Here is a 56,915-nt window from a genome sequence, read left to right as displayed (position 1 = left end):
ACGCCATGTCCTGGGGGCAGGGGCGCTACGATGAGGCCGCGGCCATCTTCATCCTTCTCTTCGTTACTATTGTGGTCGTTGATCAGATCTCTGGCTATCTGCGCGATCGTCTGGCCCACGGGTCGGAAAAAGGAGCCTCGGCATGAGTACCTTTGCCACCAATTTGTCGATTGATGACCTGAAGGCCGAAGCGGACCGCCTGTTCAGCCGCAAGCGCATCGTGAATTTCGGGCTGCCGGGGCTGGTTGCCCTCTATCTGATCTACGTCTTCTTCGCCTTCGACGTGCACGGCCTGGCCGAGCGGGCCAACTGGGAAAACGGCAAGACGCTGGTAGCGGACAGCTACAGCTACAAAACCCATATTGAACGCGACAACCGGACTGGTGAGGTCTCTGCCGCGATCGAGGGCGAACGCAAGGGGCGCTATCCCGACGGCACCGCGCCCGATTGGGTCGCGCTGGGTGAGACCACGGTGATTGATCTGGAAGACGGCCATGTGGTGCGTTTCGGGCCTGAGACCGTCGAATACGACATCCCCGGCTATGGCACCGTGCGCGCCACCCCCAGCCGGTCGGCCGGTGTGCAGGCCGAGTTGCCCGCCGGAGAGGTACCGGACTGGATCAATGTCTCCAAGAACCGTCTGGCCATCAAAACCGATGCAGGCCGCCTAACCGTCACCCGCACCCGGTCAGAGGTGTTCCGGTACTTCACCGGGTGGGAGCTGTTCTGGTTCACGCTCGACAGCCCCTACTACGGCAAGTCCTTCCCCGAGCTTGTGAGCCTTGCCGCATCCGGTGAGGCAGGCGCGATCCTGAATGACTTCTGGACCAACAAGATGTGGCGGCACCAGGACGTGGCCTGGGCGATCTTTGAGACGATCCTTATGGCATTCCTCGGCACGCTGGGCGCGGGCATGATTGCTCTGCCTCTGGCCTTCCTCGCGACGCGGAACTTCAACCCGCTGCGCTCGGTCCGTTTTGCAACGCGGCGCGTGTTTGACTTCGTGCGCGGTGTGGATGCGTTGATCTGGACCGTGGTTCTGGCGCGTGCTTTTGGCCCGGGACCGCTGACTGGGGCCCTGGCCATTCTGGTGACCGATACCGGAACCTTCGGCAAGATCTTCTCCGAGGCGCTGGAGAATGTCGACAACAAGCAGATCGAAGGCGTCCAGTCGACCGGGGCCAATGCGCCGCAGCGCTATCGCTTTGGGGTGATCCCGCAGATCACTCCGGTTCTGCTCAGCCAGCTTTTGTATTTCCTCGAGTCCAACACCCGCAGCGCGACCGTGATTGGTGCGATCACTGGTGGCGGGATTGGTCTGTTGCTGACGCAGGCGATCATCACGCAGAAAGACTGGGAAGAGGTCGCCTATTACATCGTTCTCATCATTCTGATGGTGATGTTGATGGATTGGTTCTCGGGCTGGTTGCGCAAGCGTCTGATTCAGGGCGACGCCGGTAAAAAGCGCAAGCCGCGCGGTGCGGCCAAGCTGCAGTCCTGAGCGTATGGGGAATACGATGACGCGCCTGCGCTCTGATCAGCCTTTCATCCATCCGGACTGCCAGATCTCGGGCAGCAGCTTTGGCGCCTATGTCGAGATCGGCGCCGGGACGCGGGTCGCCAATTCGCGGTTCGGCGACTACTCCTATTGCGACCGAACCTGTGATGTCGCCAACGCCGAGATAGGCAAATTCGCCAATATCGCCAGCTTCACCCGGATCGGCGCGACGGACCACCCGATGGAGAAGGCTTCTCTGCATCATTTCCTGTATCGCTCAGCGGACTATTGGGAGGATGCTGAGGACGATGCAGAGTGGTTTGCGCATCGCGCTGGGCGACAGGCGTCAATTGGCCATGACACGTGGATCGGTCACGCGGCGATCATCAAGCCCGAGGTGACGATTGGGCACGGGGCGGTTGTGGCGTCCGGTGCGATCGTCACCAAGGATGTCGCCCCCTACACGATCGTTGCCGGGGTAACCGCGCAACCGATCCGCCGTCGCTTTTCCGAACACGTGTCAGAGAGGCTACTGGCCCTGGCGTGGTGGGATTGGAGCCACGACAGATTGCGCGACGTGCTGCCGGATTTCCGCGCGTTGCACATTGAGGCGTTTCTGGAGAAATACGCGTAACCCTCCCGCGCCCGCATGTGCATCGGCTACGCCGATACCCATTGGCGGCCTTGGGTCCAGCGCCGCGCTTTGCGCGGCGCAACCCCCAACTGGATGAGGCCTCCGGCAGGAGGCTGAAGACGGACGGCAGCGCCCCCTTGTCAGGTCTCGTTCAGCGTCAAGGTTACGCGCTCACCGGCGAAAACGGTTTTTCCATACTCGACTGGCTGCCCATCTGGGGCCGCATTGATCCCAAGCGAATGCAGGATCGGCGCGCCTTCGTTGAGGTTCAGGTGCAGCGCCTGCGTCGCCGTTGCCGCGCGGGCCGTCAGCCGTGTGGACGTTCGTACAAAATCCTCAATTCCGCAAAGCTGAAGCGCCTTGGTGACGGATTGGGTTTCGGTTAGGTGGGTGAGAATGTCGGGCAGTCTGAGCGCTGGAAAGACGCTTTGAAACAGCGCAATGGGCTGACCATCTGCCAAAGATAATCCGTCATAGACGTGAACCGGATCGCCGGGCTGCAAAGCCAGTGCCTCGGCTTCGGCCTCATCCGCAGCGCGGGTGGTCAGGGACAGGATACGCTTGCCCGGTATCTTGCCGCTGGCGGAAATGCTCTTGTGATATCGAACTCGTTTGCCGATCGGATAATCCGTTGGTCGCGCGGTGACAAAGACACCCGCCCCGCGTCGAGGCTGAACCAACCCTTGCTCCGCCAGCTCGGCCAATGCGCGCCTGACGGTGTGCCGATTGACGCCGTGTGTTGCCGCCAGTTGCGCCTCGGTCGGCAGGCGGTCACCGGTGCCAAAGCGCCCCTCGGCGATATCCGAGGTCAGGCTGAGTGCGATGCTTTTCCAGATCGGTGTTTTGCTCATGTCATCAAAACTTCACGGTCTCATGGATTGCCTGGAAGGCGGATGCAGGTTAATATTTGTCTAGTTGTATAGGTCGAGTAGACAACCGCGACAAGGGCTTTCGATGACAGAACAGATGAAAAGCAACGGGATCACGCGTCAGGAGTGGATGGGCCTGCTGGCCCGCGCCCCCGAGGATGCGATGATGCCGCTTTGGGACAGGGTGGCGGATCGTCCATCGTTCAAATGGCTGCGCAGCCCCGAGATTGGCGGCGTGATGGTGCGCGGTCGTGCGGGCGCCATTGGCGCTCCGTTCAATCTGGGAGAAATGACGGTCACGCGCTGTTCACTGGCTTTGGAGGATGGCACCGTGGGCCATGGCTATGTCCAGGGCCGTTCCAAGCCCAAGGCTGAGGCCGCCGCACTGATTGATGCTCTGATGCAGACCGAGGCAGCGGATCGTCTGACCGAGCTGGTGATCACGCCGCTCAAGACCCAGATGCAGGATACCCGCAACGCGCGTGCGGCAAAAGCTGCGGCCACCAAGGTCGAGTTCTTCACGCTGGTCCGGGGAGAGGACTGATGAACGCACAATCGCTTTTTTCAGGTGGATTTCAGGACGCCCCGCGCGATGCTGCGTACGCGTTTCGGACCGCGATGACCGTGATGGCGCGCCCCGGTGAGATCAGAACGCTGGTCGGGGCGGAACCTCCGGCACCGCTATCGGTTGCGGCAGGTACTCTGCTGCTGACTCTGTGCGATGCAGATACTGGGGTTTATCTGGCGGGCGCGGCAGATACGCCGGACATGCGTCAATGGCTCGGGTTCCACACCGGCGCACCAATCGTCGAGCCATCAAAAGCGGATTTTGCTTTAGGCCTCTGGTCTGAGCTGATGCCTCTGAGCGACTACAGGATCGGCACGTCCGAATATCCCGACCGCTCGGCCACTTTGATTGTTGAGAGTGATGCGCTCGCGCCCAAGGGTGCGGTTCTGAGCGGCCCGGGGATCAAGACCACGGCACGTATGTTACTGCCGGATATCGCGGCGCTGCAGGACAACGCGATGCTTTATCCGTTGGGTTGTGACTTCTTCTTCACCTGCGGGGATCAGGTCGCAGCCTTGCCGCGTAGCACGCAGATTCAGGCCGAGGGGTAACCGATGTATGTAGCCGTCAAAGGTGGTGAAAAGGCCATCGAAAACGCCCATGCCTGGCTGGCTGAGGAGCGTCGGGGCGATACCGACATCACCGATCTGAGTATCGCGCAAATCCGCGAACAGCTAAGCCTTGCCGTCAATCGGGTCATGGCTGAGGGGTCCCTGTACGACCCGGACCTCGCTGCGCTGGCGATCAAGCAGGCGCGCGGGGATCTGATCGAGGCGATCTTTCTGATCCGCGCCTATCGCACCACGCTGCCCCGGTTTGGCTATTCCAACCCGGTCAAGACGGGGGACATGGCCTGCGACCGTCGCGTCTCGGCCACGTTTAAGGACGCGCCGGGGGGGCAGGTACTGGGGCCGACATTCGACTACACCCACCGGCTGCTGGATTTCAAACTGGCCGCCGATGGAGAGGTTGCCCCCGCGCCCGAAGGCGACGCCCGGCAAGAGCCGACTCCGCATATCACCAGCTTTCTCAAGGGTGAGGGTGTTATTCAGGACGAGCCGCTCAGCGAGGACGCACCGGGTGACCTGACGCGGGAGCCGATGGAGTTTCCGTCGAACCGACCTCTGCGTTTGCAGGCTCTGACCCGCGGGGATGAGGGGTTCGTTCTGGGCATGGCCTACTCAACCCAGCGCGGATATGCCCGCAACCACGCTTTTGTAGGCGAGTTGCGGATCGGTAAAGTGGCGGTTGAGATGGATATCCCCGAGCTTGGTTTCGCCATTGAGATCGGTGAGGTCGAGCTGACCGAATGTGAAACCGTCAACCAGTTCCAGGGCTCCAAGACCAAACCGCCTCAGTTCACCCGAGGCTATGGTTTGGTCTTTGGTCAGTCCGAGCGCAAGGCGATCTCGATGGCTCTGGTCGACCGGGCATTGCGGTGGAAAGAGCTGGGCGAAGACTATCTGGGGGCTGCCGCGCAGGATGAGGAATTCGTCCTCAGCCATGCGGACAATATTCAGGCCACCGGGTTCCTCGAACACATCAAGCTGCCGCATTACGTGGATTTCCAATCCGAACTGGAACTCGTGCGCAAGCTGCGCCGCGAGGCGGAAGAACGCATAGCACCCAAGGAGGCTGCAGAATGAAAGCGGTGGTTTTTGATATCGGTGGCGTGCTTGTCGATTGGCAACCCCATCTGGCCTGGGTCGAAGCGCTGGGGTCGGAAGACGCCGCACACGCCTTCATCAAAAGGACAGATTTCCTGGCGCGCAACGCAAGGGGCGACAACGGAGAGCGCTTCGCCGATATGGCGCAGGAGCTTTCGGACCCGCGCGATCAGGAGCTGTTCGCAGCCTATGTCGGCCTCTACGCCCGCACGGTCGAGACACCGATCCACGGCACATGGGACGTTCTGGACCGCCTGAAGACGCAAGGCACGCCGGTCCACGCCATCACCAATTGGTCGGCGGAAACATGGCCCGAGGGGCTGAAGGTTCAACCACGGCTGGGCGAGGTCTTTGACACGCTGGTCGTGTCGGGCCAGGAGGGCGTGATGAAACCCGACGCGCGGATTTTCGAAATCCTCTGCGAACGTTCCGGCCACGTGCCCGAAGACTGCGTGTTCATCGACGACGGCCTGCACAATGTCAAAGGTGCACAGGCAGTGGGAATGGACGCCATTCACTTCACTTCGCCACAGGCTTTGGATGCCGCGTTGACTGAAAGAGGTTTGCTATGACGGAGTACAACTTCGCCTATCTGGATGAACAGACCAAGCGGATGATCCGTCGGGCAATCCTCAAAGGGTTGGCGGTTCCGGGGTATCAGGTACCCTTTGCCAGCCGCGAGATGCCGATGCCCTATGGCTGGGGCACTGGAGGTGTTCAGGTCTCAGCGGCAACGCTGACGCCTGACGATACGTTCAAGGTGATTGACCAGGGCGCGGATGACACGACCAACGCGGTGTCGATCCGCAAGTTCTTTGAGAACACAGCAGGCGTTGAAACCACGGAAGAGACCGAGAAGGCCACCGTCATCCAGACCCGCCACCGCATCCCCGAGGCAAAGCTGACCGAGGATCAGATCCTTGTCTATCAGGTCCCGATCCCTGAGCCTCTGCGTTTTCTCGAACCGCGGGAGACCGAGACGCGAAAGATGCACAGCCTTGAGGAATACGGGCTGATGCATGTGAAGCTTTACGAAGATATCAGCCAACACGGTGCGATCTCGACCTCATATGCGTACCCGGTCAAAGTATCGGACCGCTACGTGATGGACCCGTCGCCGATTCCGAAGTTCGACAACCCGAAGCTGGAAATGGACGCGCTCCAACTGTTCGGTGCGGGGCGCGAACAGCGGATCTACGCGGTGCCGCCGCATACCAAGGTCGTCAGCCTCGATTTCGAGGACTACCCGTTTGAGGCCTCCAAAGCCGATCACCCCTGCGACCTTTGCGGGGCCGAGGACAGCTATCTGGATGAGGTGATCATGGATGATGCCGGCAATCGGATGTTCGTCTGCTCGGACACGGACTATTGCCGGTCGCGGCGTGAGGCGGGCCACCAAGGCCCCATGACCAGAGAGGACGCGGCATGACCCCGCTGTTGCAAGTCAAGGACATCGAAAAGAGCTATGGCGCCCATATTGGATGTACGGATGTCAGTTTTGATCTCTATTCCGGTGAGGTGATGGGGATCGTCGGCGAAAGCGGGTCGGGCAAATCGACGTTGCTGAATTGTCTGGCAGGTCACCTAGAACCCGATGCGGGGCAGGTGATCTTTGACACCCGCGCAGACGGTCCGGTCGATACGGTCACCATGTCCGAGCCCGAGCGGCGGATGCTGAGCCGCACGGATTGGGCCTTTGTTCATCAGCACGCCCGCGATGGGCTGCGCATGTCGGTCAGTGCGGGCGGCAATATCGGCGAGCGCCTGATGGCCGTCGGCGATCGTCACTATGGCGACATCCGCGACAAGGCGATCGACTGGCTCGGTCGGGTCGAGATCAGCGAGGCTCGGGTCGATGATCGCCCCACTGCGTTCTCGGGCGGGATGCAGCAGCGCCTGCAGATCGCGCGCAATCTGGTGACGGGGCCTCGACTGGTGTTCATGGATGAACCGACCGGAGGGCTGGATGTTTCGGTTCAAGCGCGGCTTCTGGACCTGTTGCGCGGATTGGTGCGCGAGATGGGTTTGAGCGCGATTATCGTCACCCACGATCTGGCCGTTGTGCGCCTGTTGGCCGACCGGCTGATGGTGATGAAAGACGGCCATGTTGTGGAAACCGGCCTGACCGATCAGGTGCTGGACGATCCGCAGCACGCCTATACACAGCTGCTTGTGTCCAGCGTTCTGCAGGTTTGAATATTTGGGAAAAGATGAAGCGATGATTGAGCTTACAGACGTCAGCAAGAGCTTTACCCTGCACAATCAGGGCAGCGCGGTCATTCCGGTGATGGAGGGTGCCTCGCTGAAGGTGTCCCCCGGTGAATGCGTTGCCCTGACCGGCGCGTCGGGCGCGGGCAAATCCACCTTGATGCGGGTGATCTACGGAAACTACCTCGCGGCCTCAGGCGCGGTGCTGGTCGGCGGGTTGGACGTGGCCAAAGCCCAACCGCGTGAGATTCTGGCGCTGCGGCGTGAGACGCTGGGCTATGTCAGCCAGTTCCTGCGGGTCGTGCCTCGTGTCCCCACGCTTGAGGTCGTGGCCGAGCCGCTTTTGGCGCTGGGCTGTGACCGGCAAGCCGCTTTGGACAAGGCGGCGGGTCTGCTGGCGCGGTTGAACATTCCCGAACGGCTCTGGTCGCTTAGCCCGACCACGTTTTCGGGCGGTGAGCAGCAGCGCGTGAACATCGCGCGCGGTTTTGCGCATGACTACCCGGCGATGCTGCTGGACGAGCCGACGGCCAGCTTGGACGCGCAGAACCGGGAAACGGTTTTGTCGCTAATCGAAGAGGCCAAGGCCCGCGGCGCCGCAATTGTCGGGATTTTCCACGACGTCGAAGCGCGCGAGCGTGTGTGCGACCGCTCGGTCAATGTCTCGGAATTCACGCCCGGACAGGCGGCATGAGCCTTGCACCAGTCATAGCGGTTGTTGGCCCGTCAGGTGTGGGCAAGGACAGCGTCATGGCTGCGCTAGAGGCCCGCGCGTCAGGGGTTCAGCGCCTGCGTCGCGTGATCACGCGGCCCGAGGGGGAAGAGGGCGAGGATTTCGACCGGGTCTCGGTCGAAGTGTTTGAGCAGATGGTGCTGGATGGTGCCTTCTCGATGCACTGGCGGGCACATGGGCTGCACTACGGTGTGCCGGTGCAGATTGCGGAGCAGCGCACGCAGTGTCAGGCTGTTCTGGTCAATTTCTCCCGTGCGGTTCTGTTGCAAGCGCAGGAGGTGTTCGGGGAGCTTATAGTGATTTCCTTGACCGCCGATGCGAAGGTTCTGGAACAACGCCTTGCGGCACGGGGGCGCGAAACCACAGAAGAACAGGCCAAGCGCCTTGGTCGGGCCAAAGCGCCGCTGCCCGATGGGTTGCGCCGGGTGATCGAGATCGACAACTCGGGCGCGTTGGACGATACGGTCAGCGCGATCCTTGCGCGGCTTCAGCCGGAAAGGGCGTAGCGATGGATCAGGTGAAAACGTCCATCCTCGGCTTCGCCCATCAGGGCCAGATCTTCGATCCGGAAGGGTGCGGGCAACTTCGGGGCCAGATGCGCGCCCAAAGCCGCTTCGACCTCCGCCAGCACGGGTTTTGCCAGTTTTCCGCTCAGCGTGATGTGGAACCGAAAGGCCTCCAGCACGTAAGGATAGCCCCACTGCACCAGATTGACGTCCTGCTCCAGGGTCAGTTTTGCCGCGCGGCGGCGGGCCAGTTCGGCCTCGGACGCAGGCGCGCGGAACGCGTCAAGCTCTTGCACACAGGCCGCGGCGAGGGCGTTCAGGGCATGGGTTTCTCCGACCGGGCGCAAGGCCAGAAACCGGCCCAGCCGCGCGATCTCAAGCCCGTCAAGCGAGACCGGCGTTTGGCGCGCGGCCAGTGTGGCGCAGGCGTCGCAGAGCGCCTCCACCGTCTGCCCGTCGCGCAGCCGGAACGGAGGTTTCATCGTCGCGTGCAACCCGTATTTGCGCGGCACTTCGGTGACCGAGGCAACGTCGATCCCATCCACGGCGGAATGCGCCACCGGGGCCCCGGTCTCCATGTCCCAGCCCAGCCAGCTGGTTGCAAATTGCGTCCACTCTGCATCGGCAGGGGGGGCATAATAGATCGCGTATCGCGTGAATGTCACATTGGCCTCCTATTGCGTGGCCCGTTCAATAGCTCAAACTGTGTGAAGTTCAGATGACAGAAGAAATGATCCTTGCCAATGCCACGCTCGTTTTACCGGACGAAACCATAACGGGGAGTGTTCGGGTTGTAGGTGAAAGCATTGCGGATATCGACACAGGCGCTTCGGTTCCAGCGGGGGCTGTCGATTGCGAAGGCGACTATATCAGTCCGGGTCTGGTCGAGCTGCACACCGACAACCTTGAGCGTCACATCCAGCCGCGCCCCAAGGTCGACTGGCCCCACGCCGCCGCGATCCTCGCCCACGATGCCGAGCTGGCAAGCACCGGGATCACCACCGTGTTTGATGCGATGCGGATCGGGTCCATCCCCTCAGGCTCGGCCCGGTATCTGAAATACGCGCGCGGCCTGTCGCAGGAGCTTTGGGACCTGCGCGAACTGGACGCGCTGAAGATCAGCCACTTTCTGCACCTCAGGGCCGAGGTGTGTTCGGAAACTCTGGTCGAGGAGCTGGACGAGTTCGGCCCCGAGGACCGTGTTGGTCTTGTCTCGATCATGGATCACACGCCGGGTCAGAGGCAGTTTCGCGATCTCTCGAAGCTTGAGGCCTATATGAAGGGCAAATACGCCATGGACGATGATACGTTCATGCAACACGTGGCCCATCTGAAAGGGCTGCGTGACCGCAATGGTGAAAAGCACGAGGTTGAAACCGTCAAGGCCGCCAACCGCTTCGGCGCGGTTTTGGCCAGCCACGATGATACGACGGAAGAGCAGGTCCAGGTGTCCGCAGGTCACGGCATTCGTCTGGCCGAGTTCCCGACAACGGTCGAAGCCGCCCGAGCCTGCCACGCGCACGAGATCAAGGTGATGATGGGCGCGCCGAACATCATCCGGGGCGGGTCGCATTCGGGCAATGTCGCCGCGCAGGAGCTGGCCGAGCTGGGCCATCTGGACATCATCTCGTCCGACTATGTACCTTCGGCGCTGCTGCTGTCGGCCGTGCGGCTGGGACAGATGTGGGGCGATATGGCGCGTGGGCTGAGGACTGTGACCCGGACCCCGGCGCAGGCCGTGGGGCTAGACGACCGAGGCGTGCTGCGCACCGGCGCCCGCGCTGACTTGATCCGGTTCCGCATGCGGGCAGGTGTTCCCGCCCTGAATGCGGTCTGGTCGCGGGGGCGGCGCGTCGCCTGATCAGGCCATGTAGAACAGATAGCGGTCCGGAGCGATGCTTTCAGGTCCCTCGATCTGATCGAAACCGACCAGCGGCTGGCCCGAGATCAGCAACCCTCCGGGCTGCATCACCTGCGCGATCATAGGGCTGAGGCGCGCCGCCTCGGCCACGTCATCCGCCTTGATCCCTCGGCCGAAATCATAGTGCGCCATCGCCATCTTGTGGCCTTCGCTGGCAAGCTTTTGCAGCATAGGTTCGGCCTCGCCCTGCAGGAAATCCTGTTCCGGCGGAGTGCTGTCGGGGTGGCATTGCAGAACGCGATCCATCACCCAGATGCGGCGCTCGGGCAGGATTTCACGCAGGTGGTCATAGGTGCGCCCATTGCCGAGCCCCATGTCTAGCACATCGCCTTTCTGATCAGCGATCTTCGCAGCGGCCCAGTTCAGCCCGTCGCGTTGCGCGGTCAGGCGGCGCAGCATGGAATCCAGTCGGCTCATTCGGGGTCTCCGTTTCCGTGTCTGGGGGCGGTCCAGAGGGTCGCCGGCCCGTCCAGCAGGTGTTTCAGCAAAGCTTCGGTAAAGGCCCAGATGTCTTGATCATGGACCAGATGATGGGTCAATACGCCGAGCGGTTCACTGTTGTCAGCGCGCCCTCCCCGGCGGTCCCGCAGCAGCGCGGTGGTTTTCTGGATCAACGATTCATGATCCGCCAAGCTCCGGCTGCCGCGCCAATCGATCGGGTCGATATGGGTGTTCACTTGCTCCAACCCCGGCGCGGCCAGCGCCGATGCCCGAGGGGTTGCGGTTGAGAGGATTTCATACCCGAGATCAGGCAGACGCGCGGCAATCTCCGGCGCGATACGGTTCCACGGGGGGACGAACATGGGCCGCAAACGATCCGGAAACAGAGACCGCAAACGCGTCATACCGGCCTCAGCGTCCTGCAAGATCGTCTCCATGGAACGGTGCAGACGAAATTCGGATTTCTTTTCCTCTGGCGGAGCGTGGTTTTCATGCGCCCACCCGTGGACAACCGGTATCAGGTTCGGCCGCTGCGCCATGTAAGAGGCGAGTTCGCTTGTCGCATCACGCGGGATGATCGCCAGGTGAACCGAAATCCCAAGCCGTTCAGACAAGGCGGAGAGTTGGTCCAACTGAGGCGTCGGAGCAATCGCATCGTCGTCCCGCCACCACAGCGGAAAAGACAACCCTTGGGCGCGCCAAATGGCAAGTTCTTCGTCCAATATGTGCCAGTCTGCCATCATCTGCGCGCGTCCCAGAGCCTCTGAGCGATCTCGACGCTGCGCTGTGCTCCGTCGAAGCCAAAGCCCTGTGTCGAAGGGAGCACGTCAGAAATGACCCGTTTCAGGGCCTCGGAAAGGCGGGCCGCGTCAAGGTCTTTACTGAGAAGAACCTCCATCGCAGAAAGCGCAGACAGGCTTTGCCCGCGCAGGCTTTGTTCCATTTCATTCCCGTCATCAAACGGCACCATCACCGCCGGAGTACCCGATTGCAGCAGGTCCATCGCGGTGTTGTAGCCGCACATGCTCACCGATGCCGCTGCATGAGGGAGCATTTGCCTAAAATCCGGACGCACGGGTTCGATGACAACGGGTGCGCCTTCGGCCAACTGGGACAGTTCAGAAATGCGCGCCTGGGCATCACGCCCGCCCACCAACAGGCGCCAGCGCCTGTTGGGCATCTTTCGAGCGGCCTCGATGGCCGCGCGAAAGATCGGCTGCCCCACCGATCCACCGCCCGCGCTAACCAGAATCTCTCCCTCACCAACACCGTCCGGATGCGGCTGCGGCGCAACCGGCGCGACAAAGCCGGTATAGTGCAAATACCCGGCCAGCCGGTCCGAGACGGGCCAACTGACAGTCAGCGGTGTGATACGCTTATCCGCGTGAACCAGAACACCGTCATAAAACGCGTCAATAATCTCATCGGCCCGTGCGGCCTTGGAGGGTTTGGACGGCGGCGCCAGAATATCGCGGATTGAGCTGAGGATGACGGGGCTGTGCGGCAGTGCCCGCGTGGCGGTCAGTGCAGCCTCGAACTCACCGGCTAAAACGCGACGGCCAAAGGGGAAAAGCTCGGTGATCAGCACGTCCGGCTGGAACGCGCGGACGGCCTCAACCAACGCCACGGTCCGCGCGTTGCGATAGGTTTCATCAGCCTCTTCGCCGTCCTCACCCAACAGCCGGGTAAAGTTGGTCCCGTCCGAGCGCAGCGGCGGCAGGCCAAACAGCGTCAGGCCAGAGCTATCGAGTTGCGGCGCAGGCATGCCACCAGACACCACCATCACTTCATGGCCTGCACCCACAAAAGCGCGCCCCAGCGTCAAGGCTCGGCTTAGGTGCCCGGTTCCCAACAGGTGGGTGACGACAAGCATCACTTTCATGTCGTGGCCTCGCGCTTGATCAGGCTGACCGGCTCAGCTTCGGGCGTCATCGCTTCCATGTCGATGACGTAGAGCCTGTTGCGCTTGATTTTGAAAGGGGCGGGGCCTTCAAAATCCCATCCCCAGGCGCGCGCCAGAATGACCCGCATGATGCCGATGTGACACACGGCAAGGGCGTCTTTCCGGAGTTCCGCCAGCCAAGGCGCGAGACGATCTGCAACCTCAGCCGGGCTTTCGCCATTTGGCGGACGGTAGTCCCAACCCCAGTCTTCGATATGCCGGTAGCCGCTGGACGGGTCTGCAATCAGGTCTACACCGCGCAACCCCTCCCAATCGCCCCAGTTCATCTCGATCAGCGCGTCGCTGGTCATCGGGGTGCGGCCCGAGACGATCTGCGCCGTCTCATGCGCGCGCTGCAACGGGCTGGCCCAGATCTGAGCCTGCTCCCAAGAGGCGGGCAGGGCGTATCCGGACAGTTCCGCCCGCGCCTCAGGGTCTAGCGCGATGTCGCTACGTCCCTGAATCTGTCCGGCGCGATTCCACGGCGTATGACCGTGTCGCAGCAAGGCCAGTCTGGTCATGCGGAAACCTCCAGCATGGGGCGGATGGTCTGCCAGAACCGTCGTGTCGCACCGGGCATCAGGTGGCGCTCGGCGACGTATTTGCGAGCCTCGCCCCCTAAGCGTTGCCGCTCTTCGCCGTTCTGCAACAGGGTCTGAATGCGCTGGGCCAAGCCTTGCGCCCCTTGATCGACACTTGGGTAGTCCGAAGGCGAAAGCACGTCGCGCACCCCGGGGCGGTCTTGTGCGACCACAGGCAGGCCTGCGGCCTGAGCCTCAAGAAAGATCATGCCGTAGGCTTCGTTGACGCCGGGCCAGACCAGAAACCCTGAGTTCTGATAGAGGTGGCCCAGGCTCTCTTGGTCCAGTTGGCCCAGTAACGTGACCTTTTCACCGAACTGGGCCATGAGTGCTTCAACTGCGCCTCGAGCCGGTCCGTCGCCTGCGATCTGCAACTGCCAATCGCCAGTGAGATAAGTCAGAGCTTCGGCCAGCAGCTGATAGGAGGCCAGCTTGTCCCCGTGCCGCATCATGCCGACGGCCAGCATTGGACCTTCGGCCGCGGCCTGAGGTGGCAAATCCGTAATCGGTAGGAACGGCGGCAACTCGACCAGAGCCTGAGCGTCAAAGCGATCGCGCTCCAACGTGATCAGGTCATTTGCGGTGTGGTAGAAAATCACCTTGGCCGCATCGCAGGCCTCGTGGGCGGATTGCGCGAACCCGGCCCAAGGCCCCTTCAGGCGGCTGCTGGCCCGCGTGCTTTCCATTTGAACATAAGGAATCCGCCGCGCCGCGCAGAGCTGCGGGCCAATCAGATCGGGGGCTTTGTAGTAGTTGTGGTAGGTCACCCAAAGCGACGTGTCTTGCGGCAACGCGGCGATCAGGCGTTGAGTTTCTGCCTTCGCCGCCGCGCGCAAGGCGTGCTGTTTGGCGGTATCTCCGTGCTTGTCGTAGATCCGCAGCTCGGACACTAGGTCGACGTGATCCCCCTCGGCGGCAATGGCGGTGATCAGGTTCCGCGCCATCTCTCGGTCGCCCGAAGGTGTCGGGCTTTGTGGAGACTTCATGGGGGCGTAGAACGCCACGCGAGTCATTAGACCGTTTCCAGGCACAAAGCGTTCAGCCGTTCCGAAAGCTGCGCGATGCCGGGGTCCATCCGGAACTCGGCCAGCAAACGGTCATAAGCGGCCCGGGCCATTTTGGTGGTGGCTTCGGGATCGCTCGCCAGTGCCAGGATCGCGTCAGTCAGCGCCTTTGGATCGTCATCCGACAGGATGCCGTGGGTGCTCGAAGTGATGAACTCGGGAATGGCGGACACCGGCGTCGACAGGATCGGCAGGAGTTGCGAGGCGGCCTCCATCAACACGTTGGGCAACCCGTCGCGATCGCCATCCTCGGCAATGCGGCTGGGCAGGACGAAGAGGTCGGCAGAGCGCATGGCCTCAATCACTTCGGGCTGATCGCAAGCGCCTTTCCAGCTGATCCGGTCTGCGATGCCGGCTGCCGTGGCGCGGTCGCGCAGGACGTCCCCCAAAGCGCCGCCGCCGATATGGGTCCAGTGCCAGTCCAGCGCCTCGGGTAGCAAGGCCAAGGCATCAATCAGACGGTCAAAGCCCTTTTTCTCGACCAGGCGTCCGACCGAGATCATGTGAAATGGCCCGTCCGCTGCTCGTAGTTCCCTGTTCGGGGGGCTTGGGAAACGGGTCAGGTCCAACCCGTGGTAGATTAGGTCAACGCGTGCGGGGTCATCGGCCAGCTCCCGCAGATGGGCGGCGCCTATAGCGGTGCAGGTAGCCCCAAAAGCGGCCCCATGGGTCACCGCTTGCAGCTTTTCGCGCTTTTCCCACTCGGGCGATGTCCAGATATCCTTGGCGTGGGCAGAAAAACTCCACGGTACACCGCGCATGATAGCGGCATAGCGCGCCACGGATGAGGGCGTGTGCATGAAATGGGCATAGAGCGCCTGCGTAGCGCCCGGTAGCTCAGCCGCCAAAACGCAGGCCTGTCCAAAGCGGCGAATACGGTTGTGGGTCGGGTCGCGGCGCAGGTCCTGCCGCCAAACGCGGTAGGCCTCGGCATAGCCCGGCAGGCGCTTGGCGATGGCCCGTGCGGCCCAGACGCGCTGTGGTTCCTGATAGAGGTATTCAGGCAGATAGTGCACCTGCCCCTTGAACCGGTCATGCAGGGGGTGGCGTTTGGTATCGGTCGGGTGGCGCAGCGACCAGATGTCAAACTGATGGCCAGCCTCCTGCAAGGCGACCAGTTCCTGAGCAATAAACGTCTCGGACAGGCGCGGCCATCCTTTGACCAGCACCGCGAGTTTCGGGTTTTGGGATGTCATCCGGTCGCTCGTTCCTGTTCCCGGTGCAGCAGCGCATCAACGCGGCCTGTTACGTAGTCCAGCCCGTCCAGCAAGCCGTCGCTGATCGCCTGCGAGGGCAGGGGCTGTCGCGGCAATTCGCGGATGGCGCGGATCATCGCGTCGGTGGTCAAACCGTCGCGCTGTTCGTCCAGCATGCGGACAAGGCCAAGGTCTTCAGCGCGCGAGGCGCGTATCCATTGTTCCAACCGAGGTGTCGTGCGCGGCACGATGACGGCGCGTTTGTCGAAAGATAGCACCTCACAAAACGTGTTGTAGCCACCCATGCAAACAACGCCCGCCGCCCCGGCAAAAAGCGTTTCGATCTGGGATTCGAACCCGACCGCCGTCACGCGCCCGTTCAGCGCGGCCACGCGGGTTTCGAATTCATCGCGCGACTCACCTGACAGGAAGGGCCCATAGACCAGCACCGCGCGGGGCGACAGGGTCGGGTCCTTTTCGTAGGCCGAGAGGACCAGATTGACCATCGCCTTGCCGTCGCCGCCGCCGCCGGGCGTGATCAGGATATAGGGCTGTTCCGGGGGCTCTCCGACCGGGCCGAGGTCGCGGCGCAGATAGCCGGTCCAGTGTAGGCGTGATCGGGCCGCTGCGCTGAGGGGCAGACCCTCGGTCGGGTCGTAGATCGAATGCAATCCATAGACCCAGATTTCGTGATAGAACCGCTCGGTCGCAGCGATCGCGTCCTTGCGATCCCATTCGGCGGCCAGAACCTCAGGCTCGTCCAGAACATCGCGCAGGCCCAAAACCAGCTTGGTGTCGCAGGACTGTTCGAGGAATTCCAGCGTTGGCAGCAACTCCCCACGAAAACCGGTGGGTTCCTTGTCGACGATCAGGACGTCGGGGTCGAATTGCTGAACGGCTGTCTTGATCAGGCTCGAGCGAAGTTCGGTCACCTCATCAATGCCCATGCCAATCGTGCGGGCCGCGTAAGATCCGTCCGAGCGTTTGGTGACCCCCGGCAAGCGCACATGGTCGACGCGGCGGGGAAAGGTGAAACGCCCGGCCACAGGCGATCCGGTCAGGATCAGCGCGGATGCGCTTGGGTCGGCTTCGGTCATCGCTGCCGCCAGCGCACGCGAACGGCGCAAGTGGCCTAACCCAAAGGTATCGTGGCTGTAAAATAGCAGGCGCGGCGCGCGGTCCGGATTGTCTTGTTTTTTGCCTAGGCTCATAGGGTCGCCCGTCTTATTGGTCTGGGTACTACATCCGCGCGTATGCAAGCGTTACCGTATATCCTTATGCTGCGCTTGCCAAAGGGGAAATCGCCCGCCCGCAAATGTGCCAAACATGGCGATTTGGCAACAGGATATTGAGGATATGGGTTCAATTTGCACCAGTCTTTGCCGTTTCGTTCTAAGCGCGAAAACAGGCGGGCGGGAGGATTTGAACAGGTCCAACAGGTTCTGTACGGTGTGCGCCAGTGAAGAAATTGGATGCAAGACCCTATGAAACCGAACTTTCTGGCCGTGACGCTTTTTGCATTTTGTGCTTTGTTGTTGGCGTTTTCAACCAGTGTGGCGGCGCAGACTGCGCTGATACCGGGCTATGGCTCGGGTTCCGCAACGGAAGAGACTGCAACCAACGACAGTGATCTCGCCGACGCGATCCGCACCGCCACCGAGGCAGGTGCCAGCGTCATCGTCATCGATAGTTCGGGCAATCTGGTCTCCACCGCGGGTGAGCAGCCCGAAGCGGAATCGTCTGAGGCTGACCCCATGGCCGAGGCCTCGCAACTGATGCGGACACAGGCGCGATTCACCAAGTTCCGTGAATCAGTTCAGTCACGCCTTGAGGCACTGCCCTATTCGGTTTTCGAAGTGGAGTATATCCTGCGTCAGACCAGCCCGGATGGTCGTATCCAGACCTATGTCGAGGTTCTGGGTTGGAACATCCTCTTCCTGCTATTGGGGCGGTGGCTCTCAACCGAGATTTACGGCAAACGGATCGCCAAACGCTGGGTCGTCGCACGGATCAAGGAAAACCCGCAGGGCTATCGCGAGAAGATGCCGTTTCTTGTCTACCGGTTTGTGATGGGGATCGGTGGCACGATCTTTGCAATGTTGATGGCATTGATCGTTGGCTATCTGTTCTTTGGCGAGGCCGAAGATATCTCGATCCAGTTCACCGTGACCGCGATCTTCACGGCCTTTTTCCTGTCCCGCACGATCTCGGACCTGTGGCGAATGGTGCTGTCACCTTATCTGAGCCAGTATCGCTTGCCGCCCTTTTCCGACCGCCACGCCAAGCGGCTGTATATCTGGGCCTCGGCGGTGGCGACCTATGATGTATCGGTCGTTCTGTTTTCGACCTGGGTGGCGGATTTCGGTCTAAACTACAACGTCTACGCCTTGGTCTACGGGTGCTTGACCCTGTTCGGGGCCTTCTTGAATATTCTGATGATCCTGTTCAATGCCGGGGCCATTTCAAATGCGATCCGGGGCGGGCGGGCACCGTCTCAAGTCTCGTGGATTCTGCGCTTCATCTCATTTGCTTGGGCTCCGGTGCTGATCCTGTACATCGTGTTCAGCTGGTCGAAGCTTGCCGTGGATCTGGTGCTTGAGAATGAAAACTCGGTCCCGATTGTTGCCAGCAGCTATGCGATCTTCATGTCGGTTGTCGTGGCCTATGGCGCGATGAACTATCTGCTGGAGCGGTACTTTGACCGCAACCGCAAGATCGAACAGATCAACGCCGAGGCAGAGATCGAGGCAGAGGCACCCTCGCCCGAGGCAGTACAACGCAAACATGCCATTTTGACCTATGAGGACCTGGCCCGCAGAGTGGCTGGCATTCTGGCCTTTGTCGTGGGCAGCTACGCGCTGGTGGTGATCTGGAACCCGGATGCCAGCTGGAGCGAGGATCTGCCGATCGGGCGTGCGTTGGACGTGATGGTGATCCTGTTTATCGGCTACATCCTGTTCAATTTTTTCCGCATCTGGATCGATAGCAAAATTGCTGAGGAATCCGATGACGGCTCCGAAGCCGAGCTGGGCGATGAAGGCGGTGAAGGCGGTCAGAGCCGCTTGGCCACCTTGCTGCCCTTGTTCCGCGGGGCGATCCTGGCGGTCGTTGTCGTGACGATTGTGCTGATCGTACTGATGGAGCTGGGCATCAACGTCAGCCCTCTGTTCGCAGGTGCCGGTGTGGTTGGTCTGGCTGTCGGGTTCGGGTCGCAGACCTTGGTGCGCGACATCTTCTCGGGCGCCTTCTTCCTGTTGGATGATGCGTTCCGCAAAGGGGAATACATCGACATTGGGGATGTGAAGGGAACGGTCGAGAAAATCTCGGTCCGCTCGTTCCAACTGCGCCACCACCTGGGGGCGCTGAACACTATTCCCTTCGGGGAGATCAAGGTTCTGACCAACTATTCGCGTGACTGGGTGATCATGAAGCTGCCTCTGCGCGTGACCTATGACACGGATGTCGAGAAGGTGCGGAAGCTGATCAAGAAACTGGGTCAGGAGTTGCTGAGCGACCCGGTGATCGGTGACAACTTTATCCAGCCCTTGAAGTCGCAGGGCGTTATCGAGATGCAGGATTCGGCGATGATCATCCGGGTCAAATTCATGACCAAGCCGGGCGATCAGTGGCTGGTGCGCAAGAAGGTGTATCAGGATATCCGAGAACTGTTCGCTCGCGAAGGCATCAAGTTTGCGCATCGAGAGGTAACCGTTCGACTTGCCGATGGAAAAGAGGCCGAAGACCTGACCCCGAAACAGCGCGAGGCAGTGACCGGCGCGGTGCAGGCAGCAATTGACGAGGACTATTTGGACGATATTGGACCGGGTGGCGACGACCGCTAAGACGGTCCTCCCGCCCCTTTGGTCTGCGTCTCTGACGAGACGCCGTCCAAAGCGTTGGGCCAGGCCGCGCGTGCCGCGCGGCGTTTGGCGCATCAAGGCCAGGTTGGGTTGGAGGTGCCTAGTTGTGGGGCGGGCAGGTCCCACCTCATCACCGTCCGACCAATGGTCAGTGCGGGTTTTAGCCGGTGGCCAGGGCCCCATCCGGACTGTTCGGTTACTTCGCAATAGTCGGATGGGTTGGCTGTAATCGGGTCTTGGCTGGTGTCGGTTTTACCGAGAATGGCCAGCAATTCGGCGGTGCGCGCCAACGACAGATGGGCGTGCATGATTGAATTTCCCGAGGCCGCCTCGGCCAGTGCAGAAAGAACTGCGGCTGCCATCAGGTATCCGGTCGCATGGTCCAGAGCCTGAACTGGCAGCGGGGTGGGTTTGTCGGCGTTGGTCCATTCCATCCCGGCATGGGCAATACCTGCGCTCATCTGAACCAGACTGTCGAACCCTCTGCGTGTGGCCCAAGGTCCTTGCCAGCCATAGGCGTCTAGAGTGACCTCGACCCGGTTGGGGGCCAGTTCGTCACGCTTTGCTTTACTAAGCCCCAGAGCCTCAAGCGCGCCGGGGCGGTACCCGTGGATGAATACATCTGCTTGTGACAACAGGTCTTGCAGATGGGTCAGGCCCTCGGTCGATTTCAGGTCCAGATAGGCACAGCGTTTGCCAAGTGAGATGTCGGGAATAACGCCCGGCTCATCCCAGCTCGGAGGGTCGATGCGCAGTACATCCGCGCCGAATCCGGCCAATGTGCGGGTTGAGACGGGGCCCGCCAGAACGCGGGTCAGGTCTAGGACGCGCAGGTCGGCAAGCGGGCGTTTGGCTGTTGCAGCCGGACGATCTCGCAGAGTGATCCGACGTGGATTCTGCCAACTGATCAGTGGGTCACGGCTGACGGCGCGGCCTTGGGGATGGTCCAACCATTCGGCGCGGCTGCGCATGGCGGCAGCGACGCCGCCCTCGGCCACAATAGCGCTTTCGAGGTCAGCGATAGCCCAGCTGCGAAGGGCCTGTGAGACCGCTTCCCGGTCGGCTTGTGTGCCCAAAACTTTCAGGGCGGCAGCGCGGTGGTGGGGCAGGTTGGTATGTAGCCTGATCCAACCGTCAGACGCGCGGTAGTCGCCCGCAATGGCGTCCCACAGGCTGGGCATCTCCCAGCCATCGGGCTTGAAGGAATAGCGATACCAGAGTAAAGCGAGGCGGCGATCCACCGTGACCGCTGGCGCGGTTGGTGACAGGTTTGCGGCGGTCATATATCGGGACAGCTCCTGACCAACCGCGGCGAAGCTGGTGGTTGCCAGCTCGGAGACGGCAAAGGCGCTGGGCAGGGTTCCCTCGCCGGTAGTGCGATAGCTGTCGGCCGCCGGAAGAGAGGACAGCAGGCTCATTGCTGATAGGGGTCCAGACTGTCACGCAAACCATCGCCAAGGAAGTTGAAGGCTAGAACAACGACGATAATGGGCAGCATGGGAATGGCCGTCCAAGGGTATATCTCGATCGAAGCGAGGTTCTGCGCATCGTTCAGCATCACGCCCCAACTCACCGCAGGCGCACGCAGGCCGAGGCCAAGGAAGGACAGCGCGGTTTCACCGAGTATCATCGCCGGGATCGACAGGGTGGCCGACGCGATCAGGTGGGACATGAAGTTCGGCAGCAGGTGCTTTCGGATCACCCGGCCGGAGCTTGCGCCCATCATCTCAGCTGCGCGGACGTATTCTTCCTCTCTCAGGGATAGGAATTTGGCGCGGACGGATCTGGCGAGGCCGGGCCAGTCGAGAATGCCGAGGATGATCGAGATGATGAAGAAGACCGCGACGGGGCTCCAGTTCGAGGGCACGGCGGCGGACAAGGCGAGCCATAGCGGCAGTTCGGGTAGGGACCGCAGGACTTCGATCACACGGTTGATGGTCCAGTCGATGCGCCCTCCGAAATACCCGGCCATTGACCCGAACAGGATACCAAGGAAGAACGACACCGAGATGCCGATCAGACCAACGGTCAGTGATAACTGCGCGCCATAGAGGATGCGGCTGAAGATATCGCGGCCCAACCGGTCCGAGCCCCATAGGAACAGTGTCGCGCCATCAGGGGCACAGAACAGATGCGTGTCAGAGGGGATGAATCCTGCCAAGCGATACTCGGACCCTTCACAGAAGAACTTGATCGGACGAGGATCCTCGGTGTCTGGAATGAACTTCCATTGGAAGGTCTCAAGATCTGCCTCAGCCGTGATGGGGTAGACATAGGGCCCGATGAATTCGCCCTCGTGGAACCAGTTGATCGACTGGGGCGGGGCGTAAAGGTGTTCTCCGTTCCGGTCATTGGGGCCGTAGGGGGCGATGAAGCCTGCAAAGGGCAGCATCAGGTAGCAGAGCAGCAGAAAAACGCCTGAGATCAGGCCCAGCTTGTGCGTGCGGAATTTGCGCCAGACCAGCACCCAGTTCGGGGCGTCCAGATCGGCGCGCTCGAGCTGTTGGACCGAGGCCTGCGGGTCGAACGGTGCGTCATCTACATAGCGATCATCAGGGCGTTGGGTCATGCGTCTCGCCCCTCATACCGAATGCGCGGGTCGAGCATGACCAGCAAGATGTCCGAGATCATGGTGCCAATCAGGGTCAGCAGGGCCACGAACATCAGGATGAACGCCGACAGGAACTGGTCCTGCGTTTTCAGTGCAGTCAGCAGGGTCGGGCCAATGGTTTGCAGGCCCAACACGACCGACACCAGAACCGAGCCGGACACCATCGAAGGCAGCAGGTTTCCGATGTCAGCGACGAACGGGTTGAAGGCCACGCGCAACGGGTATTTGGTCAGCATCCGTGACGGGGCCATACCTTTGGCAACGGCTGTCTCAACATAGGGCTTGCCCAGCTCGTCCAGCATGTTCGCGCGCAGGCGCTGCATCATGGCCGACGCGCCCGAGGTGCCGATGACGAAGGTTGGCACGATCAGGTGGACAAGGATGGATTTCAGCTTGTCCCAGCTCATCGGTTCGCCTTCGAATTTCGGGTCCATCAGGCCGCCGATGGGGAGGTTGAAATACTGATGACCGTAGTAGAACAGGATCAGCGCCAGCAAAAAGTTCGGCGTGGCCAGACCCAGATAGCCGACAAAGGCCGAGGTATAATCGATCCACGTGCGCGATCGCGCGGCGGCGATCACACCCAAGGGCAGGGCAACGGCGTAGACGAACAGGATCGCGGCTAGATTGACTACAACCGTCAGCCAAAGCGTATCGCCCACGATGTCTGAGACGGGGCGGTCGAACTCGAACGACCAGCCGTAATTGCCTTGCAGCAGACCTTCGAACCCGTGGGGGCCGGGCCAGAAGCCCATCCAGATCAGGTATTGCTCCCACATGGGACGATCCAAGGCGTACTCGGCCCGCAGAAATTCGGCCTTGGCGACACCGGCGGATTGGCCTGAGGCCTGAAGCTCGGCGATCTGGTTGCTCAGATAATCGCCGGGCGGCAGGTTGATGATGACGAATATCAGAACCGAGACCACCAACAGGGTCAGCAGCATCGTGAAGAAGCGATAGACCGCATATCGCAGCATGATCATTTAGCTGCTCCTGCTCAGTCGACCAAAAAGAACTCATCCGGGCGATGGACGCCGAAATGCGCACCGGGCTCCCATGCCCACATGGCCTGTTCGGGGACATTGCGCAAACGGTTCGAGACGACAATGGGCTGCGGCGCGCCGTTCAGAATGCCGATCGCGTATAGCTGGTCAGCGTGGATTTCCAACATCTCGGTCCAGACGGCAGCGCGCTGTTCATCTGTTGTGGCAGTCTCCCAGTCATGGACCAAAGTCATCAGGCGCTCAGCCTCGGGCATGTCGGGGGCCTCACCCACTTCGCCGCCGGTCTGATAATACTGTCCCCATTTTGGCCAGGCGAGAAACACCTGATCCGTCGGGGCCAGATAGGCAGGCGAGGTGTGGATTTGGGGCAGCCCGTCGTCCCAGCCGAACCAGACCGAGGCCATGGTGTTGCCTGCAAAAACCCGGTTGCGTAGGATATCGCGATCCAGCGGGCGCATCACCAGATCGACGCCAATCTCGCGCCATGTGTCGGTTACGATCTGCAGGGCGTTTTCTACCTCCTGCCGCTCACCAGCGGTTTCGATGATCAACTCCATCGGGCGGCCGTCGGGCAACAGCCGAATGCCGTTCTTGTCGCGCTCGTTCAGCCCAGCCTCGTCCAACAGCGCGTTCGCCAGATCCGGATCGTACTGGGCCCAGGCCTGGGCGTTTTCCTCACTATAGAAGGGTGAGGCTGGCAGAACCGCCATCGCGCCCGGTTTTGCCAGTTTGAAATAGAGCGCTTGGTTGATCGTCTTGCGATCAATCCCCAAAGACAGGGCGCGGCGCACGCGAACGTCTCGCATCACATCCCGCCAAACCTCATCCGCGTAGTTCAGGTTCGGATAGATTGCGATCTGTGAGGCCACGCCAGTTTTCCAGAGCAATGTCTTGTAGTTGCCAACCGCCTCACCCTTTTTCAGGATCGAGGCATCCCGGAACGCCAGACCACGTCCCTGCAGGTCGGTCTCACCCGCATTGGTCTTTGCTGCCACCAGTCCGGGGGCCACAATCTCCATCTCGACCACGTCGATATAGGGCAGTTGCACCCCTTTGGAGTCGATGCGGTGGTAGAACGGATTGCGCACGAAATTGTGGCGGATTTTCTTGCCCGAGCTTGCGTTCAGCCAAGGCTGAAGCGTGGGCAGCTTGTGGTTGTCGAACTTGTAAAGGTTGTCCAGCTTGTTGTGCAGGGCCGCCCAGCTTTTGACGCGGGCATCATCGACCTGCGCGGCCAGATCCTCGGGATCAACATAGTTTTCGTGATACTGTTTCAGAAAAGCCGACGGGCGGTAGATGAAGGGCGGTCTGGCCTGTGCTAGTGTTTGCAGGAAATCCGGGTTCGGATCATCCCATTCGTAGATCACGGTTGTCTCGTCCGGGAAAGAGACAGTAGGGGCCTTACCATCGACGATCAGAAAATCAGGCGGCCCGGAGGGACTGAGCAATTCGTTATTGGCGACATCTTCCCACCAGTACCGGAAATCTTCGGAGGAAAACGGCGAGCCATCCGACCACTTATGTCCTTCGCGCAAATGCAGAGTGAACTTGCGGTTCTCGTCATTGTCGAACGAGGCCAAAATGTCCGGCACTATATTGTAGTTTCCATCAAACCCAACCAACCGGGCGTAACCGTAGACGACCATCTGGCGGATATCCTTGGACCGGGTCACCATGGTCCGCATGGTGCCGCCAGGAGTGCCGAATTCACGCCCCTTGGCGGCCAGATCCACCACCAGAGGGTCTTTGGGCAGGCGCTCCGAAACCGGGGGCAGATCGCCCGCATTTACCTCAGCCGACCAAAAGTTGCTCTCTTGTGGGACCGGTAAATCGGCCAGCACAGGCAGTGTCCAGCCAAAGGCCAGAGCGGCGGCCAGGATCAAAGGGCGAGTGGTCTTAAACATGGCAACGTACCTTATGGCCCGGTTCCAATTCCACCAGCGAAGGTATCACGGTGTCCGAGAAACGAAAGGCCTCATCCCAACTGTCCGGCGCGCCGGCACCCAGAGAGACCATTTGCAGGTCAATCGGGCGGTTGATGTCGGGTTCTGGTTGAGCGGCAATCAACGCCTTGGTGTAAGGATGGCGCGGATTGTAGAAGAGTGTTTCGGGCGGGGCTTGTTCGACGATCAAGCCCCGACGCATCACGGCAACTTCGTCAGCGATGCGGGCCACGACGGCCAAATCGTGAGAGATAAAGAAATAGGACAGGTTCAGACTGTCCTGCAGGTTTTCCAACAGTGTCAGAATTTGTTCCTGAACCGAGACATCCAGCGCCGAGGTCGGCTCGTCACAGACGATCAATTGCGGGTCCAGCATCATGGCGCGGGCGATAGACAGGCGCTGCCTCTGCCCGCCGGAAAACGCATGCGGATAGCGTTTCAGCATGTCCGAGTTCAGCCCCACGCGCTGCAGCATCTCGGCGGCTTTGTCGCGTTGCTCCGAGACCGAACCGATACGGTGGATTTCCAGCGGCTCGGTCATCGCATCCTGTATTCGCATCCGTGGGCTGAGTGAGCTGTAGGGGTCTTGAAACACCATCTGCGCCTTGCGCTGAAACGCGGTGCGCTGGGCGCGGGTCATCTGGTGGACCGGGATGGGGTCTTCGCCCTGGGCGGTACAGAACAGAACCTCTCCGCCTGGGTTGGGCAGTTCGGCGCCAAGGGCAATCCGGGCGGCGGTGGTCTTGCCAGAGCCGCTTTCGCCGACAATCGCCAGTGTCTTGCCACGTGCAAGCTTCAGATCGACGCTGCGACAGGCATGGATCTGTTTGTCGGCCTGCCAGCCCTTGCTAGAGCGCATCGTATAGGTCTTGGAGACCCCTTTCATATGCAGGATCAGGTCTTCGTCCGGCATCGGAATGCCGACGGCGTCCTGATCTGGAATGGCCGGGGCCGCATCGAACAGTTGTTTGGTATAAGGATGGGCCGGCGCGGTCAGGATGGGGGCGGCGGGGCCTGCCTCCATCACGCGGCCCTTGTGCATGACGACGACCTGCTCGGCCATATTGGCCACCACGCCCAGATCGTGCGTAACAAGGATCAGCGCCATCCCGGTTTCGCGCTGAAGCTCCTTGATCAGCCCCAAAACCTGCGCCTGCGTGGTCACATCCAACGCTGTGGTCGGCTCATCAGCAATTAGCAGTTCGGGCTTGGAGACCATCGCCATGGCGATCATGGCGCGCTGGCGCATACCACCCGACAGCTCGAACGGATAGGAGTCATAGGCCCGCTGGGGATCTGGAAAGCCCACGCGTTCAAACTGGGTCAGTACTTCCTTACGGGCCTGCGCCTCGGACGCGCCGCGATGCAGCCAGAGGACCTCGCTGACCTGATTGCCGATCTTGTGCAGTGGCGACAAAGACCGCATCGGTTCCTGAAAGATCATCGAGACGCGGTTGCCGCGAATGCTGCGCATCTCCCGCTCGTTGATTTGCGTCAGGTCGGCCTTGCCCTTGGAATCATTCAGAATAATCGAGCCGCTGCGAATCTGCGCTACGCGAGGCAGGATACGCAACACGGCCCGGCAGGAGATTGTTTTGCCCGAGCCCGACTCACCCACTAAAGCAAGTGTCTGTCCGGCCTCCACATCGAAATTCACGTCTCGCACGACTGAGTCCGCCGTGCCGAAACCGATGCTGAGATCTCTGACAGACAACAACGCAGTCATTCGGGTTTTCCACCCGTTTGGCCGTAGATGAGCATCGGCTTTTTATTCTCCCCGTTTTTTTGACTTACTGTCGCGCGGTTTCACCCGACTCGTCAAACCCGTTCTTAGGCTGAAATGTCGCGGGAATGTGAAACTTTCGCCTCTACAACTACACAAACAGTTGAGTTTTTGCCATCAAGTTCGTGACCAGCACCATTTAAGCTGGCGTTGAGTATCAAAGAGAGAATCCCCTGTGCCCGAAAACCAAAGCCGACTTGATCTGTTTATTGACCGCATGGTGTCGCAACGCGCCTGCCTGGATTTTGCAATCGAGCAGACAAGAGGCATGTCCGGGCCGGTGTTCGAGCTGGGCCTGGGTAACGGTCGAACCTACCACCACATGATCCAGTACATTCAGAATCGCCCAGTTTTCGTGTTCGAACGCGCGGTGGCTTCACATCCCGACTCAACCCCGCCCGAGGGTCGGGTGATTTTGGGCGATGTGCGGGACACTCTGCCAGCCTCTGTGGATCGGTTTGGTGCGACGGCCAGCCTGATCCATGCAGATCTGGGTGGGCACAATCGCGAAAAGAACGACGCCTTCGCGCGGTTTGTTTCGCCTTTGATTGAACCGCTTCTGGCGCCGGGTGGCCTGATGGTTTCCAGTGATCGAATGTATTTCAATGCGCTGACTGAATTGCCCTTGCCCGAGGGCGCGGTCGAGGGGCGCTGTTTTATCTACCGGCGGTGACGCCTTAGGCGCGTCCGGGTCCACCAAAAGGTTAAGCAAACCGGAGGAACGCAATGCAGGCCATCCTGACGCTGAATGCGGGAAGTTCGACCATCAAATTCGGAGTTTACCAGGCCGACGCTGAACCCGAATTGCTGTGGCACGGGCAGGTGGACAATCTGGGACCGGTCGCCCAATTGCAAATCAACGGCGACGGGCTTCATGAGACACGCGAGATCGGGCCTGCTGACCACGCGGCCGGGGTCACTGCGATCTTGCTGGCCCTTGAGCCTCTGCTTCAATCGGATCTAATCGTCGGTGTAGGCCACCGTATTGTCCACGGCGGACAGACCTTCGAAGGGCCCACGGTTCTGGACGATCACGTGCTGGCCCAGCTTGAAACGCTCTCGTCACTGGCCCCGTTGCATCAGCCCCACAATCTAGCGGCCGTCTGCGCTGCACGAACGGCTTTCCCGAGTGCGTTACAGATTGGGTGTTTTGACACCTCCTTTCACGTCGGCCATCCGTTTGTAAACGACGCGTTCGCCATCCCGCGCCGCTTTTATGAGAAGGGCGTTCGGCGCTATGGGTTCCACGGACTGTCCTACGACTACATTACCGGCAAGATGGCTGAGGAATTCCCGGATCTGGCCGCAGGCCGGGTGGTGATCGCGCATCTGGGCAACGGGGCCTCGATGTGCGCTGTGGCCAACGGAAAGAGTATCGGCTCAACCATGGGTTTTTCCGCGCTTGATGGGCTGCCAATGGGGACCCGTTGTGGTCAGCTTGATCCCGGCGTGTTGCTCTATCTGATGGAGCAAGGTCACTCTGCCGAGGCGATCACGCATATCCTCTACAAGAAAAGTGGCCTGCTTGGCCTCAGCGGGATCAGCCACGATATGCGCACATTGCTGGAAAGCGATGACCCACATGCACGTGAGGCGATAGACTACTATGTCTTCCGGATCAGGCGGGAGCTGGGTGCGATGGCGGCCGTTCTGGGAGGGGTGGATGCGGTCGTATTCTGCGGCGGCATTGGTGAGAACGCTGCGCCTATTCGCCAGAGCGTGCTGGATGGGATGGGATTTCTCAACATCCATCTGGACGCCGAGGCCAACGCCCAAAACGCGACGGTGATATCGAACGGCGGTATACCCGTGCTCGTGATCCCGACCGACGAAGAACGGGTGATCGCGCGGGCGGTCGCCAAGGCTTTGAGCTAAACACGAAAGAGGGAAAACGGATGATCTTTTACGACTGCGCCACTGCTCCGAACCCGCGCCGCGCGCGTATGTTCATTGCCGAAAAAGACTTGGAGATTGAAACTCGGCAAATCTCGATCGCGGAGGGAGAGCAGTTGAGCGATGCTTTTCGCGCCGTTAACCCTCGGGCCACGATCCCAGTGCTGGTGACCGATGAAGGCACGATTCTGACCGAGAACCTTGGGATTGCTGCATATCTTGAGGCGCAGAGCCCAGAACCCCCATTGCTGGGCAAGACGCCGGATGAAAAAGGCCGTGTTTTGATGTGGAACGCAATCGTCGAGCAGCAAGGCGGTATGCCTATCGCCGAAGCCCTACGCAACGGCCATCCTGCTTTCAAGGATCGTCCTATTCCGGGACCAGAGAACTATCCGCAGATCCCCGAGCTTGCGCAACGGGGTCGCGACAGGGTGGGGGCGTTCTTCGATTTGCTCGAGGACCATTTACAGGGCAGCCCGTTTTTGGCGGGCGAGGACTTCACCCTCGCCGATATCACCGGATTCGTCTTTGTCGATTTCGCTCGCGTGATCAAAATGCGTATCCCGGAAGCTAGTACCGCGACTCAAGCCTGGTTCGACAGGATCAAATCCCGGCCCAGCGCCAGCCTTTAAAAGGCACCTGAATTGGCTGACACAAGCTTGCGCTCGACACTGTACAGAAATGTCTAGACAGAAGTGAACAGTGCCACTAGCGTTTCATCCGAGTCGTGCAGCGGAGGGCAGGATGAAATCTCAGTATCGCGTTGTGGTCATTGGAGGCGGTGTCGTTGGGGCCTCGGTCCTGTATCATCTGGCCAAGTTCGGCTGGTCGGACGTCGTCATGTTGGAGCGGCGGAGGCTGGCCTCGGGGTCATCCTGGCACGCGGCGGGTGGTATTCACGCGTTGAACGCGGATCCGAATATGGCGTCCTTGCAGGCCTACACCATCGACCTGCTCAGTGAGATCGAAAAGGAATCAGGCCAGAATATCGGCTTGCACATGACTGGCGGTTTGACGCTGGCGGGCACCCCTGAACGCTGGGAATGGCTGCAGGCAAACTACCGCATCTTCCAATCCATCGGCATCGATGATTGCGAACTTCTGACCCCGGAAGAGGCGCAGAGACGTTGTCCGATCATGTCCACCGATGGCGTGTTGGGCGCGATGTGGGCGGATCGCGAAGGCTATATCGACACAACCGGCACTGTGCAGGCCTACGCGACGGCGGCAAAAAAGCGTGGCGCGGAATATTATGAGGAAACCAAGGTCGAAAGCCTGACGCAGACCGCCGATGGCTGGCAGGTCGTGACCGACAAGGGCACGATCACTTGCGAGCATGTGGTGAACGCGGCGGGCCTTTGGGCCAAGCAAGTGGGCCGTATGGCGGGGGTGGAGCTGCCGGTCTCTCCGCTAAAGCACCACTATTTGATAACCGACACAGTGCCCGATGTTGCCGAGGCCGAGTTCGAGATGCCGATGACTGTCGACCTCGAAGGCTTCACCTATATGCGGCAGGATCAGAAGGGCGTTCTGGTTGGCATCTACGAGGTCGACCACGAGCACTGGGCCATGGACGGGGCGCCTTGGAACTATGGTGAGGAACTGTTTCAAGAGCAGCTCGACCGCATCGAGAATGAGCTGACGCTGGGCTTTGAGCGCTATCCCTCGATCCAGAATGTCGGCATCAAGACATGGGTCAATGGCGCGTTTACCTTCTCGCCCGACGGGAACCCTCTGGTCGGTCCGGTTCCGGGCAAGCGTGGCTACTGGTCGGCCTGCGCCGTGATGGCCGGGTTCTTGCAGGGCGGCGGCGTTGGCAAAACTCTGGCCGAGTGGATGATCCATGGTGAGCCCGAGGCCGACGCATGGCCAATGGACGTCGCTCGCTATGGCGATTTCGCGCAGAACAAACGTTACATTCGCGAAACGACCGGTCAGTTCTACTCGCGCCGTTTCGTGATGACCTACCCGAATGAGCAACTGCCAGCAGGACGTCCGCTGAAGATGGCCCCGGCGCATGATGCGATGACTGAGGCCGGGTGCAAATGGGGCGTCAGCTGGGATCTGGAGGTGCCGCTTTATTTCGCGCCCAAAGGGTTCGAGGAAACGCCGACCCTCAAGCGGTCGAACGCCCATGACATCGTGGCGGAGGAATGCAAGACGCTCCGTGAAGGTGTTGGCCTGTTGGACATCTCGGGTTTCTCGCGGTTCGAGGTGACGGGTCCGAATGCACAGGCCTGGCTGGACAAGGTCATGGCCTCGAAACTGCCGGGGCCGGGGCGCGCCAAGCTGGCTCCGATGCTGGGTGAGACGGGGCGGCTCAAAGGCGACCTGACTGTGCTGAACTGGGGTGACGGAACTTGGTGGATCATGGGCAGTTACTACCTACGTGCGTGGCACATGCGCTGGTTCGACGATCACATGATGGACGGCGTGACTGTCCGTGATCTGGGCGAGGAATATTGCGGTTTTGCCGTGGTCGGCCCGAAATCGCAGGCGGTGGTCGAGAAGCTGGCGGAACAGGATATCTCAGGCCTGAAATTCATGGGTTGTGGAGATTTCGATATCGGTCTGGTCCGCACCCGCGTCGCCCGCATGTCGGTGACCGGTGAAAAGGGGTATGAGATCAACTGCCGTTACGGCGATCACATCAAGCTGCGCCGGATGCTTTTGGAGGCTGGGGCTGACGAAGGCATCCGCGAATGCGGGTTCAATGCCATGCTCTCAACCCGATTGGAGAAGAGTTTCGGCATCTGGTCCGCCGAGTTTACCCAAGCCTATACGCCGGGCATGACCGGAATGGATCGCTGGATCGACTGGGAAAAGGATTTCGTCGGGAAAGAGGCAGCTGTGGCCGAGCGTGACGGCAATGGCCCGGCTCAGCTTCAGGTGACGCTTGAGGTCGATGCCGTGGATGCCGACGCCAGCGGGTATGAGCCGATATGGTCCAATGGCGAACGCGTGGGTTTTGTCACCTCGGGCGGCTACGGCCACTACACGGGCAAGTCTCTGGCAATGGCGCTGATCAATCGCGACAAGGCCGAACCGGGGACGGAATTGACCGTGCATGTGGTTGGTGTGGAACGGCCTGCGCGCGTGGTTGCGCCATCTCCTTACGATCCGCAGGGCAAGGCGATGAGGGGCTGATGGTGATCTCACAAACATCCGAGCGTGGTCGGCGACGGCGCGGGCGGGGTGCAGATGCCGCACCACCGCCCTCGCGCGATGTGAACTACCGCCAGCTGCGCAACCCTTTTCCGCAGATGGAGGTGTTCCCCGAGGATCAGATCGCGGACATGCATGAGACAGCGCTGCGCGTCTTGCAGGACCTTGGGGTGAAAGTCCTGCTGCCCGAAGCCCGCCGCATCTTTGCCAAGGCTGGTGCGCGTGTGGACGAAGATACTCAGATGGTCTTTATCGGGCGTGATTTGGTTGAGGCCGCCGTGGCTTCGGCCCCCAAATCCATCGCGTGTCATGCCGGGGCGCGGGACCGCGATTTTAAGCTGGAACTGGGTTCGCTCGTGTTTCAACCGGGTGCAGGTGCCCCGAACGCAACCGATCTGGAACGGGGCAGGCGACCGGCGTCGGGTCAGGATTACATTGAATTCCTGAAGCTGACGCATCACTTCGATGTCTTCCAGATGATTTCGCCTCAGGTCGAGCCGCAGGATGTGCCGACCCATCTTCGCCACTATTTCACGACGCAGGCGCAGATGGAGTTGACGGATAAGTTCCCCTTCTTCTTCTCGCGCGGCACCCCACAGGTGTTGGACAGTTTTGAGATGCTGTCTATCGCACGAGGGCTTTCGGATGTTGAGTTCCGGGGCAATGCGCATTGCTATACGATCATCAACACCAATAGCCCGCGCACGCTGGATATCCCGATGGCGCAAGGGCTGATCGATTTTGCGCGACATGGTCAGATGTCGATCGTAACGCCGTTCACCCTGATGGGGGCGATGGCCCCGATCACGGTCGCGGGGGCCATCACGCTTTCCCATGCCGAGGCTCTGGCGGCTGTGACCCTGACGCAATTGACGAACCCTGGCGCGCCGGTCTGCTATGGAACCTTCACCAGCAACGTCGACATGAAATCCGGCGCTCCGGCCTTTGGGACGCCATCGCATTTCCAGGCGTCTTTGGCGGCAGGCCAACTGGCACGGTTCTTGGGCCTACCATGGCGGTCGGCGGCCGGGTCGGCTTCGAACATCAACGACGTTCAGGCCGCGAATGAAAACCAGTTTGGCCTCTGGGGCTGTTTGATGGCCGGGGCGACGGTGATCATCCACTCGGCAGGCTGGCTCGAAGGCGGGCTGTCCGTGTCGTTTGAGAAGATGATCTGTGATGCCGAAGTGTTGAACATGGTAGCTGAACTGTGTGCCGGCGCGCAGGCCGGACAGGCCGAAATCGGCTTTGATACCGCCCTGAGTGAGGTTGACCCCAGCGGGCATTTCTTTGCCTCGTCCCAGACGATGGAGCGCTACAATACCGAATTCTACCAGCCTCATGTTCATGACTACGCCAATTTCGGCACCTGGACCGAGCGTGGATCTGTCGATGCCAATCAACGTGCAACAGGTGTTTGGAAAGGTATCCTGAATGATTTCAAACCGCCCGCTGGCGATAGCGATCGACTAGGGGCCTTGCACGATTTCATCGCGAAGCGAACTGCCGAAGGCGGCGCTCCGCCGGAGAGTTGAATGAGCACCAAACCGATCCTGCACCGCGATGACCCCAAGGCCGAGCCTCTGGTCGGCAATATCAAAGTCACGCGGGATGACTGGCTGAATGTGGCGATGGACGTGCTGATCTCGGACGGGGTGGATCAGATCAAGGTCATGAACCTGGCCGAGCGCATGGCCGTGTCCCGCTCGTCTTTCTACTGGTACTTCAAATCGCGGCAGGAGCTTCTGGATGCTTTGCTGGCGCGGTGGCAGGCGACCAATACGGCGGCGTTGATCGCGCAGGCCGAGGCCCCGGCCGAGACAATTACCAGCGCGGTCTGCAACGTGCAGCGATGCGTGGTGAACACGGATTTGTTCGACACGGCACTTGATTTTGCCATCCGGGACTGGGCCCGCAAATCAGGCAAAGTGCGCAATGCGCTGGATCAATCCGACGCACGACGCCTCAAGGCGCTGCACGCGATGTTTGCGCGGTTTGGCTATTCGGACATTGAGGCCGAAACACGGGCGCGCGTCCTTTACTACATGCAGATTGGGTATGATCTGGCGCAGCTAAACGAGCCGATGGAAACGCGGCTTTCGTTGGTGCCCCACTACCTGCATGCTTTCACAGGGGTTCAGCCTCGGGCCGAGGAAATTGAAGAATTTCGCGCTTATTCCAAGCGCTTTTGGGAAGGAAAGACAGAATGAGCCAACCAGATGCAATCATAATCGGGACAGGCGTCATTGGCGCGGCCATCGCGTTCGAGATGGCCAAGGCCGGATGGAAAACCCTTTCGCTGGACCGCAATACGCAGGTCGGCCATGGCTCGACCGCGGGGTCCTGCGCGATCATCCGTATGCACTATTCGACGTTCGATGGCACGGCTTTCGCGTGGGAGGGCTACCATTATTGGCGCGATTGGGCCGAGTATCTGGGACTGCCCGCAGATGCCAATCTGGCGCAGTTTCGCGAGACCGGTTGTCTGGTGATGAAAACAGACGCCAACGGGATGCTTGAAAAACACATGCAAAACAGTGCGGATCTGGACTGCCCGTTCGAGGAATGGTCGCCCGAGACGGTCACCGAACGCCTGCCGGTATATTCTCTGGAAAGCTTCGCCCCCGCCCGCCGGATGGACGACCCGGAGTTCGGACAACCGAACGGGCGCAAGATGCAAGGTGGCGTGTTCTGGCCTCAGGCAGGCTATGTCACCGACCCGGCTCTTTCGGCGCAGAACCTGATGGATGCGGCAATCCAGAACGGGGCCGAGTTGCGTACTGGGGCCGAGGTTGTTGAGATCCTCATTGAGGACGGGCGCGTGGCGGGTGTCAAACTGGCTACGGGCGAAGAAATTCGTGCCAAGGTCGTGGTAAACGTGGCCGGGCCGGGATCGGCCATTGTCAACGGCATGGCTGGCGTTCTTGACGACATGACTATCGAAACCCGTCCTCTGCGGCAGGAAGTGGTCCATGTTCCCGCGCCTGAGGGGTTCGATTTCGAAAACAACGGAACCATTGTCTCGGATAGTGACATCGCTTGCTATTGCCGCCCTGAGCATGGCAACCACATCCTCGTGGGGTCCGAGGATCCCGAATGCGATCCGCATCAATGGTGCAAGGACGACAAGTCATATAACCGCGATTTCACCGATCAGTGGACGACGCAGGCGATGCGCTATGCGCAGCGGGTGCCAAGCCTTGGTATTCCGTCCAAAACGCGGGGTGTGGTTGATCTCTATGATGCGTCGACCGACTGGATTCCGATCTACGATAAATCCAGCTTGCCGGGATTCTACATGGCCTGCGGCACCAGCGGGAACCAATACAAGAACGCGCCGATTGCGGGCAAGATGATGACGGCTCTGATCGACTATTGCGAGGGCGGTAAGGACCACGATGCCGAACCGCTGCAGTTCGAACTGCCTTACATCAAACGCGTGATTGATGTGGGATTCTATTCGCGCAACCGCCCGATCAACGAAGAAAGCAGTTTTTCCGTTCTGGGGTAGTCAGCCCGACAATTGGCCCTAACATCACGTAAATGCGAAATGGAGCGGATACGTGATGCCTAAGACGCCAAACAAAGTACTGATCCTTGGCAGTGCGCCTTCAGCGGTGGCCGCCCGAGATTGGGATCGGACGCCGTTCACGCATATCGTGGCCATCAACAACGCATGGCGTATTCGTCCGGATTGGGACATCCTAATCCACCCTGAGGATTTTCCGCCGGAAAACCGACCCACAGCCCTAACAAAAGGCCAAAGGATCGTGACAGCCGAAGACTACGTGCCTCGGCAAAACGCCTATGGCGGTTTTGTCTATGCGGGGGGCACCATGGCGTTTACCGCAGGCTATTGGGCGCTGTCCGCCCTTGCTCCGTCGGTGATTGCCTATTTCGGCTGCGATATGGTCTATCCCGGGTCGGGGAAGACGCATTTCTACGGCAACGGAACCGCTGATCCGCTGCGTGCCGACATCTCATTGCGGTCGCTTGAGGCGAAATCGGCCAGATTGGGCGTTTTCGCTGCCGCGCAGGGCTGTCGCATGGTGCGCTTGTCGGAGGGTGAAAGCAGGCTGCTCTATCCATCGCTTCCCGCGTCACGGATGGAAGACGCACCGATGCCGTCGACCGTTGGCGCGCATGACGCGTTGGAGGCCGAAGATCGCCTCGGCTATTATGTGCCATCCGGGCGGTATTGGGAATCCCAGCAGCAGTTTGATCCGGACGAATTGGATACAGTGGACGGTCTTTGGATGTCCGCTTATCAGATTGCGCAAATGGACCGCGTTGCCTAAGGGCTCAGACGGAGAAAGCGATCCAGGCCCAAACCATGGCAATATAGGTCAGGCTGTGCATCAACTGGTCCAGACCAGTTGCCCGCCAGAATGCGGCTTGATTGGGCTGTAGCTTTTTCTTTTCGGAATAGCTGGCCTTGGCGAAATCAATGTTGAAATGGATGATCCATTCCAGGGCCGAGATGATCAGGATAAAGCTGACCGGTGCGCCAAACAGCAAAAAAATAAGGGCCGAGCCCACAACGTGCACCCCTGCATGTTGCGCGCGTCCCAAATGAAAATACTCGCCACGCCCGGTCAGCATCTTGGGCGTCTGTAGATAGAAGTCCGCGAACATATGTTTGATCTGCAGCAAGCAGAGCAACAGCAACACGGCACCATAGCTTTCGGGCAAACGTATCCTCCCGATATCGTCCTAAAGGGAACTCTAGGCGCTAAAATGCGTGTAGGCAAATGAACTAGTTCACACATGCGCAAAGATTAGCACTTTGTCGGAAACTATTTGCCTAGCAAAGCAAGATTACTGTAAATTCAGACTGTTAATTTTCCGTGCATCGTTTCGAAACCGGATCATTGATCAAAAGCAGGGACAGGTTCCATAGAACGCACGATTTTCCGCTTCATCTGGAAATACTCCAAGCGCGACCAGTTGATCCTGCTGGCCGTGACCTCGACGTTGTTTCCGCTACTCTATCTCACGCTTGAGCTGCCCAAACGCATTATCAATGACGCGATTGGTGCCTCGAGCAGCGTGGTTCAGGTTTGGGGTTACAGCCTCCAGCAGACGAATTTCCTGATTATTCTGTGCTTTGCCTTTCTGGCGGCGGTGCTGGCCCACGGGCTGATGAAAATGCGCATCAACACCATGAAAGGTGTCCTGAGCGAGCGGATGCTGCGCCGCTTTCGCTATCAGTTGATCAGCCGCGCCCTGCGCTTTCCCCAGCCCTATTTCGAGCGTGTCAGCCAAGGCGAGATGGTCTCGATGATCACCGCCGAAAGCGAGCCGATGGGCGGGCTGATGGGGGATGCGATCAGCCAGCCGGTTCTGCAAGCGGGGCAGATGATCACCATCCTGTCGTTTCTGTTTCTGCAAAGCGTTTGGTTTGGTCTGGCTGCGGTGGCGCTGATCCCCGTGCAGGCCTGGTTGATTCCCAAGCTGCAGCGCCAGATCAACCTTCTCAACAAAAAGCGCATTCAGGAGGTACGCATCCTTGCCGCTCAGATTGGCGAGAATGCGGCTGGGGCCTCAACCCTACGCGCAAATGGGGGGTGGCGGTATCGCAGGGCCATGATCTCGGATCAACTGGGGCGGCTCTTCGGAATCCGGTTCGAGATCTACCAGAAGAAGTTCTTTATGAAGTTCATAAACAACTTCATCTCGCAATTGACGCCGTTCATGTTCTATCTGGTGGGCGGTCTGCTGGTCCTGCAGGGCTCGGTCTCGCTGGGCGCGCTGGTGGCGGCGTTGGCTGCGTATAAAGATCTCAGCTCTCCGTGGAAGGAACTGCTGACCTACTACAACCAGACGCAGGATATGTCGTTGCGTTGGGATGTGGTGATCGAACGGTTTGCGCCGGCTGGAATGCAGGATGAGGCGCTGTTTGAGGGTGAGCCAAAGACCCGCCCGCATCTTGATGGCGACATCGCTCTGGATCGGGTGTCGGTGCGCGATATGGACGGAAACCAGATCCTGGACGATCTTAACCTGACCTTCCCGCATGGAAAGACAATCGGCATCGCCGCGCCTAGCGAAGAAGACCGCCGCGCCATTGCCGAGCTGCTGACCCGTGAAATCCTGCCGAGCGCTGGGCGTGTCCATATTGGCGAGCAGAATCTGGCCGAACTGCATCAGGGCGTCGTCGCCGCGCGGATCGGCTATGCGTCATCGCGGCCGGTGATGTTTCAGGGAACGCTGGGCGATAATGTGATGATGCCGATGCGCTACAAGCCCCTGTCGGAGGGGGGCGACGATCCCGGATTTGCCGAAACCTTGCGGGCGGGCAACAGCACCGACCCCTTCAAGGCCGAATGGCTGGACCCGTCTCTCGCTGGGCTGGAATCGGCGGATGCCCTGCGAGATTGGTGGCTGCAACTGATTGATGGAATGGGGTCAGGCGCGGCCTTGTTCCAGCGCGGGGCCGAGCAGGTTTTCGACGCTGCACTGCATCCGGAACTGGCGCAGAAACTGGTCAAGCTGCGACCGTTGGTGCAGCAGGCGGTGAAGAAGGCAGGGCTTGAGCAGCAGGCGCTGATCTTCGACAAGTCCACCTATAACCCGGCCTTGCCCGTGGCCGAGAACCTTCTTTTTGCCACGCCCCGTGTACCGGTCACGCAAGCGCTGTTGGCACAGCAGAGAGTCTTTCTGGGTCAGTTGCGCGAACTGGGGTTGGACGAGACTCTTATCGCGCTGACCCGTGATGTGATCGACATGCTGCGCCAGATCTTTGGCCTGGATGGAACAGATCACCCGCTGTTCCGCAAGTTGGGACTTGAGGCGCAGACCTATGAAACAGCCGTCGAACTGGTCGAGCGCACCCGCAAGGAAGGCGCTGAGGGGTTGGACGACGAACAACTGGCAACATTGCTGGCGGTGCCTCTGGTCGTCTCGGCTGAACAGATCGGCCCGGCCTTTTCGGATGAGTTAAAGGATCGTATTCTGGAGCTGCGCCACAGCCACTCGGAAAAGCTGATGCGGCCGTTGATGGACGTCTTCGTGCCTCTGGACCCCGAAGCCGTCGCGCCAGGCCTGACCGTGATGGAGAACGCTCTGTTCGGCAAGGTCAGTGAGATCGGCGGCGCGCGCTCGGACGAGGTGCGGAAACTGATTGTCGACGTTCTGGCCGAACACGGCGCGCGTCCGTTGGTGGTTGAGTTGATCTATGATGTGCCGGTCGCGCTGGGTGGCCAGAACCTGCCCGCAGTCTTTGCCGAACCCCTGGCGTTCACCCGAGCGACGATCAAGAAGCCCGACATCCTGATCCTGGAAAACGCGCTGGCCAGCTATGACATGCAGACGCAGGTTGCGGTCTACAAAAACCTGCGCGCGCTGTTGCCCGAAACCACGGTCATCTATCTGAACGATCAATTCCAAAACCCCGATGTCTTCGACATGTATGTCGAGATACGGCAAGGTCGGGTTGTCACGGATGAAGGACCGGGGGATGTGGAAGAGGATAGTGCCGCCTCGGCCGACTTGGCCCGCAAGCTGCGCGCCCTAGAGCAGACGCCGCTGTTTTCGGGCCTTGATCGGCGACAGTTGCGCCTGCTGGCCTTTGGTGCGCGGTGGTTTGATGCCTCTGCCGGACAGGTGATCTTCCTCAAAGATGACCAACCCACGGATGGTGCATACGTCGTCCTCGAAGGCGAAGCGGGGTTGTATCTGCCTAAAGCGGGCACGCCGGATGAGCTGATCCTGCGCGTCGGGCCGGGGGCGTTGGTGGGCGAGTTGGGCTTGATCCGAAAAGAGCCCCGCGCGTTGAGCATGGTGGCCGAAACCGATCTTTCCTGCTTGCGCATCGGGGAAGAGGAATTCCTGGCCGTGGTCGAGAACGACGCGGCGACGGCGTTCAAGCTGCTGCAGGTGGTCGCGGGATATGTGTCGAACTAGAGCCGTTTCGGGTTAACCCCGAAACTCTCTACTGTCAGTCTTTCGGCTTGCAGAACAGTTGATAGAGCAACTCAATCACTTGTTTCGTGTTGCCATCCTCAAGCGAATAAAACACCGTTTTCCCCGCGCGCCGGGTCGAGACCAAACCATCCTCACGCAGGCGGGCCAGCATCTGGCTGACGGCGGCTTGCCGGATTTGCAAAAGCGCCTCCAGCTCTCCCACCGACTTCTCACCGTCTCCGAGGTGGCACAGGATCATCAGGCGGCCCTCATGCGCGAGCGTTTTCAGAAACGCGGCGGCACGGGCTGCGTTGTCTTTCATTTCCGCCAATCCGTCCGATGCCGGGGCGTGAGTGGTGCTGTCTTTCAGTGTCACCGGTCAATCGTTCTTCAACTAGGTCTTCTGACATTATGCCCTAAGAAACGTTATAATGTCACCCCTCAGATGCAGGAGCCCCACCCTGAAAGGCGTTACCATTAGCATAATCGCACGGTTCTTCCTGCATCTGAAGGTGAAGCCCGTCGCCTTTGTAAGGATGTGCGCGTGCCAGATCTTCGTCCACCTCAATCCCAAGCCCTGCAGCGGTCGGAGGGGTCACGAACCCGTCCTCAACCCGGATTGAGCCCGTGATCAACTGGTCATGGAAGGACGTTTCAATGGTCTCCAGTAGCAACAGGTTCGGGATAGAGGCCGCCAGATGGATATTCGCAGCCCATTCCACCGGCCCGGCATAAAGATGCGGGGCCATCTGCGCGTTGAACACTTCGGCCATTGCGGCGACTTTCTTCATTTCCCAAATGCCGCCTGCGCGCCCTAAAGCCGGTTGCAAAATCTCTGCCGCGCCCGCGCGTAGAACCGCGCCAAATTCGGCTTTGGTGGTCATGCGCTCTCCGGTCGCGACGGGGATTCGGACGTTGCGAGCGACGCGGGCCATGTCCTCGATATTGTCGGGCGGAGTGGGTTCTTCGAACCAAAGCGGAGAGTATGGTTCCAGCGCCTGACCCAAGCGGATAGCGCCTGCGGTGTTGAACTGGCCATGGGTCCCAAACAGCAAATCAGCCTTGTCGCCTACCGCCTCGCGGATCGCTTTGCAAAACGCAACGGACAGAGAGATATCTGACATCGCAGGCATGTGCCCGCCCCGGATCGTATAAGGACCGGCGGGGTCAAATTTGACGGCGGTAAAACCGCGACGGACCGCATCGGCCGCAGCCTCAGCTGCCTGTTCGGGCGAGGTCCAAAAGTCGGTAAGGTTATGCTGGGGCAGTGGGTAGAGATAGGTATAGGCGCGAATACGGTCATTCATCTTGCCACCGAGCAGCGCATAGACCGGGCGGTCGCGGTCTTTGCCCAGAATGTCCCAGCACGCGATCTCAAGCCCCGAAAACGCCCCCATCACAGTCAAGTCCGGGCGCTGCGTAAAGCCCGAGGAATAGGCGCGGCGGAACATCAACTCGATGTTTTCCGGATTCTCGCCCTGCATGTGGCGGTCAAACACATCCCGGATCACGTGACGCATAGCGTCGGGGCCGATTGACGACGCATAGCACTCGCCCCAGCCGGTGATGCCTGTATCCGTGGTCAGCTTGACCAAAATCCAATAGCGCCCGCCCCAACCGGGGGCTGGCGGGGCCGTGACGATGATATCGAGGTCTTGCAGTTTCATCCTAGCCCTCTCGTGCTTGGTCAAAGGCAATGAGTTCGCGGTCAATCTCGGCCACCACCTCGGCGCTGCCAAAGAACGCCATATCCGGGGCGTCGATGTCGTCCATGAAAGCCTGAATTTCGATCAGCGCTGGTTTGCCGTCGAAACTGCCCTCGATCTGCCAGCGGCTGCTTTGGTCCACGGGCAAATCCGACAGGTTGTCAGCGATCTGGGTGACCAGAGCTTTGGGCAGACCAAACCGGGGATTGTTGGCGAGGCCGGTCAGAAAAGGAGGTACCTCTGCCAGATCGAAATTCATTGACGTCTCCGAGGTGGACGGCGCAGGTTTCGCCGCCTCGGGTTTGAAGAGATCGGTCAGGAAACGCAGCATCGGCCTACCTGTCGAAGAGGATCACGTTGCGCTTGGCAGATCCGGTTTTGGTATCGGCAATCGCCTCATTGATCTGATCCAGAGACCAGCGGCCCGAGACCAGTTCATCCAACTTCAGCCGCCCTTGCTCATAGAGGTCGATCATCCACGGGATGTCGCGCTGGATAACCACGTCGCCCATCTTTGACCCTACCAAACCCTGTCCCAACGCGGCGAGGATCACCGGCTCATAGCTGGCTTCGTCCCCGGAATGGGGCATGCCGATCATAACGGCTTTGCCGCCCAGACCCAGATACCGTGGGGCCTGATCATAGGCAGGGATCGCACCGACGGTGATCAATACTGCATCTGCACCGCGCCCGCCCAGCGCTTTGTAAGCCGCTTTCCATGGCTCTTTAAGACTGGCGAGGACGCCGTGGGTGGCACCGAACTCTTTGGCGATTTCAAGCTTCTCTTCGGTCATGTCGACCGCAACGATACGGCGCGCGCCGGCAATCCGAGCGCCTTGGATGGCGTTAAGGCCCACGCCGCCCGCGCCAATCACCACTACGTCTTGCCCGGGGCGCAAACCTGCGGCGTTCACCGCTGCGCCGACCCCGGTGATCACACCACAGGACAACAGGCTGGCGAGGTCTTTGGGCAGGCTTTCCGGAATCCGAACGATCTGCCGGTGGCTGACGACGACTTTCTCGGCGAAGGCCCCGCAGGCCATCGCCTGTTCCAAAGGCCCTCCGTCGCTCGTACGCAAAGGACCTTTGACCGTGTCATAGGGGGTTTCGCAGATCGTGGGTTTGCCACCTGCACATGAAGGGCAGGAGCCGCAGGCCCGGATCAGTGTCACGACCACTGGATCGCCCAGTTTGAAATCCCCTGCGGCCTCTCCAACTGCGCTGACCACCCCTGCGGCCTCATGCCCATAGACAGCGGGTAGAAATCCGCCCCATGCACCATCGGCATATGAGATGTCCGAATGGCAGATGGCCACCGCGTCCAGTGTAACCTCGACTTCGCCGGTGCCGGGGGCGGCCAGTTGGACCTCTTCTATGGTCAGAGGTTCCCCGAACGCCCGGCATACGGCGGCTTTGATGGTTTGCATGTCGTCCCTCGCTTCGTTTGGTTCACGGTGGCGCGGGAATTGGCATCTCGCAAGACGGAAACCGTCACGGGTACGTCGGTATTACGCCACGGCAGGCCTGGCGCGCAGAAACAGGACAAACCCGGCAGCCATAAGGACCAGTGCCAGGAGGAACGGCGCTCCGGGCAGATAGAGCGCGGTGTCGGGCCGGATGAACCACGCAAACACGCTGGTCATCAACAGAGGCGAGATCACCATAGACAAGGCGTGCAGAGACGTCAGGACGCCCTGAAGCTCACCCTGTTGCGAATCCGGCGTCGCGCGCGAGGTCAATGCCTGCAGCGCGGGCGTGATCACCGCGCCCAAGGCGGTGATCGGGATCAGCATCAGGGCGATAGTGCCATTGGTCAGGAAGGCGAGCAGAGCGAAGCTGATGACCTCAAAACCCATGCCGCAGATAATGGTCATGCGCTCCCCAAGATGACGGGTCGCGGGTCTGATCAAACCGCCCTGAACGGCGGCCATGCCGATGCCATAGACGCCGAGAGACAGCCCGATCATCTGAGGCGACCACCCGAAACGCTCGGTCGTGAAATAGGACCAGATCGCGGGGTAGATGTAGATGGACACTGAGTAGAGGAAATAGACCCACAGTAGGGGGCGAACTCCGGGCAGTGCGGCGATGGCCTTTAACGCGTTGACAGGGTTGGCGCGTCGCACGCTGAAGGCACGGCGGGTTTTGTCTGTGACCGTCTCGGGCATAACCATCAGCCCGAGGCCGAACGAGAGAGCGGACAGTGCTGCGGCCGCCCAGAAAGGCGCGCGCGTTCCGTATTCGGCAAGCAGGCCGCCCATTACGGGACCCAGAACAAATCCCATGCCAAAAGCCGCACCGAGCAGGCCAAAATTGGCGGCTTTGTCTTCGGGTTTCGAGACATCTGCCATGAAGGCAGCCGCGGTCGCGTGGGTTGCGGCGGTGATGCCGCCGACAAGACGGCCGATCAAAAGCAACCAGATGCTGCCCGCGATGGCCATGACCACATAGTCTAAAGCCATCACAAACAACGAGACCAGCAAGACACGCCGACGGCCATAGGCGTCTGACAGGTTGCCCAGAATAGGACCGAACACGAATTGCATGGCGGCAAAGGCAGTGCTTAGGACGCCTCCCCAAAGTGCGGCGTCGGCAAGCGTTCCGCCCTGAACCTCGACGATCAGTTTCGGCATGATCGGCATCACAAGCCCGATACCCATCGCGTCAATCATGACGGTCAAAAGAACAAAGACAAATGGCAGACGCATGGAACCCGGCTATATGACGCTTCGCTCACCCTAGAGGGGCCAGCAGGATGAGGGAAGGGCGCAGTGTAGCCAAGCCGGATGACGTATGGTCAGTCAGTTACAGCTTGTCCGACAGCTCATCCAGTATCTGCGCCAGATGGCGCGGGTGCGAGAAGAACGGAGAGTGGGAGCTGTCGATATCCCGCCGCAAATGCGCTGGAATTCGCTCGCTCATATCTTTCTGATAGGCCGGAGGGATAGTGTGGTCTTCGGTGGTGCGGATATAGGCCTTTTGGACATGGTCAAAGTGATCCCCTATTGAAAGCGGTGTGTCCTGCGGCTTGATGGCCTGCGGGCAGAGACGAGCAAAGGCATAGGGCAGAATCTCAGGCTTACAATCATGATAAAACAGGTCATGAACGCGGTCGGGATGCACGGTGTAGGACAGCCCATCGGCGGATTTGTCGACCGCATCGCCAATGGTTTGCTCAGGCCCACGTTTGCGCATGTCGACCAGAGACAACCCGTCCTGAGGGACATAGGCGCAAAGATAGATCAGCGCGCGCATGGCGCGTGGATTAGCCTCAGCTGCGGCGCTGATCGGGTAGCCGCCCCAAGAATGCCCGACAAGGATCGCGTCTGGTGTTGAGGCCGCGAGCACGGCGTCTCGGCAGCTCTCCAGCGTGACATCGCAGATCGGTGTCGGGTCCGAGCCGTGGCTGGGCATGTCGATGGCACGGGCGGAGTGGCCGAAACCCTCAAGCTCGGGTATCAGGTCGCGCCAGCACCAGGCGCCGTGACAGGATCCATGGACCAATAGAAATTCGGCCAAGGGACGCTCCTTCAGATGTGACCGATCTCGGTCAGAAATTGCCGCAACAGGGCAGCGTATTCAGCGGGTTTTTCGACGCAGGGCAGGTGGCCCACCCGGCGCATCAATTCGAACCGCGAGCCGGGGATCAGGTCCACCGTTTCGCGTACCAGATCCGGCGGGGTCGAGCCGTCCTCACTGCCCGCGATCCCAAGGGTGGGCAGGCGCAGGCCGCTGGTCGGCGTGTAAAAATCGGTGCCCGCAATGGCGGCACAACAGCCCAGATACCCTTCGGACGGCTGGCTGACCATCATCTCGCGCCATGCGAGGTGCTGGTTGGCGGCCCGGAAATCGCGCGAGAACCACCTCTCCATCGTCGCGTCGGCCAACGCTTCGATTCCACCGGTTCGGACGGCCTCCATCCGATCCTGCCAGATTTTCGGCATCCCGATCTTGGCAGCGGTGTTCGACAGTACCAGCGCGCGGACCTGATCCATCCGTTTCACCGCCAGCCCTTGGCCAATCATACCACCAATCGACAAGCCAACGAAGACACAATCCCGGATTTCGAGATGATCCAGCAGCGCCTCGGCATCGCGGATCAGCGCGCCCATGGCATAAGGCGCAGGCGGGACCGAGGATAGTCCGTGGCCCCGCTTGTCATAGCGAATGATCCGCAGACCGTCGGGCAGATGTGGCAGCACATCGTCCCACAGGTGCAAATTGGTGCCCAGCGAGTTTGCAAACACGATGGGCGCTCCGTTTGGCGCGCCATCAATCCGGTAGTTCAGCTGAACGCCACCCAGATCAGCGATCGTCATTCTTTGGTTCCTTACTCGGCCTTTGCGTGCAGATTGCACAAACCCGATATGGGTGTCAGGTCAGGAATTCCAACGCACGCGTAAAGACGCCGGGATCAACATTTCCGCCCGAGGCGACAACGATCACGTTATCCCCTTCGATCTGGTCCTTGCGGAACAGGGCCGAGGCCAGCGATACCGCACCGCCCGGCTCCAGCACGATCTTGAGGCGCAAAAAGGCCAGCGCCATGGCGTGCAGCGCATCGTCCTCGGTCACGGATAGGCCGGGGCCGCAGAGGCGGTTGAGGATCGGAAAGGTAATGTCACCCGGCTGCGGTGTCAGGATAGCGTCACAGATATTGCCAGCAGTTGCAGGATTGCCTTGGATCTGCCCCGCCTCCAGCGAGCGCTTGACGTCGTCGAACCCGTCCGGTTCACACGGGCGGGCACACAGTCCGGGGGCGTGGGCCTCAAGCGCAAGCGCTATGCCCGAGGTCAGCCCGCCACCGCCGCAACAGACCAGAACGTCGGCATTGCTCACGCCTGCGGCTTTGGCTTGGCGCGCGATCTCGAGCCCGGCGGTGCCTTGCCCCGCGATGACTTGGGGTTCGTCGTAGGGGCGGATCAGGGTCAGGCCGCGTTCGGCGGCCAGTGCATTACCAATCTCTTCGCGGCTTTCCGTGGCTCGGTCGTACAGAACAACTTCACCGCCCAAGGCGCGCGTGTTGTCGATCTTCAGCTGCGGCGCGTCCGAAGGCATGATGATGACCGAGGAGATTCCGTGCTTCGCCGCCGCCAAGGCCACCCCCTGCGCATGATTGCCCGAGGAATAGGCGATCACACCGCGCTGTCTTTCCGCCTCACTCAACGCCGAGATGGCCGACCATGCGCCGCGGAATTTGAAGCTGCCGGTGTGTTGCAGGCATTCGGGTTTGACCCACACCCGGCGCCCGGCGATCTCGTCCAGAAAGGGTGAGGTCAGAAGGGGCGTCTCGCGGACATGCCCTTTCAGCCGATGGGCAGCGGCTTCGATCAGCTCTAGTGTACTCATGCTTGGTCCAGAATCTTGCGAATAACGGCGAGGGATTGCGGCTCGTCCAGAAAAGGCACATGGCCGCGATCCGGGACTTCAGCCGTGATCAGGCCCGGGTGGCAGGTCTGCATCTGTTTCAGTGTTTCTTGGCTCAGGATGTCCGAGTTTGCGCCGCGCAGAACGCCCGTCGGAATGCCCTTTAGCGCCTCAAAGAAGGGCCATAGGTCCGGCACAGCGCCAACTGCGGCTTGCTCCACCAGGGCCGTGCGAAGGGCCGGATCATAGCGCAAGGCCAGCCCCTCCGGCGTCTCCTGATACTGGTTCTCGGCCTGTATGCGCCAAGTTTCCAAGGGGACTCCGGGGAAATGCGGCTCCATCACTGCCTTCAGGACGGCGGCGGCCTCGTCAAAAGTCTTGGAGTTGGGTGCTACGCCCACGTAATCCATGATCCGAGCGATACCTGAGGGTTCGATCACCGGACCCACGTCATTGAGGATCACGCCTGCCAGCCGGTCCGGTTGCAGGGTCGCGAGCGTCATCGCATTCATCCCGCCGCGCGACGTGCCCAAAACAACTACTCGGTCAAGGGCCAGATGGTCCAGCAGTTCGATAACATCCTGAGTTTCGCGCAGCACATTGTAATTCGCGTGGTTCGGATCATGATCCGACTGCCCGCGCCCCCGCGCATCCATCGTGATCAGGCGGGCATCGGCCATATGCGGTGCAAGCAGCGAGAAATCGCGCCCGTTGCGCGTCAGTCCGGCCAGACAAAGAAGAGGAACGCCTGCGCCACTATCCTCATAGTGCAGCCGAATCCCGTCAGACGTTTTGCATTCACCCATTACAGCCCGGCCAGTTCGGGGATTGAGGTCAGGTCGGACATAACATGCGCCGGTTTCCACGGCAGCTGGTCCATCGGTTCGCCCGCGCGATTGACCCATGCGGTAACAAAGCCGTATCCGCTTGCCCCGGCAGCGTCCCAACCGTTGGAACTGACGAACAGAACCTCATCTCGGGCACATCCGAACCGGCCCTGCACAAGATCATAGACCTTGGCGTGGGGTTTGAAGATACCGACGCTTTCGACCGACAGCACATCGTCCAAATCATCGCCAATACCGGCCGATTGCACCGCGCCATCCAACATGGGAGGCGACCCGTTCGACAGAATTGCCGTTTGCAACCCACCCTGTTTCAGGGCCTGCAACATCTCGGGTACCTCGGGATAGGCGCGCAGCTCCCAGTAAAGATCCAGCAGCCGCTGGCGCAGTTTGGCATCCCCATGCAGCCCCGTCGCCTCGAGCGCCCAGTCCAGCCCGTCTTGTGTGACATCCCAGAAGTCGCAATGAGCGTCTGCGACGGCGCGCAGCCATGTGTATTGCAATTGCTTCAGCCGCCAGTGATTGGCCAGATCCGGCCATGTATCGCGGAGTGCCTCAAAGCCCGGCTCGACAGCGGCCTGGCGTGCCGCAGCGGCCACATCGAACAATGTGCCATAGGCGTCAAAAACACAGGTCGTGATTGCCATCTGCTCTCTCCCCTTTTTCTGGCGCAAGGTGGCACAAGAGGGCGGTGCAGGAAAGAGCCAAGATCCGACAGTGTCGTTTCCGTCGTGGGATTTGACCCTTTTCCGGAATCTGCCGATCAAGGAGCAAGTGGTTGCCGTAGATGACGAATTTTTTTGGTAAATCGGGTCGGATCTTGATTGTTTTGGTGCTTGCGAGACGCTAATCCGCCATACTACTTGTACAGCGTTTGCAAACCGCTCAGCAGAGGTGCCTGGCGCTCCAAAGACGCCACATAAAACAACCAGGTTGAATCCTTCTTTTGCAATCTATCTATCAGGAAGAGGTTGTCTGAATTTTGCTCTTTCGGACCCCAGGCAGTCAGCAGCATCGGTTTTTAAAGGCGGATGGCATACTCACCTTTCGACAATCGCAGACGTACGAGTTGGTCGAGCGGCTCTGTTTGAACATCACTACACATACTAATTCGTAGCGCGAATTAAGCCATTTTGAGTGCCATCCATGCTTGGTGGCGTTGGTATCCTCAAACCATCTATCGTCACATGCAGTCCATCAAGATTTGGATTGCTGGAATTTGCCGCGTGCTCCCGTCTTTCGGCCGGGACAAAAGGTTGCGGAACGATCCAGGCGACATCAACACTCGCCGCATCAAGAGATGCTCCGGCCTACGCCAAGCGGGTCTTGGCCTTCTCCAGCTTGTCTGGATCGGATACACCATCTTTCATGATCAACAGAATATCTGCTTCGGGATCGACCAGAAGGTTGATTTCCTCATTCGGATCACCGTTCACGAAGAGCAAATTAGAATGAACTAAGACTACACTTAGTACCAGTCTTCAACGTCTAGTGCTGCTTCTTCCATCGGAAATAGCAGCTTTTATTTCTACGATTGCTTTCTGAACGCCCTTGGGATTTTCACTGAGTTCAGACAAGCTCGCCTCAAGGTCATGGGCTGACCCTGTACCGAAAAAAAATCAACCCCAATTTCGGCGGCATTTCTGTGTTGCAGCAGGTGCCAAAAAAATCGAACAAAGGTCGTCTTATCTTACAGAGCATAAATATCCGCGTCTGAGATGAAACCCAATTCTGCGGCCTTGGCACACGTCAAGTGGCAAGCCAGTTCCATTTTCGTTACAGGTGTGTCGCTGACTTCGTTAGGATGACTTGGGATTGCAAAGGTAGACCTTCAAATGGCTTCCAGATTGTGACGCAAGCACTTTTTTGGGAACCAGATAGATAAATTAAGTTGCTTCGGGAGCAAGCGCAGATTCAGCTTGATCCGGATGTTTTTGGATGAATTCTCAATATCGGTTTCCAATGATAGGGACTTCGCCGACAATCATGCCAACAGGATCAGGTTTTTCTACCAGCCATCCCGTTAAAGCCTTCCGCGTCCAACAATCCATCTGCCTTTCGGATCACCGGATAAGTTCCATCAGAAACCTCTGGATACCTTGCGAGCCTTGCGTTAGCTGAGTGGAGTAAAGATCAGACCTGCCTTGAGGCAGGCGAGATAGAATACTTCAAACTCACAACATTGAGCATGAGTGACGCAACACGGTCTCCTTGACTAGGACCGGCCGCGATCAGGTAGGAGGCCAGCCTGTTGATATCGTCGGATAAATTTTGACATGTCTAAAAATCAGGCTCGGTAACAAGTTGGGTACTGTTCGGGCGCGACATGGCAAGAAAATGTACCATCTCATGCAATAGCACAGGTCCGGCAAGTGACATGTGTTATCCTTCACTTTTGCAAGAAATACAGTCGAGTTAGTGAACAGATGTTTATTACTTTTTGATCGAGTTAAAGGCTAAATTCAGATGTATGTCGGAGCAACAGTGTAGCGTTTCTAGGCGGATCTTTTCGTCGCTTGAAATCACCGAGCTGGAAGACAAAAGAAACTCGACGAAACAAACGGCACACTGATAACTTGATTAGTACGAATCTTGATGTCAGCCACAGTGCTGCGATAAGCAGGGCGTAAGTCGAAATTATCCACGCCGCAGCGTTTCCAACTGGTAGGCTTTTCATTTCCATATTTTGAAGTCCCACCGCTTCGTGCCCGCTATGACCTGCCATTTCATTGTGCTCTGGTGATGTATGCCCAAGCGACGGGTCTGGGCCATCAGCATCGGGTAGCGTCATGCAGCCGTGCTTCAGGTGGTTCACCACCAACCATCTGTTTAATGGAAATGCGATCACTGCTCCGACGACGGTAACGAGACTCATGCAGAACCAGAATTGTGGGGTAAGCGGGTCTTCGGATCCTGGCCAAGCAGCCGCGAGCAAAACCATGGTAGGGATCATGCCTGTCATAACCATGTTCATCGACACCGTTTCCGCAAAGGAAGTTTTCCGAACGGCCCGCCAATAGCTCCCGAACATCGGCTTAATCATCAACGCCTGGAAGATGAACAAACCGGACACGAAGCCGAATAGGTATTAGACTACGATGTCCCATCCGTTGGAAAGGCTTAGATAGTGGACCAGAATGGCGGCAAAAATGATGTTCGTAGCGTCACCTGCCACGCAGTGCATCTCGCTATTGACGCCTTGTTTCCAAGTATCGCGAGTATATTGGTCGTGACCTCCTGGGAATGGGCGACGACACGCAAGCAGGTCGAAGAACAAGCCAATCGGGCCAGTCTAGAGTGGCACAAGAATCCACGCCGCCCGCTGAACCCAACTTGTCACACAATTTCTGATCGAGTCCCAAACTACAAAGCTCACACTGACTCCGATAACAAGAAACCACACGAGCATCGCACCATTTATCTTGTCATATTTCCTTTTTCGGTGGGCAAATCGCTTGGCTAAGTTCCTCCGCTGCGAGTCGAAATGGCTCGATTAAGAATTTCTTTCACCTTCCAACCTATTGAAGGTGCTTCGGATGCGCGCGGGCCCGCGATGTTCAATGTTCCAGGTGAAATTGACGTGAGCCAGGATCGCACTTGGGCAGCGCAATTTTCGGTCCCCTGCCGCACATCCACGACCAAATGCGATTTGCCGATTTCTTTAGCGTAGTCGATTGTCAGTTGAGTTCCCGGGCTCGGCGAGCCATCCAAGAAAACCAGCAAAGCGTCACAATCCTTGACGTTCAGCTTCGTTCTTTCACTGACATCCTCAGATTGTGTTTCATTCAATCCGCTAAAACTCTCGGGAATGCGACCGGCTTCGTTTGTCCGTCCCTTCGGAACCCACCCACCACACGCAAAGCCGCTCTCTGACGCGAATTGCAATGCTGAAAGGTCCACTCCGGTCTGGCCTCCCGTCACGATTTTCACCGACACTCCCCTTATCTACATCGATTAGGCCGACCGTTGTTTCGCGCGACCTGATTTCCCCACCGCAGCAGATTGACGTTGCAATCGTCCCGGTCGATTAGAACTTCGATCAGGCAAAGACCATCATGGTCGAAAGCCGTATCTATGGCATTGTCCAACTCGCCTTCTGTTGTGACCTTGCATCCCCAAGCTCTGCCCTCTCCGGCGCTGAACACGTCTATCAAACCAGCGTAGTTCCAGTTCTTGATTGTGTTGTAGGGGCCGTCGTGGATCTCAACCTCAATTGTGTAGCCGCCATTGTTTATCAAGAAAATAATCGGCTTCGCGTCGTAACGGATCATGGTTGAAATCTCTTGGGCGGTAAGTTGGAACGAACCATCTCCAATGCACGAGATCAACCGACGCTCTTTGTTCCCTAAAGCGTATCCCAACGACGCGCCGACAGACCAACCAATAGATCCATATTGCATTTGTATCTCAAACCGCGTGCCCTCGGGAAGGTTGGTCTCCATTCCATTAAACCAGGAATCCCCTGTCTCTACGAGTAGCGTGCTGTCCTCATCCAGCATCTTCTGAACCCGCGCGAAAAGTTGGCGAACCGTCACCGGAGTGTTCGCTGCATTGGGTGCTGGTGCGTTTGCCTCGGTTCTGACACGTTGGAAAGCCGTAATGGCTCCATTGTTGGGCGTTAGCATGTCGGCCAGCGCATCCAGAAACTCATCCATACGGACATTGCTGAAATGAGTATCTCCTAACTGAATGGAAGTTGGATGCACCATAACCGCTTTGCCGGGATCAAAACCAAGTTGGTGACCTGTTGTGGTGTAGTCGGTGAAAACAGGGCCGGCAAACAGCAACCCATCTGCTGCATCGACAATTTCCCCGCAACCCGGCGTGCTGACAGGCCCCCAGTATATTCCCATGAAATTCGGGTTTGCTTCGGTCAAGAAGCTCTTGGCATTTGGCATTGAAGCCTGCGCGTAGTCACAGGCGGCGGCAAGACTGCGCAAAGAGCATTCTGCCTGGCCAGCCCGCACCTTGCTCCCTGCAACAAGCACTGGCCGTTCCACCGCATTCAGGAACTCTGATACTTGTGCAACCGCAGTCGCTAGCGTGTTTGGATCGCTGCTAGGCCGTCTGGCAAAACTGCGTGGAACTGGCGCGGACGTTGGAGCTCCAGCTATGTTCGAGGCGACTTCGATGTAAACAGGTTTGCGCCGAAGCATCGCGGTGTCTATCGCCCTGTCAATTGCAACAGGTGCAAGCGAAGGGTGATGGATCGTGACGGCCTCAGCGGTCACACGAGCAAACATTTCGCGCTGGTAGTCATAGTCGACCTCGCCAAGTGTATGATGCAGATATTCCCATTCGGCCTCAGAGTTTGTGTTCGGCCCCCCGGAAATCGCGATCAAAGGGAGATCCTCGGCGTAAGCACCTGCCACGGCATTCAACAGGCTCAACCCTCCAACCGAGTAGGTTACCACTGCCGCTGACGGACCTCCTGTGGCGCGGGCATATCCGTCTGCCGCATAACCGGCGTTAAGCTCGTTGCAGCAACTGATCATTTGCAAATCTCTATTGCTAAGCAACTCATCCAGCAGAACCAAATTGTAGTCACCGGGGACAACAAAATAGTCCTTAATTCCAGCTTCTTGTAGTCGTTTTGCCAAATACGATCCGACGGTCCAGCGCCCAATTGCCATGCCACTATTCCAATTCAAGTTGCTCAATGAACTGGGCGCATCCTATTTGCTAAAGGTAGATTCTCAAAACTGAGGAAGCTGAGCGAGGTTGCAAAGCTAGATAGATGGAAGCGGAAGACTATTTCAGCCTAGATAAAATTTACGATTTGGGTTCGGAGCCGCTGTTCTCTACGGTAGTCATAGTTGGCGGATCGAAGCATAGACGGCCGTAGCGTGACGTTGACTAGACTTTGCAAAGTCTACTTTTTGCGCATCGCTGACACAGTACGGTCGGGATGCTGCGCGGTGGAGAGTTGAATCTTTACCCGCAAAGCGGAAGTTGATCGGAGCTATCTCAACATCCGATTTCGGTGTAGTGGGTAGCTCTCAAACAAGTCTTGGAGATGGGATGTTCACCGGAGCCCGTCGAATCTGGGATTGTATAGTGCTGTTTCAAAATTTACGGCATGGGCTAGCACTTTTAGTGGTCTTAATCTTTGTTCTACATTTGCACGCATATGCTTCCTGACTTTAGGGTTTTACGCATATGCTTCATGCATTGCACAACTATGGTGTTTCATCAAACTTGTTGTTCAATATTGGGTTGTTAAAAGACATCGTTACACAACCCGTGCATGAAAATACTGTTTCCTGCACTCTTACACCCATTTTGCAATAGAAGCAGGCATTCCCATTTCGTCCAAATCCACAGATACGTGGCGAACCGTTGTACTTCGCTGCCAAGTTCGACCGGCATAGATGCAAGGGTGGATCCATCTTCGCTTTGCAAACAAATCTTCGCGATAGGATCGAATAAAGTAATCCGCATTCCGCGACTTGTCGCCCTCGAATGAGTTATGCCCCGATCACAATAGCTTCGATTTTCTTCGGCAAGCCACGGATAGCGTGATAGCCAGCCGACTGTTTGCTACCCTTCATGTGCTCTGCGACGCTCTGAGTCACCAGTATCTTTTCGTCCAGTTTCTTGCACAGTTCCTGAACGCGACTGGCCACGTTCACAGCCTGACCGACGACCGTGAAATCCAAACGATCAGGGCTGCCGATGTTGCCAAAGGTGACGCGACCGAAATCAATGCCGACGACGAACTCGATTGGCTCGTGCCCCTTTTCGGCTGCTGTATCGTTGTGGTCGCGCAGGTTGGTCAGCGCGTGTTCTGCCGCCCGCACCGCAGCTCTGCACGAGGCTTCCGCGTCGTCATCAATGTTGAAAACGGCAAGTATGCCGTCCCCCATGAATTTGAGAACGTCACCGCCCTTTTCTTGGATGGGCGATACGACCATCTCGAAATACTCACCCATCATGGCCAGCAAATCGTCCTCGGACCAGGTTGAGGCCTTTTGGGTAAAACCCCGCAGATCCGCAAACAGGATTGCGGCAGAAACGGTTCTGTGTTCTCCGCGCTTTATGTGCCCCTGGTCAATTTCTTCGGCGGGGCCGTGCCCCAGATAGGTCCGAAGAAGGCTCTTTTGCGACTGGCGCATCGCAATGGGTTCCAAAGCCGCGGCAAGTGCGTATCGCGTGTCTTCGATGTAGTGGATATGTGCGTCCGAAAACCCAGTATCTGCGTTTGAAGTAAAGCTGGTGCCCTGAACGGAGCCGTTGCCGTGCTCCAGCGGGATGGCCAGAAAATCGGTGGCGCCTGCTTCGGCCAGCTCGGCATAGACCGGATGCTCTGCCAGAACGTTGAGGTCGGTCAGGCGTTTGCGCAATGGGCGCCGCTGGGTGACAACATATTCGAACGGGCTGCCGTGCCACGCACTGGTCGACAAAACCGTGGTCGGTACGGTGTAGCGGCGGGTTTCCTCGGGTGTCCAGATGATCCCCCAAGCGCTGAGCAAAGGGTTCGAATAATTCTGCGCGATCCTTGCGCGGGCGAGGGGGACGCCAAGCGCGGTCAATCCTTCGCAATAGCCTTTGACGATAAGCCTCTCGTCGCCCAACAGGCGACCATCAGAAATCAACCAGTGGTTCAGGTGATCAGTCTCGGCCATCGTTGTCACACACTCTTGTTCCGCGCTGATAGTCTACCTTTCATTTGGCATCGGAGAACCCGCGCCGGCTGAAAAACCTGTGTTTTCTGTCCAGCGCAGGATCGGTCGACCTCAGCTTACCGCCGCTGCCAGTGAGGGGTCGTCTTCCAATTGTTTGAGCAAACGGGCCTGTCTCACCTTGGGATCCAGTTCGGGGTCGCTCAAATAGGCCAGCATATGAGGTACGTTCTCTTCAATCTGCTCCTGAGAGGCCACCGCCATGCCATGGGCCACGAAAGGCCTTAGGTATGTCATTCCGGCCAGGTTCGCCGTCTGTTGGAACGGTTTCAGAAACTCGGCCATCGTAAAGTTGTTGTATCCGCCTGCGTGATAGCTGTGCTCGGGACCTCCGGTCGAGACAAGTATGAGGAATTCACGCCCTTTCAGTTGGTCACCGCCCGGCCCATAAGCGAAGCCATAGTTCAGCACCTGATCCATCCAGGCTTTCATGATCGGAGGGGCGGAATACCAGTAGAATGGAAACTGGAACACGATCCGGTCATGGGCCAGCAAGAGGGCCTGTTCGGCTTCGATGTCAAAACGCATCTCATCGCCGCCAATGGCGGTCAGATCGCGGGTTGTCACGTCGGCGGCTTCTGAAAGTGCGTCAAACCAGGCGCGGTTAATGCGCGATTTGCTCAGGTCCGGATGGGCGGTGAGGACAAGGGTTTTCATGAATCTGCCTCTTGCAGGAATGTTGCGGAATAGTGGGTGATTAGCGGGCGGCCATCCGGTCGGGTTTCAAAGCGCCAGTTTTCCTGAACGCGGGCTTCAATGTGGTCCCCCGCAACGGTCGTGGCGCGAAACAGAACCTCAAACTGTGCGGCGCCCGGCTTGATCTCGACTTTGCTAACGTGATGCTCGGTTGGACGTTGCAAGGTTTCAAGCGCGCCACGATACCAGGCCCGCACGCGATCACGCCCGCTGAGTGTGGTATCGACATCAGGCATGTCCCAGTCCACATCTGGGTGGAGGTCAGGCAGGAACACGTCGATCGGATCCAGCCTGTCGAACCGGGCAAACCAGTCGGCAATGAAACCGCGGATTTCGGGGTAATCGGTCACTTGAATCACCTGTTGATGGTTTACTTGGCCAGTCTCTTAGGGACAGGAGCCAGCGAGTATTGGGACCAGAAAAACGTATTTGCCGCATCCTGATCGGCTGATAGGTTAGTGGCTTCGACGATCTTGCCATTCTCGATCCGGTAGACGAGGGCCCAGGTCGTATCGACATTCGGTTTGCCATCGGCGTTCGACCAGCCGCGGTGGATGTCAACCACATGAGTCTCGTCGGCCCCGAAATAGATGGGTTCTGCTTGAAAACCAGCGGTGCCCAGTTGTT

The 56,915-nt window shown here is 59.2% G+C and carries 54 protein-coding genes and 1 pseudogene (2 of these 55 only partly in view); 22 read left to right on the top strand and 33 right to left on the bottom strand.

All coding sequences use genetic code 11. The annotated features are described in order from the left end of the window. The 3 genes in view from phnE (ACR0AI_RS18170) to ACR0AI_RS18160 are tightly spaced (at most 16 nt apart) and all read left to right on the top strand, a layout consistent with a single transcriptional unit that may run on beyond the window. Positions 1-146, top strand: the final stretch of a protein-coding gene (phnE, locus tag ACR0AI_RS18170) for a phosphonate ABC transporter, permease protein PhnE (protein WP_480676116.1). 736 nt of this gene lie to the left of the window's left edge; the window shows 146 of its 882 coding nt (coding positions 737-882); the start codon falls outside the window, past its left edge; the stop codon is at positions 144-146. Beyond that, on the top strand, positions 143-1,501 hold the full coding sequence (gene phnE, locus ACR0AI_RS18165; protein ID WP_480676114.1) for a phosphonate ABC transporter, permease protein PhnE: 1,359 nt from the start codon (positions 143-145) through the stop codon (positions 1,499-1,501). The genes phnE (ACR0AI_RS18170) and phnE (ACR0AI_RS18165) overlap by 4 nt, the downstream gene beginning before the upstream one ends. Before the next feature lie 16 nt (positions 1,502-1,517). After that, the gene (locus tag ACR0AI_RS18160; RefSeq protein ID WP_480676112.1) at positions 1,518-2,132 is read left to right on the top strand and encodes an LbetaH domain-containing protein; all 615 of its coding nucleotides are present in this window, start codon (positions 1,518-1,520) and stop codon (positions 2,130-2,132) included. Between the two features lie 140 nt (positions 2,133-2,272). Here ACR0AI_RS18160 and phnF read toward each other — a convergent pair whose 3' ends face one another. Continuing rightward, entirely contained in the window at positions 2,273-2,983 is a 711-nt protein-coding gene (phnF, locus tag ACR0AI_RS18155; protein ID WP_170639163.1) for a phosphonate metabolism transcriptional regulator PhnF, read from the bottom strand. A 103-nt stretch (positions 2,984-3,086) separates the two neighbouring features. On the opposite strand from phnF, the gene phnG reads away from it, so the two are divergent. Genes phnG through phnN form a run of 8 tightly spaced genes read left to right on the top strand, consistent with a single transcriptional unit; the run spans position 3,087 to position 8,683 of the window. After that, a complete protein-coding gene (gene phnG / locus ACR0AI_RS18150; protein WP_480701427.1) occupies positions 3,087-3,545 on the top strand; it encodes a phosphonate C-P lyase system protein PhnG in 459 nt (152 codons plus the stop codon). Then, complete coding sequence (gene phnH, locus ACR0AI_RS18145; RefSeq protein WP_480676108.1) at positions 3,545-4,120, top strand: phosphonate C-P lyase system protein PhnH; 576 nt, start codon at positions 3,545-3,547, stop codon at positions 4,118-4,120. The genes phnG and phnH overlap by 1 nt, the downstream gene beginning before the upstream one ends. A 3-nt stretch (positions 4,121-4,123) precedes the next feature. Next, positions 4,124-5,215 (top strand): carbon-phosphorus lyase complex subunit, encoded by a 1,092-nt coding sequence (locus ACR0AI_RS18140; RefSeq protein ID WP_480676106.1) that lies wholly within the window; start codon positions 4,124-4,126, stop codon positions 5,213-5,215. After that, positions 5,212-5,808 carry an HAD family hydrolase gene (locus ACR0AI_RS18135; RefSeq protein WP_480676104.1) on the top strand — a complete coding sequence of 199 codons (597 nt, stop codon included), beginning with the start codon at positions 5,212-5,214 and terminating at the stop codon, positions 5,806-5,808. Before ACR0AI_RS18140 ends, ACR0AI_RS18135 begins: the two co-directional genes overlap by 4 nt. Further along, complete coding sequence (locus tag ACR0AI_RS18130; protein WP_480676102.1) at positions 5,805-6,665, top strand: alpha-D-ribose 1-methylphosphonate 5-phosphate C-P-lyase PhnJ; 861 nt, start codon at positions 5,805-5,807, stop codon at positions 6,663-6,665. The genes ACR0AI_RS18135 and ACR0AI_RS18130 overlap by 4 nt, the downstream gene beginning before the upstream one ends. Further along, positions 6,662-7,432, top strand: coding sequence for a phosphonate C-P lyase system protein PhnK (gene phnK / locus ACR0AI_RS18125; RefSeq protein ID WP_480676100.1), 771 nt, complete (start codon positions 6,662-6,664; stop codon positions 7,430-7,432). Before ACR0AI_RS18130 ends, phnK begins: the two co-directional genes overlap by 4 nt. 22 nt (positions 7,433-7,454) lie before the next feature. Continuing rightward, positions 7,455-8,138, top strand: a complete 684-nt coding sequence (gene phnL / locus ACR0AI_RS18120) for a phosphonate C-P lyase system protein PhnL (RefSeq protein WP_170555779.1) — start codon at positions 7,455-7,457, stop codon at positions 8,136-8,138. Then, positions 8,135-8,683 carry a phosphonate metabolism protein/1,5-bisphosphokinase (PRPP-forming) PhnN gene (gene phnN / locus ACR0AI_RS18115; RefSeq protein WP_480676098.1) on the top strand — a complete coding sequence of 183 codons (549 nt, stop codon included), beginning with the start codon at positions 8,135-8,137 and terminating at the stop codon, positions 8,681-8,683. Before phnL ends, phnN begins: the two co-directional genes overlap by 4 nt. Here the strand turns inward: phnN and ACR0AI_RS18110 are convergent. After that, complete coding sequence (locus ACR0AI_RS18110) at positions 8,665-9,348, bottom strand: DUF1045 domain-containing protein (protein WP_480676096.1); 684 nt, start codon at positions 9,346-9,348, stop codon at positions 8,665-8,667. The genes phnN and ACR0AI_RS18110 overlap by 19 nt on opposite strands. Positions 9,349-9,401: 53 nt before the next feature. Here ACR0AI_RS18110 and ACR0AI_RS18105 point away from each other — a divergent pair, with 53 nt between their 5' ends. Then, positions 9,402-10,544, top strand: a complete 1,143-nt coding sequence (locus tag ACR0AI_RS18105; RefSeq protein ID WP_480676094.1) for an alpha-D-ribose 1-methylphosphonate 5-triphosphate diphosphatase — start codon at positions 9,402-9,404, stop codon at positions 10,542-10,544. Here ACR0AI_RS18105 and ACR0AI_RS18100 read toward each other — a convergent pair whose 3' ends face one another. From ACR0AI_RS18100 to ACR0AI_RS18070, 7 genes are read right to left on the bottom strand one after another with little or no spacing between them, the layout of a single operon-like run. Further along, positions 10,545-11,021 carry a class I SAM-dependent methyltransferase gene (locus ACR0AI_RS18100; RefSeq protein WP_480676092.1) on the bottom strand — a complete coding sequence of 159 codons (477 nt, stop codon included), beginning with the start codon at positions 11,019-11,021 and terminating at the stop codon, positions 10,545-10,547. Continuing rightward, complete coding sequence (locus tag ACR0AI_RS18095; RefSeq protein WP_480676090.1) at positions 11,018-11,788, bottom strand: polysaccharide deacetylase family protein; 771 nt, start codon at positions 11,786-11,788, stop codon at positions 11,018-11,020. Before ACR0AI_RS18095 ends, ACR0AI_RS18100 begins: the two co-directional genes overlap by 4 nt. Next, entirely contained in the window at positions 11,785-12,927 is a 1,143-nt protein-coding gene (locus ACR0AI_RS18090; RefSeq protein ID WP_480676088.1) for a glycosyltransferase family protein, read from the bottom strand. The genes ACR0AI_RS18095 and ACR0AI_RS18090 overlap by 4 nt, the downstream gene beginning before the upstream one ends. Beyond that, positions 12,924-13,508 (bottom strand): histidine phosphatase family protein, encoded by a 585-nt coding sequence (locus tag ACR0AI_RS18085; protein ID WP_480676086.1) that lies wholly within the window; start codon positions 13,506-13,508, stop codon positions 12,924-12,926. Before ACR0AI_RS18085 ends, ACR0AI_RS18090 begins: the two co-directional genes overlap by 4 nt. Beyond that, positions 13,505-14,581: a glycosyltransferase family 4 protein gene (locus ACR0AI_RS18080; RefSeq protein WP_480676084.1), complete on the bottom strand. Its 1,077-nt coding sequence runs from the start codon at positions 14,579-14,581 to the stop codon at positions 13,505-13,507. Before ACR0AI_RS18080 ends, ACR0AI_RS18085 begins: the two co-directional genes overlap by 4 nt. Continuing rightward, a complete protein-coding gene (locus ACR0AI_RS18075; protein ID WP_480701425.1) occupies positions 14,581-15,828 on the bottom strand; it encodes a glycosyltransferase family 4 protein in 1,248 nt (415 codons plus the stop codon). Before ACR0AI_RS18075 ends, ACR0AI_RS18080 begins: the two co-directional genes overlap by 1 nt. After that, positions 15,825-17,039, bottom strand: a complete 1,215-nt coding sequence (locus ACR0AI_RS18070; protein WP_480676080.1) for a glycosyltransferase family protein — start codon at positions 17,037-17,039, stop codon at positions 15,825-15,827. Before ACR0AI_RS18070 ends, ACR0AI_RS18075 begins: the two co-directional genes overlap by 4 nt. Positions 17,040-17,312: 273 nt before the next feature. On the opposite strand from ACR0AI_RS18070, the gene ACR0AI_RS18065 reads away from it, so the two are divergent. Continuing rightward, positions 17,313-19,670, top strand: a complete 2,358-nt coding sequence (locus ACR0AI_RS18065) for a mechanosensitive ion channel domain-containing protein (protein WP_480676078.1) — start codon at positions 17,313-17,315, stop codon at positions 19,668-19,670. A gap of 92 nt (positions 19,671-19,762) precedes the next feature. On the opposite strand, the gene ACR0AI_RS18060 is transcribed toward ACR0AI_RS18065, so the two are convergent. The 5 genes from ACR0AI_RS18060 to ACR0AI_RS18040 are packed head-to-tail and all read right to left on the bottom strand — an operon-like array spanning position 19,763 to position 26,972. Beyond that, positions 19,763-21,106, bottom strand: a complete 1,344-nt coding sequence (locus ACR0AI_RS18060) for a CoA transferase (protein ID WP_480676076.1) — start codon at positions 21,104-21,106, stop codon at positions 19,763-19,765. Continuing rightward, positions 21,103-22,257, bottom strand: coding sequence for an ABC transporter permease (locus tag ACR0AI_RS18055; protein WP_170659814.1), 1,155 nt, complete (start codon positions 22,255-22,257; stop codon positions 21,103-21,105). The genes ACR0AI_RS18060 and ACR0AI_RS18055 overlap by 4 nt, the downstream gene beginning before the upstream one ends. Next, positions 22,254-23,282, bottom strand: coding sequence for an ABC transporter permease (locus ACR0AI_RS18050; protein ID WP_170377562.1), 1,029 nt, complete (start codon positions 23,280-23,282; stop codon positions 22,254-22,256). The genes ACR0AI_RS18055 and ACR0AI_RS18050 overlap by 4 nt, the downstream gene beginning before the upstream one ends. Before the next feature lie 14 nt (positions 23,283-23,296). Next, complete coding sequence (locus tag ACR0AI_RS18045) at positions 23,297-25,207, bottom strand: ABC transporter substrate-binding protein (protein WP_480676074.1); 1,911 nt, start codon at positions 25,205-25,207, stop codon at positions 23,297-23,299. Further along, positions 25,200-26,972 carry an ABC transporter ATP-binding protein gene (locus tag ACR0AI_RS18040; protein WP_480676072.1) on the bottom strand — a complete coding sequence of 591 codons (1,773 nt, stop codon included), beginning with the start codon at positions 26,970-26,972 and terminating at the stop codon, positions 25,200-25,202. Before ACR0AI_RS18040 ends, ACR0AI_RS18045 begins: the two co-directional genes overlap by 8 nt. Positions 26,973-27,204: 232 nt before the next feature. Between ACR0AI_RS18040 and ACR0AI_RS18035 the strand changes: the two genes are divergently transcribed. From ACR0AI_RS18035 to ACR0AI_RS18000, 8 genes are all read left to right on the top strand, one after another. Next, a complete protein-coding gene (locus ACR0AI_RS18035; protein WP_480676070.1) occupies positions 27,205-27,702 on the top strand; it encodes a class I SAM-dependent methyltransferase in 498 nt (165 codons plus the stop codon). A 53-nt stretch (positions 27,703-27,755) separates the two neighbouring features. After that, positions 27,756-28,904, top strand: coding sequence for an acetate/propionate family kinase (locus tag ACR0AI_RS18030; RefSeq protein ID WP_480676068.1), 1,149 nt, complete (start codon positions 27,756-27,758; stop codon positions 28,902-28,904). Positions 28,905-28,924: 20 nt separating this feature from the next. After that, positions 28,925-29,554 (top strand): glutathione S-transferase family protein, encoded by a 630-nt coding sequence (locus tag ACR0AI_RS18025; RefSeq protein ID WP_480676066.1) that lies wholly within the window; start codon positions 28,925-28,927, stop codon positions 29,552-29,554. A gap of 112 nt (positions 29,555-29,666) precedes the next feature. After that, positions 29,667-32,069 carry a GcvT family protein gene (locus ACR0AI_RS18020; protein WP_480676064.1) on the top strand — a complete coding sequence of 801 codons (2,403 nt, stop codon included), beginning with the start codon at positions 29,667-29,669 and terminating at the stop codon, positions 32,067-32,069. Next, entirely contained in the window at positions 32,069-33,622 is a 1,554-nt protein-coding gene (locus ACR0AI_RS18015; RefSeq protein WP_480676062.1) for a trimethylamine methyltransferase family protein, read from the top strand. Before ACR0AI_RS18020 ends, ACR0AI_RS18015 begins: the two co-directional genes overlap by 1 nt. Further along, positions 33,623-34,297, top strand: coding sequence for a TetR/AcrR family transcriptional regulator (locus ACR0AI_RS18010; protein ID WP_170377578.1), 675 nt, complete (start codon positions 33,623-33,625; stop codon positions 34,295-34,297). After that, a complete protein-coding gene (locus ACR0AI_RS18005; RefSeq protein ID WP_480676060.1) occupies positions 34,294-35,598 on the top strand; it encodes an NAD(P)/FAD-dependent oxidoreductase in 1,305 nt (434 codons plus the stop codon). The genes ACR0AI_RS18010 and ACR0AI_RS18005 overlap by 4 nt, the downstream gene beginning before the upstream one ends. 55 nt (positions 35,599-35,653) lie before the next feature. Continuing rightward, positions 35,654-36,385, top strand: a complete 732-nt coding sequence (locus ACR0AI_RS18000; RefSeq protein ID WP_480676058.1) for a hypothetical protein — start codon at positions 35,654-35,656, stop codon at positions 36,383-36,385. Positions 36,386-36,389: 4 nt separating this feature from the next. On the opposite strand, the gene ACR0AI_RS17995 is transcribed toward ACR0AI_RS18000, so the two are convergent. Further along, complete coding sequence (locus tag ACR0AI_RS17995) at positions 36,390-36,779, bottom strand: DUF3307 domain-containing protein (RefSeq protein WP_480676056.1); 390 nt, start codon at positions 36,777-36,779, stop codon at positions 36,390-36,392. Positions 36,780-36,995: 216 nt separating this feature from the next. Between ACR0AI_RS17995 and ACR0AI_RS17990 the strand changes: the two genes are divergently transcribed. Next, entirely contained in the window at positions 36,996-39,992 is a 2,997-nt protein-coding gene (locus ACR0AI_RS17990; RefSeq protein WP_480676128.1) for an ABC transporter transmembrane domain-containing protein, read from the top strand. A 34-nt stretch (positions 39,993-40,026) separates the two neighbouring features. On the opposite strand, the gene ACR0AI_RS17985 is transcribed toward ACR0AI_RS17990, so the two are convergent. From ACR0AI_RS17985 to ACR0AI_RS17900, 18 genes and pseudogenes are all read right to left on the bottom strand, one after another. Next, positions 40,027-40,314 (bottom strand): ArsR/SmtB family transcription factor, encoded by a 288-nt coding sequence (locus tag ACR0AI_RS17985; RefSeq protein WP_170555798.1) that lies wholly within the window; start codon positions 40,312-40,314, stop codon positions 40,027-40,029. Positions 40,315-40,426: 112 nt separating this feature from the next. Beyond that, positions 40,427-41,659: a mandelate racemase/muconate lactonizing enzyme family protein gene (locus tag ACR0AI_RS17980; protein ID WP_480676054.1), complete on the bottom strand. Its 1,233-nt coding sequence runs from the start codon at positions 41,657-41,659 to the stop codon at positions 40,427-40,429. A 1-nt stretch (position 41,660) separates the two neighbouring features. Beyond that, a complete protein-coding gene (locus ACR0AI_RS17975; protein ID WP_480676052.1) occupies positions 41,661-42,029 on the bottom strand; it encodes a hypothetical protein in 369 nt (122 codons plus the stop codon). A 4-nt stretch (positions 42,030-42,033) separates the two neighbouring features. Beyond that, positions 42,034-43,125, bottom strand: a complete 1,092-nt coding sequence (locus ACR0AI_RS17970) for a Zn-dependent alcohol dehydrogenase (protein WP_480563341.1) — start codon at positions 43,123-43,125, stop codon at positions 42,034-42,036. Positions 43,126-43,206: 81 nt separating this feature from the next. Then, positions 43,207-44,406 carry a TCR/Tet family MFS transporter gene (locus tag ACR0AI_RS17965; RefSeq protein ID WP_480676050.1) on the bottom strand — a complete coding sequence of 400 codons (1,200 nt, stop codon included), beginning with the start codon at positions 44,404-44,406 and terminating at the stop codon, positions 43,207-43,209. A 97-nt stretch (positions 44,407-44,503) separates the two neighbouring features. Further along, positions 44,504-45,217 carry an alpha/beta fold hydrolase gene (locus tag ACR0AI_RS17960; protein WP_480676048.1) on the bottom strand — a complete coding sequence of 238 codons (714 nt, stop codon included), beginning with the start codon at positions 45,215-45,217 and terminating at the stop codon, positions 44,504-44,506. Between the two features lie 11 nt (positions 45,218-45,228). Continuing rightward, positions 45,229-46,017: a 3-oxoadipate enol-lactonase gene (pcaD, locus tag ACR0AI_RS17955; RefSeq protein ID WP_480676046.1), complete on the bottom strand. Its 789-nt coding sequence runs from the start codon at positions 46,015-46,017 to the stop codon at positions 45,229-45,231. A 55-nt stretch (positions 46,018-46,072) separates the two neighbouring features. Further along, complete coding sequence (locus ACR0AI_RS17950; RefSeq protein ID WP_480676044.1) at positions 46,073-47,047, bottom strand: threonine ammonia-lyase; 975 nt, start codon at positions 47,045-47,047, stop codon at positions 46,073-46,075. Beyond that, complete coding sequence (locus tag ACR0AI_RS17945; protein ID WP_480676042.1) at positions 47,044-47,871, bottom strand: alpha/beta fold hydrolase; 828 nt, start codon at positions 47,869-47,871, stop codon at positions 47,044-47,046. The genes ACR0AI_RS17950 and ACR0AI_RS17945 overlap by 4 nt, the downstream gene beginning before the upstream one ends. Beyond that, the gene (locus ACR0AI_RS17940) at positions 47,871-48,557 is read right to left on the bottom strand and encodes a haloacid dehalogenase type II (protein WP_480676040.1); all 687 of its coding nucleotides are present in this window, start codon (positions 48,555-48,557) and stop codon (positions 47,871-47,873) included. The genes ACR0AI_RS17945 and ACR0AI_RS17940 overlap by 1 nt, the downstream gene beginning before the upstream one ends. 663 nt (positions 48,558-49,220) lie before the next feature. Further along, positions 49,221-49,355: a hypothetical protein gene (locus ACR0AI_RS17935; protein ID WP_480701424.1), complete on the bottom strand. Its 135-nt coding sequence runs from the start codon at positions 49,353-49,355 to the stop codon at positions 49,221-49,223. 1,004 nt (positions 49,356-50,359) lie between these two features. Continuing rightward, positions 50,360-50,986: pseudogene (locus tag ACR0AI_RS17930) on the bottom strand (DUF4396 domain-containing protein); the annotation flags it as partial. A 383-nt stretch (positions 50,987-51,369) separates the two neighbouring features. Beyond that, on the bottom strand, positions 51,370-51,840 hold the full coding sequence (locus ACR0AI_RS17925) for a putative molybdenum carrier protein (protein WP_480676036.1): 471 nt from the start codon (positions 51,838-51,840) through the stop codon (positions 51,370-51,372). Between the two features lie 11 nt (positions 51,841-51,851). Continuing rightward, positions 51,852-53,543 carry a thiamine pyrophosphate-binding protein gene (locus ACR0AI_RS17920; RefSeq protein WP_480676034.1) on the bottom strand — a complete coding sequence of 564 codons (1,692 nt, stop codon included), beginning with the start codon at positions 53,541-53,543 and terminating at the stop codon, positions 51,852-51,854. Between the two features lie 834 nt (positions 53,544-54,377). Next, positions 54,378-55,535, bottom strand: a complete 1,158-nt coding sequence (locus ACR0AI_RS17915) for an adenylate/guanylate cyclase domain-containing protein (RefSeq protein ID WP_480676032.1) — start codon at positions 55,533-55,535, stop codon at positions 54,378-54,380. Positions 55,536-55,646: 111 nt separating this feature from the next. Further along, the gene (locus ACR0AI_RS17910) at positions 55,647-56,249 is read right to left on the bottom strand and encodes an NAD(P)H-dependent oxidoreductase (RefSeq protein ID WP_480676030.1); all 603 of its coding nucleotides are present in this window, start codon (positions 56,247-56,249) and stop codon (positions 55,647-55,649) included. Then, a complete protein-coding gene (locus ACR0AI_RS17905; RefSeq protein ID WP_480676028.1) occupies positions 56,246-56,638 on the bottom strand; it encodes a nuclear transport factor 2 family protein in 393 nt (130 codons plus the stop codon). The genes ACR0AI_RS17910 and ACR0AI_RS17905 overlap by 4 nt, the downstream gene beginning before the upstream one ends. Before the next feature lie 20 nt (positions 56,639-56,658). Beyond that, a protein-coding gene (locus tag ACR0AI_RS17900) for a nuclear transport factor 2 family protein (RefSeq protein ID WP_480676026.1) crosses the window boundary here: on the bottom strand, positions 56,659-56,915 show its 3' portion. The gene runs 238 nt beyond the window's last position; only the last 257 of its 495 coding nucleotides appear in the window; its start codon lies beyond the right edge, outside the window; the stop codon is at positions 56,659-56,661.

Source organism: Ruegeria sp. BG3 (assembly GCF_056538485.1).
This window is presented reverse-complemented; position numbering and strand designations above follow the sequence as displayed.

Bases quoted from the DNA above. Each gene is read 5' to 3' on its own strand.
- phnE (WP_480676114.1), top strand. From the start codon at position 143: ATGAGTACCTTTGCCACCAATTTGTCGATTGATGACCTGAAGGCCGAA.
- ACR0AI_RS18160 (WP_480676112.1), top strand. From the start codon at position 1,518: ATGACGCGCCTGCGCTCTGATCAGCCTTTCATCCATCCGGACTGCCAG.
- phnF (WP_170639163.1), bottom strand. From the start codon at position 2,983: ATGAGCAAAACACCGATCTGGAAAAGCATCGCACTCAGCCTGACCTCG.
- phnG (WP_480701427.1), top strand. From the start codon at position 3,087: ATGACAGAACAGATGAAAAGCAACGGGATCACGCGTCAGGAGTGGATG.
- phnH (WP_480676108.1), top strand. From the start codon at position 3,545: ATGAACGCACAATCGCTTTTTTCAGGTGGATTTCAGGACGCCCCGCGC.
- ACR0AI_RS18140 (WP_480676106.1), top strand. From the start codon at position 4,124: ATGTATGTAGCCGTCAAAGGTGGTGAAAAGGCCATCGAAAACGCCCAT.
- ACR0AI_RS18135 (WP_480676104.1), top strand. From the start codon at position 5,212: ATGAAAGCGGTGGTTTTTGATATCGGTGGCGTGCTTGTCGATTGGCAA.
- ACR0AI_RS18130 (WP_480676102.1), top strand. From the start codon at position 5,805: ATGACGGAGTACAACTTCGCCTATCTGGATGAACAGACCAAGCGGATG.
- phnK (WP_480676100.1), top strand. From the start codon at position 6,662: ATGACCCCGCTGTTGCAAGTCAAGGACATCGAAAAGAGCTATGGCGCC.
- phnL (WP_170555779.1), top strand. From the start codon at position 7,455: ATGATTGAGCTTACAGACGTCAGCAAGAGCTTTACCCTGCACAATCAG.
- phnN (WP_480676098.1), top strand. From the start codon at position 8,135: ATGAGCCTTGCACCAGTCATAGCGGTTGTTGGCCCGTCAGGTGTGGGC.
- ACR0AI_RS18105 (WP_480676094.1), top strand. From the start codon at position 9,402: ATGACAGAAGAAATGATCCTTGCCAATGCCACGCTCGTTTTACCGGAC.
- ACR0AI_RS18100 (WP_480676092.1), bottom strand. From the start codon at position 11,021: ATGAGCCGACTGGATTCCATGCTGCGCCGCCTGACCGCGCAACGCGAC.
- ACR0AI_RS18095 (WP_480676090.1), bottom strand. From the start codon at position 11,788: ATGATGGCAGACTGGCACATATTGGACGAAGAACTTGCCATTTGGCGC.
- ACR0AI_RS18090 (WP_480676088.1), bottom strand. From the start codon at position 12,927: ATGAAAGTGATGCTTGTCGTCACCCACCTGTTGGGAACCGGGCACCTA.
- ACR0AI_RS18085 (WP_480676086.1), bottom strand. From the start codon at position 13,508: ATGACCAGACTGGCCTTGCTGCGACACGGTCATACGCCGTGGAATCGC.
- ACR0AI_RS18080 (WP_480676084.1), bottom strand. From the start codon at position 14,581: ATGACTCGCGTGGCGTTCTACGCCCCCATGAAGTCTCCACAAAGCCCG.
- ACR0AI_RS18075 (WP_480701425.1), bottom strand. From the start codon at position 15,828: ATGACATCCCAAAACCCGAAACTCGCGGTGCTGGTCAAAGGATGGCCG.
- ACR0AI_RS18070 (WP_480676080.1), bottom strand. From the start codon at position 17,039: ATGAGCCTAGGCAAAAAACAAGACAATCCGGACCGCGCGCCGCGCCTG.
- ACR0AI_RS18065 (WP_480676078.1), top strand. From the start codon at position 17,313: ATGAAACCGAACTTTCTGGCCGTGACGCTTTTTGCATTTTGTGCTTTG.
- ACR0AI_RS18060 (WP_480676076.1), bottom strand. From the start codon at position 21,106: ATGAGCCTGCTGTCCTCTCTTCCGGCGGCCGACAGCTATCGCACTACC.
- ACR0AI_RS18055 (WP_170659814.1), bottom strand. From the start codon at position 22,257: ATGACCCAACGCCCTGATGATCGCTATGTAGATGACGCACCGTTCGAC.
- ACR0AI_RS18050 (WP_170377562.1), bottom strand. From the start codon at position 23,282: ATGATCATGCTGCGATATGCGGTCTATCGCTTCTTCACGATGCTGCTG.
- ACR0AI_RS18045 (WP_480676074.1), bottom strand. From the start codon at position 25,207: ATGTTTAAGACCACTCGCCCTTTGATCCTGGCCGCCGCTCTGGCCTTT.
- ACR0AI_RS18040 (WP_480676072.1), bottom strand. From the start codon at position 26,972: ATGACTGCGTTGTTGTCTGTCAGAGATCTCAGCATCGGTTTCGGCACG.
- ACR0AI_RS18030 (WP_480676068.1), top strand. From the start codon at position 27,756: ATGCAGGCCATCCTGACGCTGAATGCGGGAAGTTCGACCATCAAATTC.
- ACR0AI_RS18025 (WP_480676066.1), top strand. From the start codon at position 28,925: ATGATCTTTTACGACTGCGCCACTGCTCCGAACCCGCGCCGCGCGCGT.
- ACR0AI_RS18020 (WP_480676064.1), top strand. From the start codon at position 29,667: ATGAAATCTCAGTATCGCGTTGTGGTCATTGGAGGCGGTGTCGTTGGG.
- ACR0AI_RS18015 (WP_480676062.1), top strand. From the start codon at position 32,069: ATGGTGATCTCACAAACATCCGAGCGTGGTCGGCGACGGCGCGGGCGG.
- ACR0AI_RS18010 (WP_170377578.1), top strand. From the start codon at position 33,623: ATGAGCACCAAACCGATCCTGCACCGCGATGACCCCAAGGCCGAGCCT.
- ACR0AI_RS18005 (WP_480676060.1), top strand. From the start codon at position 34,294: ATGAGCCAACCAGATGCAATCATAATCGGGACAGGCGTCATTGGCGCG.
- ACR0AI_RS18000 (WP_480676058.1), top strand. From the start codon at position 35,654: ATGCCTAAGACGCCAAACAAAGTACTGATCCTTGGCAGTGCGCCTTCA.
- ACR0AI_RS17985 (WP_170555798.1), bottom strand. From the start codon at position 40,314: ATGAAAGACAACGCAGCCCGTGCCGCCGCGTTTCTGAAAACGCTCGCG.
- ACR0AI_RS17980 (WP_480676054.1), bottom strand. From the start codon at position 41,659: ATGAAACTGCAAGACCTCGATATCATCGTCACGGCCCCGCCAGCCCCC.
- ACR0AI_RS17975 (WP_480676052.1), bottom strand. From the start codon at position 42,029: ATGCTGCGTTTCCTGACCGATCTCTTCAAACCCGAGGCGGCGAAACCT.
- ACR0AI_RS17970 (WP_480563341.1), bottom strand. From the start codon at position 43,125: ATGCAAACCATCAAAGCCGCCGTATGCCGGGCGTTCGGGGAACCTCTG.
- ACR0AI_RS17965 (WP_480676050.1), bottom strand. From the start codon at position 44,406: ATGCGTCTGCCATTTGTCTTTGTTCTTTTGACCGTCATGATTGACGCG.
- pcaD (WP_480676046.1), bottom strand. From the start codon at position 46,017: ATGACGATCGCTGATCTGGGTGGCGTTCAGCTGAACTACCGGATTGAT.
- ACR0AI_RS17950 (WP_480676044.1), bottom strand. From the start codon at position 47,047: ATGAGTACACTAGAGCTGATCGAAGCCGCTGCCCATCGGCTGAAAGGG.
- ACR0AI_RS17945 (WP_480676042.1), bottom strand. From the start codon at position 47,871: ATGGGTGAATGCAAAACGTCTGACGGGATTCGGCTGCACTATGAGGAT.
- ACR0AI_RS17940 (WP_480676040.1), bottom strand. From the start codon at position 48,557: ATGGCAATCACGACCTGTGTTTTTGACGCCTATGGCACATTGTTCGAT.
- ACR0AI_RS17920 (WP_480676034.1), bottom strand. From the start codon at position 53,543: ATGGCAATTGGGCGCTGGACCGTCGGATCGTATTTGGCAAAACGACTA.
- ACR0AI_RS17915 (WP_480676032.1), bottom strand. From the start codon at position 55,535: ATGGCCGAGACTGATCACCTGAACCACTGGTTGATTTCTGATGGTCGC.
- ACR0AI_RS17910 (WP_480676030.1), bottom strand. From the start codon at position 56,249: ATGAAAACCCTTGTCCTCACCGCCCATCCGGACCTGAGCAAATCGCGC.